The organism is Acinetobacter sp. OYA S30, from assembly GCF_033599315.1.
GTDB classification, from domain to species: Bacteria; Pseudomonadota; Gammaproteobacteria; order Pseudomonadales; family Moraxellaceae; genus Acinetobacter; species Acinetobacter baumannii.
The window spans coordinates 115,343-173,013 of the sequence record NZ_JAWVAV010000002.1 but is presented as its reverse complement, the minus strand read 5'-3'; the positions used below and the strand labels follow the sequence as shown (position 1 = coordinate 173,013).

Annotated in this window: 54 protein-coding genes and 1 other RNA gene (2 of these 55 running past the window's edge); 28 read left to right on the top strand and 27 right to left on the bottom strand. The window is 39.5% G+C overall.

All coding sequences use genetic code 11. From position 1 onward, the window contains the following. Positions 1–174 carry the 5' end (the start) of an acyltransferase gene (locus tag R5R67_RS02090; RefSeq protein ID WP_000100970.1) on the bottom strand. 753 nt of this gene lie to the left of the window's left edge, so the window shows 174 of its 927 coding nt (coding positions 1–174); its start codon is at positions 172–174; its stop codon lies beyond the left edge, outside the window. 244 nt (positions 175–418) lie between these two features. Between R5R67_RS02090 and R5R67_RS02085 the strand changes: the two genes are divergently transcribed. From R5R67_RS02085 to R5R67_RS02040, 10 genes are all read left to right on the top strand, one after another. Then, positions 419–1,072, top strand: a complete 654-nt coding sequence (locus tag R5R67_RS02085) for an OmpA family protein (protein WP_001202415.1) — start codon at positions 419–421, stop codon at positions 1,070–1,072. A 193-nt stretch (positions 1,073–1,265) separates the two neighbouring features. Then, positions 1,266–3,305, top strand: a complete 2,040-nt coding sequence (gene rep, locus R5R67_RS02080) for a DNA helicase Rep (protein WP_000093035.1) — start codon at positions 1,266–1,268, stop codon at positions 3,303–3,305. 23 nt (positions 3,306–3,328) lie between these two features. Beyond that, entirely contained in the window at positions 3,329–3,781 is a 453-nt protein-coding gene (dut, locus tag R5R67_RS02075) for a dUTP diphosphatase (protein WP_000868152.1), read from the top strand. Between the two features lie 198 nt (positions 3,782–3,979). Then, a complete protein-coding gene (locus R5R67_RS02070; RefSeq protein WP_001102838.1) occupies positions 3,980–5,398 on the top strand; it encodes a phosphomannomutase/phosphoglucomutase in 1,419 nt (472 codons plus the stop codon). 14 nt (positions 5,399–5,412) lie between these two features. After that, positions 5,413–6,321, top strand: coding sequence for an acetylglutamate kinase (gene argB / locus R5R67_RS02065; RefSeq protein WP_001135419.1), 909 nt, complete (start codon positions 5,413–5,415; stop codon positions 6,319–6,321). Between the two features lie 120 nt (positions 6,322–6,441). Then, complete coding sequence (locus R5R67_RS02060) at positions 6,442–7,224, top strand: GNAT family N-acetyltransferase (protein WP_000890283.1); 783 nt, start codon at positions 6,442–6,444, stop codon at positions 7,222–7,224. Between the two features lie 108 nt (positions 7,225–7,332). After that, the gene (locus R5R67_RS02055; RefSeq protein ID WP_000336551.1) at positions 7,333–8,181 is read left to right on the top strand and encodes a class II glutamine amidotransferase; all 849 of its coding nucleotides are present in this window, start codon (positions 7,333–7,335) and stop codon (positions 8,179–8,181) included. Between the two features lie 252 nt (positions 8,182–8,433). After that, positions 8,434–8,889 carry a bacteriohemerythrin gene (locus R5R67_RS02050; RefSeq protein WP_000782979.1) on the top strand — a complete coding sequence of 152 codons (456 nt, stop codon included), beginning with the start codon at positions 8,434–8,436 and terminating at the stop codon, positions 8,887–8,889. Between the two features lie 152 nt (positions 8,890–9,041). Next, positions 9,042–10,109, top strand: coding sequence for a membrane protein (locus R5R67_RS02045; protein WP_029749783.1), 1,068 nt, complete (start codon positions 9,042–9,044; stop codon positions 10,107–10,109). Continuing rightward, positions 10,109–10,432 (top strand): RnfH family protein, encoded by a 324-nt coding sequence (locus R5R67_RS02040; RefSeq protein WP_000442589.1) that lies wholly within the window; start codon positions 10,109–10,111, stop codon positions 10,430–10,432. Before R5R67_RS02045 ends, R5R67_RS02040 begins: the two co-directional genes overlap by 1 nt. Before the next feature lie 54 nt (positions 10,433–10,486). Here R5R67_RS02040 and R5R67_RS02035 read toward each other — a convergent pair whose 3' ends face one another. Continuing rightward, the gene (locus R5R67_RS02035; RefSeq protein ID WP_001170994.1) at positions 10,487–10,885 is read right to left on the bottom strand and encodes an outer membrane protein assembly factor BamE; all 399 of its coding nucleotides are present in this window, start codon (positions 10,883–10,885) and stop codon (positions 10,487–10,489) included. A gap of 111 nt (positions 10,886–10,996) precedes the next feature. On the opposite strand from R5R67_RS02035, the gene fur reads away from it, so the two are divergent. Then, positions 10,997–11,434: a ferric iron uptake transcriptional regulator gene (fur, locus tag R5R67_RS02030; RefSeq protein ID WP_001122847.1), complete on the top strand. Its 438-nt coding sequence runs from the start codon at positions 10,997–10,999 to the stop codon at positions 11,432–11,434. A gap of 69 nt (positions 11,435–11,503) precedes the next feature. On the opposite strand, the gene R5R67_RS02025 is transcribed toward fur, so the two are convergent. Together R5R67_RS02025 and R5R67_RS02020 are read right to left on the bottom strand one after the other, a co-directional pair. After that, the gene (locus R5R67_RS02025) at positions 11,504–12,622 is read right to left on the bottom strand and encodes a PilT/PilU family type 4a pilus ATPase (RefSeq protein WP_000347034.1); all 1,119 of its coding nucleotides are present in this window, start codon (positions 12,620–12,622) and stop codon (positions 11,504–11,506) included. Between the two features lie 27 nt (positions 12,623–12,649). Further along, a complete protein-coding gene (locus tag R5R67_RS02020) occupies positions 12,650–13,687 on the bottom strand; it encodes a type IV pilus twitching motility protein PilT (protein WP_000355489.1) in 1,038 nt (345 codons plus the stop codon). 126 nt (positions 13,688–13,813) lie between these two features. Between R5R67_RS02020 and R5R67_RS02015 the strand changes: the two genes are divergently transcribed. Next, complete coding sequence (locus R5R67_RS02015; RefSeq protein WP_001108503.1) at positions 13,814–14,506, top strand: YggS family pyridoxal phosphate-dependent enzyme; 693 nt, start codon at positions 13,814–13,816, stop codon at positions 14,504–14,506. Positions 14,507–14,707: 201 nt separating this feature from the next. On the opposite strand, the gene R5R67_RS02010 is transcribed toward R5R67_RS02015, so the two are convergent. Together R5R67_RS02010 and R5R67_RS02005 are read right to left on the bottom strand one after the other, a co-directional pair. Then, positions 14,708–18,304 carry an AAA family ATPase gene (locus R5R67_RS02010; RefSeq protein ID WP_000698802.1) on the bottom strand — a complete coding sequence of 1,199 codons (3,597 nt, stop codon included), beginning with the start codon at positions 18,302–18,304 and terminating at the stop codon, positions 14,708–14,710. A 9-nt stretch (positions 18,305–18,313) separates the two neighbouring features. Continuing rightward, positions 18,314–19,582, bottom strand: coding sequence for an exonuclease SbcCD subunit D (locus R5R67_RS02005; RefSeq protein WP_002040557.1), 1,269 nt, complete (start codon positions 19,580–19,582; stop codon positions 18,314–18,316). A 164-nt stretch (positions 19,583–19,746) separates the two neighbouring features. On the opposite strand from R5R67_RS02005, the gene R5R67_RS02000 reads away from it, so the two are divergent. Next, positions 19,747–20,220 carry an OsmC family protein gene (locus R5R67_RS02000; protein ID WP_000152330.1) on the top strand — a complete coding sequence of 158 codons (474 nt, stop codon included), beginning with the start codon at positions 19,747–19,749 and terminating at the stop codon, positions 20,218–20,220. Between the two features lie 73 nt (positions 20,221–20,293). Here the strand turns inward: R5R67_RS02000 and R5R67_RS01995 are convergent, their stop codons facing one another. Continuing rightward, on the bottom strand, positions 20,294–20,671 hold the full coding sequence (locus tag R5R67_RS01995; protein WP_001059437.1) for a VOC family protein: 378 nt from the start codon (positions 20,669–20,671) through the stop codon (positions 20,294–20,296). A gap of 380 nt (positions 20,672–21,051) precedes the next feature. Here R5R67_RS01995 and R5R67_RS01990 point away from each other — a divergent pair, with 380 nt between their 5' ends. Together R5R67_RS01990 and R5R67_RS01985 are read left to right on the top strand one after the other, a co-directional pair. Continuing rightward, positions 21,052–21,504 (top strand): ABZJ_00895 family protein, encoded by a 453-nt coding sequence (locus tag R5R67_RS01990; RefSeq protein ID WP_000164153.1) that lies wholly within the window; start codon positions 21,052–21,054, stop codon positions 21,502–21,504. Between the two features lie 87 nt (positions 21,505–21,591). After that, the gene (locus R5R67_RS01985; protein ID WP_001039374.1) at positions 21,592–22,497 is read left to right on the top strand and encodes a TIGR01777 family oxidoreductase; all 906 of its coding nucleotides are present in this window, start codon (positions 21,592–21,594) and stop codon (positions 22,495–22,497) included. Here the strand turns inward: R5R67_RS01985 and R5R67_RS01980 are convergent. Further along, entirely contained in the window at positions 22,489–23,604 is a 1,116-nt protein-coding gene (locus R5R67_RS01980) for an NAD(P)/FAD-dependent oxidoreductase (RefSeq protein WP_000546703.1), read from the bottom strand. The two genes, R5R67_RS01985 and R5R67_RS01980, sit on opposite strands and share 9 nt — an antisense overlap. A 25-nt stretch (positions 23,605–23,629) precedes the next feature. Then, positions 23,630–24,643: a porphobilinogen synthase gene (gene hemB / locus R5R67_RS01975; RefSeq protein WP_000222569.1), complete on the bottom strand. Its 1,014-nt coding sequence runs from the start codon at positions 24,641–24,643 to the stop codon at positions 23,630–23,632. 142 nt (positions 24,644–24,785) lie between these two features. Between hemB and R5R67_RS01970 the strand changes: the two genes are divergently transcribed. The 5 genes from R5R67_RS01970 (at position 24,786) to ssrA (ending at position 31,043) form a co-directional block, all read left to right on the top strand. After that, positions 24,786–25,283, top strand: a complete 498-nt coding sequence (locus R5R67_RS01970; protein ID WP_002156418.1) for a thioesterase family protein — start codon at positions 24,786–24,788, stop codon at positions 25,281–25,283. Between the two features lie 269 nt (positions 25,284–25,552). After that, positions 25,553–26,704 (top strand): EmrA/EmrK family multidrug efflux transporter periplasmic adaptor subunit, encoded by a 1,152-nt coding sequence (locus tag R5R67_RS01965; RefSeq protein WP_000128703.1) that lies wholly within the window; start codon positions 25,553–25,555, stop codon positions 26,702–26,704. Between the two features lie 6 nt (positions 26,705–26,710). Further along, on the top strand, positions 26,711–28,234 hold the full coding sequence (locus R5R67_RS01960) for a DHA2 family efflux MFS transporter permease subunit (protein WP_000857095.1): 1,524 nt from the start codon (positions 26,711–26,713) through the stop codon (positions 28,232–28,234). Positions 28,235–28,537: 303 nt separating this feature from the next. After that, complete coding sequence (gene ggt, locus R5R67_RS01955; protein ID WP_002061330.1) at positions 28,538–30,523, top strand: gamma-glutamyltransferase; 1,986 nt, start codon at positions 28,538–28,540, stop codon at positions 30,521–30,523. 160 nt (positions 30,524–30,683) lie between these two features. Then, positions 30,684–31,043, top strand: a transfer-messenger RNA (tmRNA) gene (gene ssrA, locus R5R67_RS01950). Positions 31,044–31,099: 56 nt separating this feature from the next. On the opposite strand, the gene R5R67_RS01945 is transcribed toward ssrA, so the two are convergent. Together R5R67_RS01945 and R5R67_RS01940 are read right to left on the bottom strand one after the other, a co-directional pair. Beyond that, a complete protein-coding gene (locus R5R67_RS01945; RefSeq protein ID WP_001217845.1) occupies positions 31,100–31,375 on the bottom strand; it encodes a hypothetical protein in 276 nt (91 codons plus the stop codon). Between the two features lie 454 nt (positions 31,376–31,829). Continuing rightward, positions 31,830–32,561, bottom strand: a complete 732-nt coding sequence (locus R5R67_RS01940; RefSeq protein ID WP_001105576.1) for a type II toxin-antitoxin system death-on-curing family toxin — start codon at positions 32,559–32,561, stop codon at positions 31,830–31,832. Positions 32,562–32,836: 275 nt separating this feature from the next. Between R5R67_RS01940 and R5R67_RS01935 the strand changes: the two genes are divergently transcribed. From R5R67_RS01935 to R5R67_RS01915, 5 genes are all read left to right on the top strand, one after another. Next, positions 32,837–33,577 (top strand): hypothetical protein, encoded by a 741-nt coding sequence (locus R5R67_RS01935; RefSeq protein ID WP_001284308.1) that lies wholly within the window; start codon positions 32,837–32,839, stop codon positions 33,575–33,577. 146 nt (positions 33,578–33,723) lie between these two features. Continuing rightward, positions 33,724–34,323 carry a hypothetical protein gene (locus R5R67_RS01930; RefSeq protein ID WP_002040567.1) on the top strand — a complete coding sequence of 200 codons (600 nt, stop codon included), beginning with the start codon at positions 33,724–33,726 and terminating at the stop codon, positions 34,321–34,323. A 122-nt stretch (positions 34,324–34,445) separates the two neighbouring features. Then, positions 34,446–35,285, top strand: a complete 840-nt coding sequence (locus tag R5R67_RS01925) for a hypothetical protein (RefSeq protein WP_000218843.1) — start codon at positions 34,446–34,448, stop codon at positions 35,283–35,285. Between the two features lie 38 nt (positions 35,286–35,323). Next, on the top strand, positions 35,324–36,181 hold the full coding sequence (locus R5R67_RS01920) for a DNA adenine methylase (RefSeq protein ID WP_001136664.1): 858 nt from the start codon (positions 35,324–35,326) through the stop codon (positions 36,179–36,181). 15 nt (positions 36,182–36,196) lie between these two features. Next, on the top strand, positions 36,197–36,823 hold the full coding sequence (locus tag R5R67_RS01915; RefSeq protein WP_000566723.1) for a hypothetical protein: 627 nt from the start codon (positions 36,197–36,199) through the stop codon (positions 36,821–36,823). A 68-nt stretch (positions 36,824–36,891) separates the two neighbouring features. Here R5R67_RS01915 and R5R67_RS01910 read toward each other — a convergent pair whose 3' ends face one another. From R5R67_RS01910 to R5R67_RS01870, 9 genes are all read right to left on the bottom strand, one after another. Then, positions 36,892–37,326, bottom strand: coding sequence for a hypothetical protein (locus R5R67_RS01910; protein ID WP_079265671.1), 435 nt, complete (start codon positions 37,324–37,326; stop codon positions 36,892–36,894). A gap of 174 nt (positions 37,327–37,500) precedes the next feature. Beyond that, positions 37,501–38,004 carry a hypothetical protein gene (locus R5R67_RS01905; protein WP_000824787.1) on the bottom strand — a complete coding sequence of 168 codons (504 nt, stop codon included), beginning with the start codon at positions 38,002–38,004 and terminating at the stop codon, positions 37,501–37,503. A gap of 126 nt (positions 38,005–38,130) precedes the next feature. Beyond that, positions 38,131–38,661 (bottom strand): hypothetical protein, encoded by a 531-nt coding sequence (locus R5R67_RS01900; protein ID WP_000837439.1) that lies wholly within the window; start codon positions 38,659–38,661, stop codon positions 38,131–38,133. 2 nt (positions 38,662–38,663) lie between these two features. Next, the gene (locus R5R67_RS01895; RefSeq protein ID WP_000919097.1) at positions 38,664–39,362 is read right to left on the bottom strand and encodes a hypothetical protein; all 699 of its coding nucleotides are present in this window, start codon (positions 39,360–39,362) and stop codon (positions 38,664–38,666) included. Positions 39,363–39,379: 17 nt separating this feature from the next. Further along, on the bottom strand, positions 39,380–39,934 hold the full coding sequence (locus tag R5R67_RS01890) for a PAAR domain-containing protein (RefSeq protein WP_025466906.1): 555 nt from the start codon (positions 39,932–39,934) through the stop codon (positions 39,380–39,382). 194 nt (positions 39,935–40,128) lie between these two features. Continuing rightward, entirely contained in the window at positions 40,129–40,413 is a 285-nt protein-coding gene (locus R5R67_RS01885) for a hypothetical protein (RefSeq protein ID WP_000675273.1), read from the bottom strand. A 643-nt stretch (positions 40,414–41,056) separates the two neighbouring features. After that, positions 41,057–42,403 carry an OprD family outer membrane porin gene (locus tag R5R67_RS01880; protein ID WP_001046230.1) on the bottom strand — a complete coding sequence of 449 codons (1,347 nt, stop codon included), beginning with the start codon at positions 42,401–42,403 and terminating at the stop codon, positions 41,057–41,059. A gap of 78 nt (positions 42,404–42,481) precedes the next feature. Then, positions 42,482–43,867 carry an MFS transporter gene (locus R5R67_RS01875; RefSeq protein ID WP_000182790.1) on the bottom strand — a complete coding sequence of 462 codons (1,386 nt, stop codon included), beginning with the start codon at positions 43,865–43,867 and terminating at the stop codon, positions 42,482–42,484. Between the two features lie 172 nt (positions 43,868–44,039). Beyond that, positions 44,040–44,984, bottom strand: coding sequence for a dihydrodipicolinate synthase family protein (locus tag R5R67_RS01870; protein ID WP_000050879.1), 945 nt, complete (start codon positions 44,982–44,984; stop codon positions 44,040–44,042). A 187-nt stretch (positions 44,985–45,171) separates the two neighbouring features. Between R5R67_RS01870 and R5R67_RS01865 the strand changes: the two genes are divergently transcribed. Continuing rightward, a complete protein-coding gene (locus tag R5R67_RS01865; protein ID WP_001105548.1) occupies positions 45,172–46,062 on the top strand; it encodes a LysR family transcriptional regulator in 891 nt (296 codons plus the stop codon). A 14-nt stretch (positions 46,063–46,076) separates the two neighbouring features. On the opposite strand, the gene R5R67_RS01860 is transcribed toward R5R67_RS01865, so the two are convergent. Further along, complete coding sequence (locus tag R5R67_RS01860) at positions 46,077–46,352, bottom strand: hypothetical protein (RefSeq protein ID WP_000061141.1); 276 nt, start codon at positions 46,350–46,352, stop codon at positions 46,077–46,079. Positions 46,353–46,672: 320 nt separating this feature from the next. Between R5R67_RS01860 and R5R67_RS01855 the strand changes: the two genes are divergently transcribed. Both R5R67_RS01855 and R5R67_RS01850 read left to right on the top strand, forming a co-directional pair. After that, positions 46,673–47,380: a YoaK family protein gene (locus R5R67_RS01855; protein WP_318754740.1), complete on the top strand. Its 708-nt coding sequence runs from the start codon at positions 46,673–46,675 to the stop codon at positions 47,378–47,380. A gap of 124 nt (positions 47,381–47,504) precedes the next feature. After that, entirely contained in the window at positions 47,505–49,418 is a 1,914-nt protein-coding gene (locus tag R5R67_RS01850; RefSeq protein ID WP_000167369.1) for a lipase family alpha/beta hydrolase, read from the top strand. A 54-nt stretch (positions 49,419–49,472) separates the two neighbouring features. Here the strand turns inward: R5R67_RS01850 and R5R67_RS01845 are convergent, their stop codons facing one another. The 6 genes from R5R67_RS01845 to betB all read right to left on the bottom strand — a co-directional run. After that, positions 49,473–50,807 carry a basic amino acid/polyamine antiporter gene (locus R5R67_RS01845; RefSeq protein WP_001271330.1) on the bottom strand — a complete coding sequence of 445 codons (1,335 nt, stop codon included), beginning with the start codon at positions 50,805–50,807 and terminating at the stop codon, positions 49,473–49,475. 5 nt (positions 50,808–50,812) lie between these two features. Then, entirely contained in the window at positions 50,813–51,691 is an 879-nt protein-coding gene (locus R5R67_RS01840) for a homocysteine S-methyltransferase family protein (protein WP_000696106.1), read from the bottom strand. Between the two features lie 216 nt (positions 51,692–51,907). Further along, positions 51,908–52,378, bottom strand: a complete 471-nt coding sequence (locus tag R5R67_RS01835) for a hypothetical protein (RefSeq protein ID WP_000188097.1) — start codon at positions 52,376–52,378, stop codon at positions 51,908–51,910. A gap of 91 nt (positions 52,379–52,469) precedes the next feature. Further along, positions 52,470–54,110, bottom strand: coding sequence for a malate dehydrogenase (quinone) (mqo, locus tag R5R67_RS01830; RefSeq protein WP_000714076.1), 1,641 nt, complete (start codon positions 54,108–54,110; stop codon positions 52,470–52,472). 511 nt (positions 54,111–54,621) lie between these two features. Beyond that, positions 54,622–56,280: a choline dehydrogenase gene (betA, locus tag R5R67_RS01825; protein WP_001021934.1), complete on the bottom strand. Its 1,659-nt coding sequence runs from the start codon at positions 56,278–56,280 to the stop codon at positions 54,622–54,624. Positions 56,281–56,375: 95 nt separating this feature from the next. Then, a protein-coding gene (gene betB, locus R5R67_RS01820) for a betaine-aldehyde dehydrogenase (protein ID WP_001286297.1) crosses the window boundary here: on the bottom strand, positions 56,376–57,671 show its 3' portion. Its footprint extends 177 nt past the window's final position; the window shows 1,296 of its 1,473 coding nt (coding positions 178–1,473); its start codon lies off the right edge, out of view; the stop codon is at positions 56,376–56,378.

The following is a 57,671-nucleotide window of genomic DNA, read 5'->3' as shown; positions in this document are numbered from 1 at the left end:
AGTAATTTGAATATTGGTTTCATCAATTTTTGAAGACTTTTTAAATAGCTTTGTTAAACCTAAAGCTAAGACAGGTGGTCCATGAAAAAAAGTGCTACCTGTGATGACTGTACCTACAGTGAGTCCACGTGTAATTTTTTTTAGCGCAGATTGCTTATTGGGTGCAGTTGACATATAAATGGCCCCGAATATCCAAAATCCATAGAAAGTTGTTCAACTATAACTATCGTGAAATGAAATACAACGGTATCTTAGACAACAATGAAGAAATTGTGATGAGTGCACACCTTAAAGTGCATCAAAATATTACAAAAAAATAACTAAACTGTTTATTATTAACAAAATATCAATGTTTTATACTTCCTTTTTGTTTCATTATTCATTCAACAACAAAACACTCAAAGTGAGGAGGCATGCAATGCGTGCATTAGTTATTTCAACAGTGGTAGGGGCAGCAGTAGTACTTTCTGGTTGTCAAACAACAGGTAATAACCTTGGTGGCGTTGAATACGATAAAGCCGCATTAGGTACTTTGATCGGCGCAGCAGCTGGCTACGGTATTTCTAAATCAAATGCAAACTCTAGCCGTCAAAACAACCGTGCTGCGGCAATTGGTGCAGTTCTTGGTGCAGCTGGCGGTTTATATCTTGACCAAAAAGAGAAAAAATTACGCGAACAAATGGCTGGTACTGGTGTAGAAGTAGGCCGTAACCCAGATGGTTCTGTTCAATTGATCATGCCTGGTAGCATTACTTTTGATACTAACAAATCAAACATCAAGCCAAACTTCTATGCAACTTTGGACAAAGTAGCTCAAACATTGGCTGAAGATAACAAGAGCGCGATTTTAGTTACTGGTTATACAGATAACACTGGTAATGACTCTATTAACATCCCATTATCTCAAGCGCGTGCTCAGTCAGTTAAAAACTATTTAGCTGGTAAAGGTGTCCCATCTAGCCGTATCGATGCACAAGGTTATGGTTCTTCTAACCCAATCGCAGACAACTCAACTGCTTCTGGTCGTGAACAAAACCGCCGTGTAGAAATCAGCATTTACGCTAAACAATAAGATCTAGTTTATTGTTTCAAAAACCACCTTCGGGTGGTTTTTTTATGGGTAAAGTATAAAAAATAATCACGACATTCTGCGGCGCATAAATTGCATTATTAGACATCATTTATACATATCCGTAGATTTACTATTGGGATTCTAAAAAAGAGATGACTATAATCATGCTCGAAAAATTAAGAGGTAATACACGATGTCATCTGCCAGTCAACTGAACAACAAGCAAGAAGAAGCCATGAAATATACTCAAGGCCCTTTATTGGTGCTTGCTGGCGCTGGTTCAGGTAAAACATCGGTAATTACGCGTAAAATTGCCTATTTGGTGCAACATTGCCGTATTCCTGCACATCGTATTACAGCGATGACCTTTACCAATAAAGCTGCACGCGAAATGAAAGAGCGTGTCACTAAGCTTTTATCACGTGAAGAAGCAAAAGGTTTGTCCGTTTCGACCTTCCATACTTTTGGTTTAAATCTTTTACGTTTAGAACTTAAAAATTTACCTTTAAAAGCTAATTTTTCGATTTTGGATGCAGATGACTGTAAACGTATTTTGATGGATTTGATGCATCGCGATAATTTATCGGGTGCAGAGAGTAAAGAGCTAATTGCCAAGGCAATGAAGAAAATTTCAGATTGGAAAAACGATCTGATTTTGCCTGAACAAGCACATTCGACGTGCGAAACTCCTGAAGATGTCCAGTTTGCCCATCTTTATCAACTTTATGAACGTAATTTACGTGCCTACAATGCAGTTGATTTTGATGACCTCATTGTTATGCCTACCCGCTTATTGCAAGAAAATGCAGAAGTGCGTGACAAGTGGCAAAACCGTGTTCGTTACTTGCTAGTGGATGAGTATCAAGATACCAACACCGCGCAATATATTTTGGTGAAATTACTAGTTGGCGTAATGGGGCAGTTTACAGCCGTAGGTGATGATGACCAGTCGATTTATGCATGGCGTGGGGCTAAGCCTGAAAACATGGCTTTGCTTAAACAGGATTTCCCAAATCTTCATATTATTAAGCTTGAACAAAATTACCGCTCGACCAGCCGTATTTTGAAAGCTGCGAACTGTGTGATTCAAAATAACCCGCATATTTTTGATAAAAAATTGTGGAGTGATAAAGGCCATGGTGAAGTCATCAGAATTATTACCTGTCGTAATGATGATGATGAAGCAGAACGTGTAGTCAAAGACTTACTGACTCACAAACTTATGAATGGTAAGAACTGGAAAGATTACGCTGTATTGTACCGTGGTAACTTCCAGGCACGTGTATTGGAAACACAACTTCGCCAAATGCAGATTCCGTACAAACTCTCTGGCGGTACATCGTTCTTCGCTCGTGCAGAAATTAAAGATGTAATGAGTTATTTACGTCTTATTATTAACCCAGAAGATGACAGTGCTTTCTTACGTATTATTAATACGCCTAAACGTGCGATTGGCCCAGTTACTCTTGAGAAGTTAGGCTTATTTGCACAAGAAAACAATTTGTCTTTACTTGGTGCTTCTTCTGACCAACGCTTAAGTATGGTGCTTCCTAAAAAGGCAGAAACTCAATTGCATGAGTTTGCTGATTTTATCTCGACGTTTACACGTGAGCTGTTGGAAGATGATGAGCCTGTGCCTAAAGTTCGTCAAATGATGAATGAAGCGGGTTATATCGACTATATTCGTGAGCAGTCCGCAACGCCTGCGCAAGAGAAAAGTAAACTCGATAATATCGAGAACTTGTTTAGTAGTATTCAAAACTTAATTAATCGTGCTGAAGATGTTGATGAAAAGAACATTGAAAGTGTGATTCGAAAACTAGTCTTGCTTGATATGTTAGAGCAACAGCAAGAGGAAGAAGACACTGATAAAGTGAACTTACTTACTCTACATGCCGCTAAAGGTTTGGAATTCCCATATGTCTATATTATGGGTCTTGAAGAAGAGCTGTTGCCGCATAAGAACTCAATTGCTGCTGAAACTATTGAAGAAGAACGCCGTCTTATGTACGTGGGAATTACCCGTGCACGTCAAGGCTTAACTTTGACTTTGGCAGAGCAGCGTAAAAATGGTGGTCAAATGAAACAGATGACTCCAAGCCGTTTCCTCGATGAGCTTCCGCAAGATGAGCTCGAATGGTTAGGGCGTAAAAAGAAAATTGCAGCAAATGTTGATCCTAAAGAACAGGCTCAACAATATTTGGCAAATTTAAAAGCTTTATTAAAGCGTTAATTTTTTAATTTTTAGGAAATCCCATGAAAGTTCAAGTTAAATTGCTCGATCCGCGTTTAGGTAAAGAGTGGCCTTTACCTTCATATGCAACAGCAGGGTCAGCAGGTTTAGATTTACGTGCCTGTTTAGATGAAGCAATTGAGATTGAACCAGGCCAAACTGTTTTGGTTAAAACAGGTATGGCAATTTATATTCATGATGTGAATTTTGCTGGTTTAATTTTACCGCGTTCAGGTTTAGGCCATAAACACGGTATCGTGCTTGGCAACTTAGTTGGTTTGATTGATTCAGACTATCAAGGTGAGTTGATGGTTTCAGTGTGGAACCGTGGTCAAACCACCTTCCGTTTAGAACCGGGTGAGCGTTTAGCACAGTATGTTTTAGTTCCAGTAGTTCAGGCTGAATTTGAGCAAGTAGAGGAATTTGAAGAAACTTTACGTGGCGCAGGCGGCTTTGGTCACACTGGTAAACAATAATTAATTTATAAAAAATAATGAAAAGAAACGCTTGTTTTACAAGTGTTTCTTTTTACACCTTGAATGTTACAATGAATTATATTACAAAACGCTTTACTCATATTCTTTTAACTTTTTTAGCAAATACCCATTTTTCAGTTTTTGAATACTCTATGTTTTTGCGATAGATCAAATTGATCTTTAAATAGAAGATACGCTATGAATGTAAGACACTCATTTCCAAAAAATATTTTCCGTGCTTACGATATTAGAGGCAAACTTTCTTATTTAACTACGGACGTCGTCCGTTCAATTGCCTATGGATTGGCACAACAATATAAACAAGCAGAACAAACTCAACTGATCATTGGTTATGATGCGCGCTTAACGAGTCCGGCTTATGCGCATTTAATCGAAGAGATATTAGTAGAGCAGGGTTTAAATGTTACAAATATTGGTTGTTGCTCAACCCCGATGATGTACTACATTGCACGGGAGTTTGGTGGTAATGGCATAATGGTAACAGCTAGCCATAACCCTAAATCAGATAATGGTATTAAATGGATTTTAAGAGGTGAACCTCCATCTCCTGAAATGATCCAGCAAGTAGGTGAATTTGCGCAAACATATGTACCTACTCATGCAATTTCATTATTAGAATTATCAACTCCTCAATTTAATTCAGAATTTTGTAAAAAATACCAACAAGCAATCTTTAACGATATTCAACTCAAGCGTCCTTTAAAAGTTGTATTAGATGGCCTGCATGGATCGGCAGGGCATTGCTCAAAACTCGTACTTGAAAAAATGGGTTGTGAAGTCATTGCTTTACGTACGACTCCAAATGGTGAGTTCCCTGATCACGCACCAGACCCTTCACATGCTGCGCATTTAAAAGAACTACGTAAAACGATTATTGAACAGGGGGCAGATATTGGTATTGCCCTTGATGGCGATGGCGACCGTGTCGTATTGCTTGATGAAAAAGCCAATATACTTACCGCTGACCGTTTATTGTCACTATTTGCACAAATGTGTCTGGAGCAGCAACCAGACAAAGAAATTGTATTTGATGTGAAATGCTCACTCATGGTTCAAAGAACTGTAGAACGACTTGGTGGTAAACCCAAAATGATTCGCACGGGAAGTAGCTTCCTCCGCGCGTATTTATCTCAATCAAATGGTAACGCTATTTTTGGGGGCGAATACGCGGGTCATTATGTATTTAATGATGGGCGTGGTTTTGGGTATGACGATGGTTTGTACGCTGCATTACGTGTAATGGAATATTTCACCGAGTCGAGTGCGACAACAATTTCTGATTTATTTTCTAATTATCCTGAAAGGTGCTGTACCGAAGATACTTATATTGGTACCCATCATTCCGACCCTAAACATGTACTACAAGATATTGAAATTTTAAGCCATCGTTTGGGTGCTCGAATTAGTAAAATTGATGGCGTACGTCTTGATTTTGATGATGGTTTTGGCATTATTCGAGCATCAAATACAGGTGAGTATTTTACCGTAAGATTTGACGCTGATAATCCTTTACGTTTAAAGGAAATCCAGCAAAAATTTATTGATATGTTGCAAGAGCGTTATCCGCAAATTGCACAAGAACTTTCTGAGGCCTAATAAGGAGAGGCGCAATGCCACAAGATCAGCATCTCGGCGTCGACAAAGCAAAAATCTTGATTGAAGCTTTGCCATATATTCAACGTTTTTCTGGTAAGACGCTGGTGGTGAAATACGGTGGTAATGCGATGACTGATCCTGAATTGGAAAGTTCATTTGCCCGCGATATCGTTTTACTTAAAACTGTGGGTTTAAACCCGATTGTTGTGCATGGCGGTGGCCCACAAGTTGACTCTTTCTTAAAGCAATTAGGACGTGAGTCTGACCGTATTGATGGTATGCGTGTGACCGATGAAGCTACGATGGAAGTGGTTGAAATGGTCCTAGGCGGTAGCGTAAACAAATCTATTGTTAATTTGATTAATAAACACGGCGGCCGTGCAATTGGTTTGACTGGTCAAGATGGTAACTTATTACGTGCCCGTAAGTTATTAATGGAAAAACAAGAAGAGGACGGTTCGATCAAACATATCGACTTAGGTATGGTTGGTGAGGTGACCGGGGTTAAAACTGATGTATTAGAGATGTTTACCCAAAGCGACTTTATTCCTGTTATTGCTCCATTAGGTGTTGATGAAAAAGGTAATACTTACAATATTAATGCTGACTTGGTGGCTGGGAAGGTCGCAGAAGCATTAGGCGCAGAAAAATTAATTCTGCTGACTAATATTAGTGGCGTATTAGATGAAAACAAAAACCTTTTAACCGGTTTAACGACACAAGAAGTTGACCGTTTAATCGAAACAGGCGTAATTTACGGTGGAATGATTCCTAAAGTAGGCTGTGCGCTTGACGCTGTAAAAGGTGGTGTTGTGAGCGCACATATTGTTGACGGTCGTGTACCGCACGCAACATTACTTGAAATCTTTACAGATCACGGGGTCGGTACGCTCATTTCTAACCGTACACAAACGACTCACTAATTCTTATTAATTTTTATTAAAAGATCACGCTAAGTGGTCTTTTTTTATGCCATTTAATTTTAGTCATTTTTTTGTCATGAGCTTTGACTAGTGTAGTGGGTGTCACTAGGAGCGTTCATTATGCTGGAAAAATTTAATCAATATCGCCAAACCTGGACTTTACCTTTAAATCGCCATAAGGCTAACAATCAAACACAATTCCGCTTTGAATGGGTTGATAATTTAAAAGAATTACAAGATGTACAACGGTTTCGTGCACAACAATTTAGTAAACAATTCGGCATTCAGTTTGAAGATAATTTAGATCAAGATATTTACGATTTTGGCTGTGAGCATGCTGTATTAAGAGAAAAATGGACAGGAGAAATTGTTGCTTATACACGACTTAAGCTCTTCCAAGGCCATGAAATAGGGCAAAGTTACAGTGCTAATGAGTTTGATATTGTCCCACACTTGTCACATTTGCCAAATGTATTAGAGATAGGGCGTACTTGTGTGCATCCACGTTTTCGTAATGGTAAGGCACTTTCAACATTATGGCTGAATCTTGCACCTAAAGTATTGTGGTCAATGCGCGCTAAATATTTGATGGGATGTGTCAGTATTCATCTGCAAGATAATTTGGCTAGAGCGTACTATACACACCGTCAAATTCAGCAATTACCGGACACTAAAACCATCGATATTCGTTCTAAAAAAATCTATGAACCTGAATATCCGGAGTTTAGTTTCCCTCAAGACGAGCGGATGCCGAAACTATTCCAAATGTATTTGAGTATGCAGTCTAAATTATCCAAAGATGCTTTCTTTGATGCTGAATTTAACTGTCTCGATTACTTTGTATTTTTAGAAGTGAATAAAATTGCCACTTCGTTTGTAATGAACAAAATGGCTCAGCGATAAAGTTATCTTATATTTTGTAATAGCGAGCGCATATTGGGATTTACAAGCCAATTTACTCTCATGCACAATAGTACGCATGGGGTAATGAAGTGAAAGTTTAAAAACAATATGTGCCAGCTATTAGGAATGAATTGTGCAACACCAACGGATATCACTTTTTCTTTCCGTGGTTTTTCACAACGCGCAGGAATTACCTCTGACCATAGTGATGGTTTTGGTATTGCCTTTTTTGAAGATAAGGCATGCCGTTTATTTGTAGATAACCAGTCTGCAGTTGAATCACCAATTGCTGATCTTATTCGTAATTATCCCATTAAATCACGTAATGTAATCGCACATATTCGTAAGGCGACTCAAGGCAAAATTACGCTTGAGAACTCACATCCTTTTATTCGGGAGTTATGGGGACGTCACTGGATTTTTGCCCATAATGGCGATTTACATGATTTTAATCCACCCTTGAGCGGACGTTTTACGCCGGTAGGGAATACCGATAGCGAAAGAGCATTTTGTTATTTATTAGATCAATTGGTCGAAGTATTTGGTTATGAAGAACCAACGCTTGAGCAGATATTTGAAGTATTAGAAAAGATTTCTCCTCAAATTGCAGAATATGGGACATTTAATTTCTGTTTATCGAATGGTAAAGCTTTATTTAGTTATGCGATTACTAAATTACATTGGTTAGTTCGAGAATATCCATTTAATAATGCACATTTAATTGATTTAGATGTTGAGGTTGATTTTAGTCAGGTGACGACTCCTGAAGATCGAGTTGCAGTAATTACCACTGAGCCTTTAACTCATAATGAAACATGGATTGCTTATCAACCTGGTGAAATGATTTTATTTCAACATGGTAAACCTATAAAAAAAGCGATTACTCAAGTTGAAAGATTAATACGTGAAGAGAAAAATCCTGAACTTAAGCGTATTACTCGTGCTGACCAATATTAATTTTTTATTGAATGAAATGTAATTTCTTAAGAAATATATATTTTTGTTTATTTAATAATAAAGTATTTTGTTTAAAAAATACTTTATCTTTTTAGTTGGTTAATATTAATTAATTTTTTAAAAATCAAAATCTTAACTATTTATTCATTTTTATTTATTTAAAGCCGACAAAATAGCTTTGTTTTTATTTATACCCTTTAAAGATAAGATGCGGTTTATGCAACAGTCATTGAACATCATTGGGGGTGATGTATGAAAATGAAATGGGCTTCAGAATATAATACTGGTATTGACGTTATTGATGAGCAACATAAACGAATACTGGATTATATTAACGAGATTGATGATGTAAAAGATGATGAGGATAGACGTCGTATTAAATACGTTTTAGACAATATTATTGATTATACGCAATCACATTTTACCTTTGAAGAAAGTTTACAAGAGGAAGCTGATTATAAATATAGAGTGCCTCATAAACGTGTACATGACTTATTTATTAAAAAAATAGAGTTATATCGTGAACGTTTTGAAATGGGCCATACGATTGAAGCAGAATTACAAGAGATCTTGGCTAAATGGTTAATTAACCATATTCAACATGATGATGCCGATTATGTGGGGGCAGTAAAAGAAAATATGATGGGGATTATTAGAGAAAAAGAAAAGAAGAAAGGAAAGAACTGGTTCGCCCGTTTTTTCTCATAACCTTAATTAAAAAAACTCTAATATACAGTTAGCGCGGCAAACTATCGTTTCGGTGGTTTGCTTTTTTTATTGTGCAAACTTTGATTTTCATGCATGAGACGGGCAAAATATCTATAGACTTTTTCAAGGAATGCATAATGCAGGACATACCTATGTCACGATGGTTATCGCCTCTTATGGCGTTTTGCTTATCTTTTGTCATCATGGCCACTTTGGCACCAACCATGGGAATCCAGATTGATCGTCAAATCGATTTCTGGTTATTGTGGTTTGGCACTATGTTGTTATTGGCATTACCAGTTTGTTATTTGGAAATTGCTTTAGCAAAACGATCAAAAACAACCGCTTTAAATGCGTTATCGAGTTTAACTCGTGAAGCTGATAGTTCCCCTAAATGGCGTGTGGTTGGCTGGCTTGCTGTTGTTTTTATTCCTTTCTTAGCGGGTAACGTTCTAAGTACTGCGAGCAATATATTAGTTGCACAGTTTGCCCCAAGCATTTCCGGTCAAATTATTTTTGCAGGCCTTGCAGTTGCTGCCTTGGTATTATCTTTTATTCCACGCCAAATACTCATTTTATTAATGACCTTAGGAGTAATCGCTTCTATTGTGTTGGCAAATACGATGGGCTCGACTTTACAACCTTGGCATTGGACCAGTGTTGAGTTTAAGGAGTGGGGTAATGCAACTGTACTTGCACTTGTCGCGAGCGGGTTAGGTTTAGGGCTTTACTGGCAAAATAGTGTAGGTGCTGTTCAGGTGCAAGAAGGCGCAACGAAAACTGTTCTTCCAATTTGGTTAGCTCAGCTCATTGCTGTGGTTGCTTTTGGCTTTTTCTCGCTTCAGGCTCAATTACCTGTTTTAACGTGGATATTTACTGGCGTAATGACATCCGCGTTATTTGTGCAGTTGGCTAGAGAACAACTTGCTCAGCGTCAGCTTATGCCTGTTTTACAATGGGTGATTATTGTTGTAGCAATTGCAGTTTGGGCTGTGCCGGAAGTTCATAATTTATTCACGCTCATTCTTATGCTGTGGGGCTTACTTATTTGCTTAATCTATGCAGTTTTTGCAGGTTGGATTATGAAAATTAGCCACTTACGTAAATCGATGAATTTTAGCAATGAGCTTTTTTATAACCTATGGCGTATTGCTGTACGTATCGTATTGCCACTTTCAATTATTGTGGCAATGATTGCTGTAATTGGACAAAGTATCTAATGGAACGTACACAACAAGTTTGGGTCGCTTTTGCGGTACCGGAACAACAGTTTTTAATTTCTGTTCCATTTGAAGAGGGAATGACTGCTGCACAGGCAGTTCAAGCAAGTGGTTTATCAAATCAAGTTGATTTGCCTGAACCACTTCAGCTCGGCATTTTTGGAGTAAAAGTAGAAACTAATGCGGTATTACACGCGGGTGATCGAGTTGAGGTTTATCGACCATTAACGATTAATCCAAAAGATATTCGCCGGAAACGTGCTGCGAAAAACCCTGTAGGCAGATACATTAAAGGCAATCGCTTTAAGCAATCAGCTCAATAAGCAAAACCCCTCAAGTATTTCACTAGAGGGGTTTCTTTTTATTAGAAAAAACGATTATAGTGGTGGGGCAGTTAAAATTGCTTCTTTGGAAGCAGGTAAACCTGGTTGCGATTCTGGAATAGTCTCTAAACCTTCAATTTTAGTTACGGTTCCAGTTCCATCAAAGTAAATTTTTAAATGCTGACCATGTGCTGCGGGGATTTTCGCTTTTTTAGCATATGTTCCCGGGATATAGTTGTAGATATAGTCCCAACGTTGTGGATTGAGGGGATCAGTCACTGTTGGGCTACCAAGCAAAAAGCGCACTTGCTGGAAATTCATGCCGACCTGTACTTGAGAGGCTTGAGCTTTAGTCAATGGAGTCCCTTGAGGAATATCAACCTTATATACACCAAAGATTGAACAACCAGCTAGGAGTGAAGTGACGAATAACGTCAGCACGAGTTTTTGCATTTTGCTACACTATCCCAATAAATTATGATGCATTTGATCAAAGGATAGATCATACTTCATCTAAATTCTATTGCCTATTCCAACTTGAGATTTGTTGAGAGACCTTTTTTCATGCCTATTTCCAATCAAGATTTGCGCAAAGCTGGACTTAAAGTTACCCTTCCACGAATTAAGATTTTGGAATTATTAGAAAATTCAAAACAACATCATCTTAGCGCCGAAGATATTTACAAGACTTTGTTAGAGCAAGGGGAAGATGTCGGACTTGCGACAGTTTACCGTGTGTTAACACAATTTGAAGCTGCGGGTATTATTCAACGTCATCATTTTGAAAATAACCATTCTGTTTTCGAAATCATGCAAGAAGATCATCACGATCACTTAGTATGCCAAAACTGTAACAAAGTCATTGAATTTACTAATGATGTTATCGAGAAAGAACAGCATTCTGTAGCAGAACAACATGGGTTTACCTTAACGGGTCACTCATTAAATCTCTATGGTTACTGTAATGAACCTGAATGTCAGGAAGCATTGCGCAAGAAATAATCGTTTTCACATAAAGAAAACAAATAAAAAAGGAAGGTTACGTTTAACCTTCCTTTTTTTATGAAGAAATTACTGGCGGTCAAAAGTTAAATGCTGTTTCCCGTCTGATAATTGATCAGGACCCTCATCAGCAAGTTTAATGGTTAAACGTAAATCGTTCGGTGAGTCAGCATGTTTAAGTGCATCTTTGTAGGTAATTTGACCAGCTTTATATAAATCAAATAAAGCTTGGTCAAAGGTCTGCATACCAAGTTCACGTGAGCGTTTCATCAAATCTTTAATTTCATGAATTTCACCTTTACGGATGTAGTCTGAAATTAATGGTGAGTTAATTAAAATCTCAATTGCTGCACGGCGTGAATTACCATCTGGTGTTGGAATGAGCTGCTGCGCAATCATAGCCTTTAAGTTAAGTGACAAGTCCATATAAAGCTGACTATGACGGTCACTTTCAAAAAAGTGAATAATACGGTCGAGCGCTTGGTTGGCGTTATTAGCGTGCATGGTAGCTAATACAAGATGGCCTGTTTCAGCAAAGCCAATCGCGTAGTCCATGACTTCACGAGAACGGATCTCACCAATTAAGATCACATCCGGCGCTTGTCTTAGTGTATTTTTCAAGGCAATTTCAAATGAGTCGGTATCGATCCCGACTTCACGCTGAGTAATGATGCAGCCTGCATGTTCGTGAATAAACTCAATCGGGTCTTCAATGGTAATGATATGGCCCTTAGAGTTATGGTTACGATGGCTGATCATTGAAGCCAATGAAGTGGATTTACCTGTACCTGTCGCACCTACGAAAATAATAATGCCGCGTTTGGTCATCGATAAATCTTTAAGTACAGGCGGTAACTGCAAGTCATCAATTGAAGGAATCTTGGTTTCAATACGACGTAGTACCATGCCTGGCATGTCGCGCTGCTGAAAAGCACTGACACGAAAACGCGCCGTTTTTTCACGGTTCATAATGGCAAAGTTACATTCACGAGTGTCTGCAAATTCTTTGCGTTGTTTTTCACTCATGATGGAATGTAACAGTTGACCAATCACTTCCCCAGAAAGACTGTTTTTTGAAATTGGAACAATTTGCCCGTTAATCTTCATAGAAGGCGCAACGCCATCTGTAATAAAGAGATCCGATGATTTTTTTTCAACCATCAGGTTGAGCAGGTCATTAAAATCCATAATTGTATTCTCGCTATTTTGTTATTTTTATAGGAATGATTCAGGCTGTTTTGCCGCAGTACGTGCGGTTTGTGGACTAATCACACCGCGAGCGACTAAGCCTTTTAAGCTTTGGTCTAGTGTGGTCATGCCATGATTGGCACCAGTTTGAATGGCTGAGTACATTTGCGCGACTTTGTTTTCACGAATTAAATTACGAATAGCCGGAATACCAATCATAATTTCATGGGCTGCGACACGGCCACCGCCATTCTTTTTAAGCAGGGTTTGTGAAATAACCGCTTGTAAAGATTCTGACAGCATGGCACGAACCATGTCTTTTTCTTCGGCAGGGAATACGTCAATCACACGGTCAATAGTTTTTGCAGCTGACGTGGTGTGGAGTGTACCAAACACCAAGTGACCTGTTTCGGCAGCGGTTAATGCCAAGCGAATAGTTTCAAGGTCACGCATCTCACCGACCAAAATAATATCAGGGTCTTCACGCAGTGCTGAGCGAAGTGCTTCATTAAAGCCGTGTGTGTCACGATGCACTTCACGCTGGTTAATGAGACATTTCTTAGACTGGTGTACAAATTCGATTGGGTCTTCCACCGTTAAAATATGGTCATAGCGGTTTTCGTTAATATAATCGAGCATCGCTGCAAGCGTAGTTGATTTACCCGAACCTGTTGGACCCGTCACCAGTACAATACCACGAGGATAGTCGCAAATATCTTTAAAGATTTGCCCTAGACCTAGATCTTCCATGGTGAGGACTTTAGATGGAATGGTACGAAAGACTGCACCAGCACCACGGTTTTGGTTAAATGCGTTAACACGGAAACGTGCAACATTAGGTACTTCAAAAGAAAAGTCAGTTTCGAGTTTTTCTTCATAGTCACGGCGCTGTTTATCATTCATGATGTCGTAGACCAAACGGTGGACATCTTTATGTTCTAGAGCTGGTAAGTTAATACGACGAACTTCACCGTCAACACGAATCATTGGTGGCATGCCAGCAGAAAGATGTAAATCGGACGCGCCATTTTTCACAGAGAAGGCGAGTAGCTCTGTAATATCCATAATTTCCCCAAGTAAATCAAAATATGTCATTATTTTGTAGAATAATATACGGCTTTCACCGAGGCTTACCAACACCTCGCTTTAGGTGAAAAGCAAAAAAGTTTTTTGAAAATGAGAACCTTGTCAATGAATTACCTGCAAGATGCGCGACAGCATGTATTACAGCAAATCAAAACAGCTTGTGAACTTGCTCAGCGTGCGCCTGAAACTGTGCAACTTTTAGCCGTATCGAAAACTCATCCGAGTGAAAGATTGCGTGAAATGTATGCAGCAGGACAAAGAGCATTCGGCGAAAACTATTTGCAAGAAGCTTTAGATAAAATTGATGCTTTACAGGATTTGGATATTGAATGGCATTTCATTGGTCATGTTCAGCGGAATAAAACTAAGCATTTGGCAGAGAAGTTTGATTGGGTTCATGGGGTAGATCGTTTAATTATTGCAGAACGCCTATCTAACCAACGTGGTGATGACCAAGCTGCGCTTAATATTTGTTTGCAAGTCAATATTGATGGGCAAGACAGTAAGGATGGTTGTGCACCGGAAGACGTTGCCGAGTTGGTTGCTCAAATGAGTCAACTACCGAAAATCAAGTTACGTGGTTTAATGGTGATTCCGGCTCCTGACAATACAGGTGCTTTTGCAGATGCCAAAAAATTATTTGATGCGGTAAAAGTCCAACATGCTCACCCAGAAGACTGGGATACATTGAGTATGGGAATGTCGAGTGATTTAGAAGCCGCAATTGCCGCTGGTTCAACCATGGTACGTGTAGGCACAGCTTTATTTGGGGCTAGAGACTATTCGCAAAAAGGCTGATGTAAGCGATTTCTTACAGAAATTGCGGCCTTTTGCGGCTATGGCAGACCATGCTTTTTTTGTACTATGAACTCATCAGGAAACAGGATGTTTCTAAGAATAACAATAAAAAGTCATGAATGGATGCAGACAGGTACGACAGGAGTCATACCAACGCAGAATCTAAAAAAGCCCCGACAGGATGTCGGGGCTTTTTAGTTTTTAACCCACTATTTCAATGGTACTTGCACCAGCGCCAAGTGGTTTCACTTGAATTTGTACAGGAATGCGTTCATGCATTTCTTGAATGTGTGAGATGAGAATGACCTGACGTCCCTGATTTTGCAGTTGGTCTAAAGCATTCATGACCATGTGCAAAGATGAGGCATCTAAAGTACCAAAACCTTCATCAATAAACAGTGATTCAATTTTCATTGAACCCGATGCCATATTGGCAATCGCTAAAGACAAGGCAAGGGCAGTTAAGAACGACTCACCGCCAGATAAAGAGGCAACTGAGCGGGTTTCTCCATCCATGTCGTGGTCAATAATGGCAAGACTTAAGGACTGATCAAGACGTTTTAGCGTATAACGCTGAGAAAGTATCGCCAGTTGTTGGTTGGCATGTTCAACTAAAATATCTAGGTGATATTGCTGAGCGTAGTCACGGAACTCTTTACCTTTAGCATCACCAATCAAGCCTGAAATTTTGCTCCAGCGATGTTCTTCTTGTTGAATGTTTTGAATTTGCTCAGCGTATTTTTGCTGTTTGGCAAGGTTTTGCTGATGTAATTCAAGCTTCAGCTTTAGCCCGTCACGCACTTCAAGCTGTGCTTTGAGCTTTGCAATATTGTCTTGAATGAGGGTAACGAGCTTTTCGTATTCAATATCTGGCTGAGTTTGTAAGTGCTCGCTTAATTGCTCTTGCATCGTTTTAAGGGCAGAAGAGGCTTCACTTAATAAACGCTCGGCATGATTAAGACGGTTGCGAATGTCTTGCTCTTGGGCTGAATTGATCTGCATGAGCGCCGTAAGATCATGTGGCTCAAAATCAGTATAGGCTTTTAACCAGTTTTGAATTTGCTCATCAATCTGCTGCTGATGTTGTGCAGTGTGTTGATGTTGATGCTTGAGCTGATCGAGCGCCTGTTTTTGCTGTTCAAAGTGCTGTCTGGTTTGTTCAAAACGTTGTTTAGCCTCGTGATACGCCGTCTGTTGTTGCTGACGTTTAGCGTCATGCTCAATTAGCCATTCGTGCGGTTTAATATCGGCACGGCCCGTCATTTGCTGAATGAGCGACACCGCTTTTTCATTATTTTGTTGGCCTTTGAGCGTAATCTCTTGGAGATTTTGTTCGATCTCATCAATTTGCTTGGTCATTTGCTCAAGGTTGGCAGCTAACATTTTAAGTTCTTGCTGCTGTTGTTCAAAACGCTGTGAAAGCTGTTCTTGTTGTTCAAGTTGCTTAGCACGTGCATCCAGAATAGCCCAAGTCTGCTTAGCTGTTTGGCTACTTGCTTGCTGCCATGCGTGCTGTTCGGTTTCCGATAAACACTCGACAATATGTTGAACTTGTTGTTGCCATTGCTGTGCTGTATTAAGCAAACTTTCATTACGCTGAATAGTTTGAATAAGCTGATTGTGTTGTTTAATCGCTTGGGTTAAACGCGCATTTTCTGAATCAAATAAACTTATGGCAGTTTGTGTCGCTTGTCTCAGCTCATTAAGTGTTTGTAAGATTTGTTCAGGAGCTTGATTAAGCTCAATGTGTAATTGATTGAGGTTAAACGCTTGCTCAAGTTCTTGCTGTAAGTGCGTCTGTTTTACTTGCAGTTGAGCTAGATATTTCTGAACTTGTTCAAGCTCGGCCCAGCACTGAGTAAGTGCATGTTGCTGGGTTTGCCATGCATTAAACTTAGTTTGCTCGAGTGCAATAGCTTGTTGCTCTTGCTGTTGCTGCAAATCGAATAAGGCCTTAGAAACTGCTCTGTCATCAATACGGTAGGGGTGATGTGTGCTTCCACACACTAAGCAAGCTTCGCCGTCTTTAAGATTGGCCCGTAACTGCTCAATATTTTCGGTGTGTAATAAACGTTGCTGTTGCAGGATGTGCTGTAAATTTTCACGTTCAATTTTTGCTGTTTGGTAGTCTTGTTCAGCTAACTGGCAAACGGTTTTAAGCTGCTCTTCTTGCGCGGAGGCTTGAGTATGTTTTTCGGTGAATTGCTGAAGTTCAGCATATAGCTCATGATAAATTTTTATTTTCTGTTGAATCAGATCTAACTGTGTGACTTGAGCAAGTTTCTGATCTTTATCTTTACGTTGCTGTTCAAGCTTTAACTCAACTTGTTCAACTGTGCCGAGTGAAGCTGTGAGTTGTTCGAGTTCACTTTTAGCTTCCGATAATTTTTGGCGGGCAAGGGTAGGATTGCCAAGCTGTTGTTCAATCGCTTGGTAATTTTGAATAAATTGCCCAAGTTGATGAAGATGCGCTGAAAGGCCCTTATCTAATACAGCATATTGCTGAGTCTGGATCAGCTGCTGTTGTAAATGAATTTTGTTCTGCTCAAGCTGTGCAATCTGCTGTTGTACAGCGTTCTGCTGCTGTTGCAGTGGGTTTAGTTTTTGCTCAAATAACTGTCTTTTTTCTTTGCACTTTTTATATTCATCGGCAATAAAGGCACGTTCTTGAATGGAATGTCGAACTTGATTTAAAGCTTGTTGATGCTGTTGTTCAAAATCGAGGGTCTGTTTGAGCTGTTGTTCTGCAAGTTGATATTTTTTTTGTCCCGTTTCAAAAATTTGTACCAACTCATTAAACTTGGTTTGAGCTTGCTGAATTTGCGGTTCAAGTTGTTGTAGGGTCTGTAAATTTTGAGCTTGCTGAAAAACTTGTGGGCGTATTTCAGAGAAAACTTCAAGACGTTTTAATTGCTCACGTTCACTAGCCAGTTGTTGATGGTGATTTTGCTGGGTTTGAAACTGTTGCTGTTTTGTTTGAACTTCTTGCTCAAGTTTTGCTTTGCGTTCAAACCATTGTTGCTGTTTGTCTAAGACATGTTTTTGCTGTTCTAACTGTTGATAGTTTTGTTCGGCTTGCTGGTATTGCTCGGTAAATGCAGCAATCTCTTCATCAGACAAAATTTCAATATGGCCTAAAAACTCTTCAAGCTGTTTACGCTGCTTTGCAATATCGGCTGTTTTACGAAAAGCCAGTTCACCGATTTTGGCGAAAATGCTGGAGTTGGTCAGGTACTCAAGTAATTCACCACGTTCGCTGTCTCGAGCTTTTAAAAAAGCAGTGACTTCTGACTGCGCAAGTAATACGGCACGAGTAAACTGCTCAAATGAAAGCTGGGTAATTTGTTTAACTTTTTCATCAACCGCTTTGGCTTTATCAGCAAGCACGACACCATCGGTTAAGCATTTTAAGTGGCGCTGTACGCTTTGTAATTTACCATTTGGGTTTTCACGTGCCCGCTTAATTTCCCAACGAGCCAAATAGCGTTTTTGATCTTGCGCAATAAAACAAAGCTCAGCAAAACCATGTCCTGTACCACGACGTAAGACAGTTAAAGGCGAATTGGTCAGTAACTCGGAACCATCAACATCTTTTAACTTACCATCGCTGTCTTTAAGGCGAGGAACCCGATTAAATAAGGCCAGACACATGGCATCTAAAATGGTCGATTTACCTGCGCCAGTTTTCCCCACAATCGCAATAAGACCTGCATGGGCCAGAGGTGCGCTTTCAAAATCAATAAAATGTTCATCAGCAAGCGATGCCAGATTTTTTATTCGAATGGATAAAATTTTCATGACATATCCTTAATGGCTTGCATCATTTTCAAGATGTTTTTGTGCTTCTTGTACCAGACTCAGAAAATCTTTTAAGACCGCATCATCGGCACTGTAACCTTGTTTTTCCCAGATATTTTGAAAGAGTTTTTCTGGTGTTGGTGGTTCAAGTGCGATTTGCTGAGTAGTATTTGAATCGGTGGTGTCTTTGTTCACATATTGACGTGAAATACGTACTAAACGATAGCGGTCAGGTGGTAGGGCTGCTTCAAACTGCTGACGTAAATTCGGCTGTGGCGGCGTTAAACTATAATATTCAATATCGACATATTCACGGTGGTCAATATTTTCAATCATGCCGTTTGGTAATGCTTTGAGTTGTTGCAGCACCTCGTTTAGCTCACCACGAATGCGGTGCAATTGTATGCAGCGCGGAATTTCCACAGCTTCAAATTGCAAACGGTTGTCCGTATCTTGAGAAGGGTCAATTTTGACCTCAACCACTTGGTGTTTATAGTTAATTTCACTAAAAGAAAGTGGAATGGGTGAGCCGCTATAACGAATGTGCGGCTGGCCTACTTTTTGTGGTTTATGTAAGTGCCCTAAAGCGACATAGTCGACAGCATCTTCAAACAATGTCGTCGAAAGTGCCTCTTCATTACCAATAATAATAGGGCGTTCAGAGTCGGATGTTTCCCCACCTTGCATATGGGCATGCGACATCAAGATAAGCGCTTGGTCTGGTGTCTTACGACGTTTGGCTTCGGCAATGAGTTGCTGGTGCAAATAGGCAATCGCGTTTTTGCTATTGGTGGTATGTTCGTTAAAGCCCGTAATTTCGGCCGAACGTAAAAAAGGCAGGGCAAGGCACCACGCCACAATATCTTGATTTTGGTTATAGATAGGTAAAAGCAGTCGATCGAGGTCTAGAGTTTTATCTTCATTCCAGCGAACCACACCCACGGTTTTTGCATTGTATTTTTCTAAAAGTGGCTCGACCTGTTCAATACGGTAGCCTGAGTCATGGTTACCCGCAATCATGAGTGTTTGCATGTGCGGTGCAATACGATGGGCATCTGCTAAAAATTGGTAGAGTTGTTTTTGTGCTTGAGAACCCGGGTTAATGACATCAAAAATATCGCCAGCAATAAGCAGGGCATGTGGCTGTTTTTCTTGGATTTGAGTGAGCAACCAGCTTAAAAATTGTTGGTGTTCGTAATGTCGTGAGTGATTATAAAAAAACTGCCCCAAATGCCAGTCAGAAGTATGTAGAAAATGTACGGACATAGAAACAGACATCAAGCCAAAATAAACACAGATACGTTAGCATAAATTGGCAGGAGATTTTATCAAGACATTTTAAAGTGCTCGTTATTTAAGCCCATAGTAAAACTTGAATTAAATTTTTCACTTTAAACGCTGCTTTGTTACTATCAGGTCAAACCATGAACTTTGAGAATAAAATGACTATTCATAAATACGAAGTAAAAATACAGTGGGAAGGCAATACGGGTACAGGCACTTCATCTTATCGTTCATATAAACGAGACTTTAGTATTCAGCATCCTCAAAAGACCACTATTCAAGGTTCATCAGACCCTGCCTATTTAGGCGATGTGACCAGATGGAACCCAGAAGATTTATTGGTCGCGTCAGCTTCTGCTTGTCATAAGCTTTGGTATTTACACCTTTGTGCAGTCAATCATATTCACGTTGTGAGTTATGTCGATCATGCACTTGGTTTTATGGAAGATACAGACCCGGTCAAACGTGGTCATTTTACCCAAATTATTTTAAGGCCTGAGGTTGTTTTAGAAAAAGGTGCTGACCAAGAGCTTGCAGCAAAACTACATGAAGAAGCACATCACGAATGTATGATTGCCAATTCGGTAAATTTTCCAATTACATGTGAAGCCAGCTTTAGCTTTGCTGAATAATTCATATGAAATAGCCACCGATAAGAGGCGGTGGCTATAAATTAAAAATAATTAAAGTCGTTAAATAAAATCTTTAAGCTGCATTTTCATCGACTTGAAAAATACCAAAAACGTTGTGGTCTAAATCGACAAAGTAACCATGCCAAGCGCGGCCCGGAATAGCGAATTTATCCATTGCCACAATGCCACCTTGCGCTAAAATTTTTGCAGCCACTTCATCGAAGTTTTCCACCTGAACCGAACAAGTAAATGCATTGGTGCCATATTCCATTGGCGGTGTTTGAGCAGGGCGTTTTAAGAGTCCTCCCATAATTGAAGGTGTCTCTATGCGGTAATATTCAATCGGTAAGCTTTCATCGAGTTTAAATTGCCAACCAAACACAGCTTGATAAAACTGCGCATCGCGGGCAGGGTTTGAAGACTGGATTTCAAAATAGGCAATATTGTTCATATTATTTAAATCATATTTTTATGGTGTAAAAAGTATACGCATAGCCTTTATAGCCACGAAAGCACTATTGTGTATGGTGAGCGTAAAATAAATGAAAGTGCTAGAAAATAAAAACCGACGATTCGAGTGATGAGAGAATCGTCGGTCAAAAACTTCATCAAGGGTTTCGGCTGCTAACAAAACCTAATCCGAAGGAAGAAAGAGTCGTAATGAAAGGTCACCGAAACAATTTTGCGGATGCCGTGCAAAGGAAGTATTCGGTTGCTGCGACCTTGTTACCCTATATAACGTCAAGAGATCAGGATTGGTTGACAGAAAAATGAAAAAAAATCGAAAAAAATTTATAATTATTTTTTTGAACTCATAAATTAGGCAAAAATATGACTAAATTACGTTCTTACTTTCTCTGGTTTTTTGCTTTATGCATCGTGCTAACCTTAATTGTCGGTGTGATTGCAGCACTATTACCAGCGAGTGTAGGCGGTATTTTAACAGCCGTTCCATATTTAGGCGCAATGATTTTTGTCTTATTTAGATTTTTAAAGAAAGAACGCCGTGCACCGACAGTACCAGAAAAAAAGAAATTTACTTTAGGTTTTACCCTCATATTTTGGGGCTATAACTTGTGTGGAGTTTTATTTGGTCTGTTTTTATTTTCAAGAAAAGACCCTGAGATTTTGCAAAACTTTATGCTTTATCTCAAACAGCCTCAGTTCTTAAGCATTATGGTGATTATGCTTTTAATGTTAGCTATTCCGCTTTATTTAATTACCTATTGGTTTTATGGCAAACAAGCCCAGCGCATGGCAAACAAAATGTTTAATGTGTCATAACTCACCACAAAACTGATACGATTAGTTCGTTATTAAATTTTATAACTATATAAATTAAAAACTGCTGTCCTCGGTTTTGGAGGAAATATGAATAAGAATGTATTAATTACAGGTGCAAGTGGTTTTATCGGAACGCATTTAATTAGGTTCCTATTACAAAAAAATTATAACGTGATTGCCGTGACACGGCAGGTTGGAAAGGAATCTGACCATCCTGCTTTACAGTGGGTGCAAAAATTTGAAGATATTGCGACACGTCAAATTAACTATGTGGTGAATTTAGCAGGCGCAAATATTGGAGAGAAACGTTGGACTGGGTCACGTAAAAAACAACTCATTGAAAGCCGTGTAAATACGACCCGAAAATTGTATGTATGGCTCAAGCAATCTCAAATTTTTCCTGAAGTGATTGTCTCTGGTTCTGCAATTGGTTATTACGGTATAGATAATCAAGAAAAGTGGACAGAGGTGTGCACTGAACAAAGCTCGCCACAGCCCATTTTCATGTCTCAGCTTTGCCAAGAGTGGGAACGCGCAGCGTTAGCAGACGCTCAGCAAAATACTAAAATTATTCGTTTAGGCGTTGTGTTTGGGCAGGGTGGCGGCATTTTGCCTAAAATGTTGCTTCCTATTCGACTCAATTTAGTCGGTCAAATTGGTCACGGACGTCAGCCTGTAGTATGGGTACATATTGAAGACGTATTAAACGCAATTGAGTTTATATTCAAGCATCCTCAATCTGCTCAAATTCACAATCTCGTGGCACCAGAAAATGTGACCCAAAAGGTATTTGTTGAACAAGCTGCCAAAGTTTTGAATAAGAAACCAATGTTGTCGGCGCCTAGTACAGTTTTTCGCTGTTTGTTAGGAGAGCAGTCGCAATTGATCTTAAATGGGCAATACGTCAAACCCGTAGCCTTACAAGCAGAAGGATTTGAGTTTGCTTATCCTCAATTAAAAATGGCTTTAGAGAATATACTCGCCTCAGGCTAAGATTTTATTTTGCAAACGCTCTGGGGAATATGCTTTGGCATCAACTAATGTTGGTTGTCCTAGCATAAGCTGACGGAGCAATTGCGCAGAACCTGCGCCCATACACAAACCATTTCTAAAGTGCCCAAAGTTTGCCCATAGGTTGTCCATTTCAGGCATTTTACCAATGTATGGAACACCGTTTGGTGAACTTGGTCTGAGACCTGCCCAACGATGTACAATCGGGAAATCGGCCAGTTCAGGCACCATTTCTAAACATGCTTCTAAAATATTGTGCTGTGTAGTTTCATCGGTAGAGGTGTCAAAACCACGATGTGCCATACTAGACCCGCACACGATATGACCGTCCATACGTGGAATCAAATACATGACTCGATTCATACACATGGTCGGTAGCCAGTGAGCAGGGGTTTTAAATAACAGCATCTGACCTTGCACAGGTTCGACTGGAATGTCGAGTTGTAATTGTGAGTTCCAGTAATGGCTCCAAGCGCCCGAAGTTATTACAAAATGGTCTGCTGTATGTTTGCGACCATCTTCGGTTTGGAGTGCTTGTATGGCATCACCTTGTTGAATCAGTTTTTTAACAGGAGTGTTTTCAAAAAACTCAACATTCGGATGTTGCTTTAAATAGCGAATCAGGGACTGTAATACGCGAGGATTACGAATATTAGACAGTTCAGGGAAATAAATCGCTTCTTGAAACTGATCGGAAATATGTGGATTTACTTGCTCTAAGGCATCTCTTTGTAAATATTCACAGCGCTGCATCGGTTCTTGATGCTGCTCGGCGTAGGACAAACCAACGTCAAAATCTTCTTCATCAAAAATCAGCATGCCTGTGTCATGAATTTCAAAATCAATCCCTGTAATAGGGTAGAGCTTTTGGTTCCATGCTTGATAAGAGGCTTTGCCAAATTGGGCAAGTTGGTTCACTACATGCACATAGCGCCACGGGTACATTGGAGAGAGAATACCTCCACCAGCCCAAGAGGCTGCTTGTCCCGCTTGTTGTTGATCAAAAATGCTGATGGTACAGCCTTGTTCAACCAACTCCAGCGCAGACATTAATCCACTTATGCCCGCGCCAATGATTGCAATATGCATGCAGTGTTATCCTTTCTCTGCGAACTTAGTTCATTTCCTTGAGTTTTTCAGCAGCAGTTTCTGCAAAGTAAGTCCAGATTCCGTCTGCACCAGCGCGGCGGCAGCACATGAGCGATTCTAAAATCACTGAGTCCGATAACCAGCCATTTTGAATTGCGCCAGCTAACATTGCGTATTCGCCACTCACTTGGTAAATGAATGTCGGAATACCAAAGGTATCTTTCACTTCACGTACCACATCCAGATATGGCATGCCCGGTTTTACAATCACCATGTCGGCGCCTTCTTGAATATCAAGCGCGATTTCATGTAATGCTTCGGCACGGTTGGCAAAGTCCATCTGGTAGTTATATTTATTACCACCTTTTAGGTTGGATGCAGAGCCAACAGCATCACGGAAAGGACCATAGAAGCTAGACGCATATTTCGCAGAGTAGGCCATGATGTTGGTGTAGATGTGACCATTGGCTTCTAAAGCCTGACGAATCGCGCCAATACGGCCATCCATCATGTCACTTGGTGCAATTACTTCGGCACCTGCTTCTGCGTGACTTAAGGCTTGTTTAATCAAGCATTCTACAGTCTCGTCATTGAGCACATAGCCAGTTTCATCAATAATGCCGTCTTGACCATGAGTCGTGTATGGGTCGAGTGCACCATCGGTGATTAACACCATTTCTGGTAATTCTTTTTTAAGCAAACGGCAGGTGGTTTGAACTAAACCATCTTCACGCCATGCAGCTTCTGCGGTAAGGCTTTTATCTTCTTGAGGTGTTACAGGGAAAAGAGCCAGTTTGGATACGCCTAATTCCAGAAGTCTTTCAGCTTTTTTCAGTAATAAATCTGCCGACAAACGCTGAATGTTTGGCATACTTGGAATATCTTGGGTTTGATTTTGTCCCGGTAATACAAATACTGGATAAATCAAGTGATTGGTAGTGAGCTGTGTTTCGCTGACCATCGCACGCAACTGGTCATTTTTACGGATACGGCGCATGCGAGTAGCTGGAAATGCAGGACGATTGAACGTATAAGTCATAACAATCTCGATGTTCGGTATTACACTAGGATAGGTTGGCGGATATTCCATTACTGTCAACCGACTGCTGTATTGTAGCCCCATAATGCTGGATTTGTACAAAATTATGGGTGTTTATCATGCTTTTAAATTTAGGCAACGTATGAGTGATGAAAAGAAAAATTGGACGGGGAACATACAATTAGGCGCCAAAACCGACCTAAATGTGGTTCTCAACCAATTGTGTAAGGCGTTTAATAGCTGTCCATTTTTTAAGCATAGTGGAATGATTATGCGTGTGGTAGATGGGCACATTGAAGGCTATGTTGAAATGCAACCTGACCTCATTGGTAATTTGGCTTTTCAGGTTTTGCATGGTGGTGTGGCTGCAACTTTGCTTGATAGCATTGGTGGAATTGTGGCAATGGAACATCTCTATCGCCGTTCAACCCCCGAAACGCTGCCTGAAACCATTAAACAGGTTACACGCTTGGCAACTGTCGATATGCGTGTAGATTATTTGGCACCGGGGCGCGGTAAATATTTTATTGCACGTGCCGAAGTCCTACGTTTAGGCCGCAAGGGCTGTACTATGCGTATGACTATGGTCAATGATGAAGATAAACAGATTGCTGCCGGCATTGCCTCATATGCCTATTAATCTAGGCATTTTAAGCATTTAAAAAGCGCTCAGGGCGCTTTTTTTCATATTAAAAAAGATAAAAATTTTACAAAAACTTTGAGATAAACATTAATTTAATTAGAACGAACGCATTAGTTATATTTTTTTATTCTCATATCATGAGGTTTTAGCGTTAAAATTGTCTCCTTTGACAATGCGGTATGTCTTGTTTATAGAAAAATAAAAACTCTATAACAAGGTGTAGTGCGAGATTGATGGCAAAGCCAACTCATCTTTAGGAACATACCATGACTGATGCACAAAGCAATGTACAAGAAACAGTGCCAACAACATCTGCCTCGGATGACAACATGCAAAACAAGCGCAAAAAATTTCTTGGTTTCTTTGCGCTGATTTTATTGATCGCCGCTATTTTATATGCAATCTGGGCATTATTTTTAAATCACTCGGTGAGTACGGATAATGCTTATGTCGGTGCAGAAACCGCGCAAATTACCTCAATGGTTAGCGGACAGGTCGCTCAGGTTTTGGTAAAAGATACTCAAACAGTACACCGCGGTGATGTGCTGGTTCGTATTGATGACCGTGATGCCAAAATCGCGTTGGCACAAGCCGAGGCAGAGCTTGCCAAAGCAAAACGCCAATATAAACAAACTGCGGCAAACAGTAGTTCTTTAAACTCTCAAGTGGTGGTTCGTGCTGACGAAATTAACAGTGCTAAAGCACAGGTTGCTCAAGCACAAGCCGACTATGACAAAGCTGCTTTAGAATTGAACCGCCGTGCACAGCTTGCGGCATCCGGCGCTGTGTCTAAAGAAGAACTCACCAAAGCACAAAGTGCGGTTGAAACTGCTAAAGCAGGGCTAGAGCTTGCTAAAGCCGGCCTTGCACAAGCGACTTCTAGTCGTAAGGCAGCCGAAAGCACTTTAGCTGCAAACGAAGCGCTAATTCAAGGTGTAAGCGAAACCTCGACTCCGGATGTACAAGTTGCACAAGCGCATGTAGAACAAGCTCAGCTTGACTTGGAACGTACCGTGATTCGTGCACCAGTTGATGGTGTGATTACACGCCGTAATATTCAAGTGGGTCAACGTGTTGCACCGGGTACAAGCATGATGATGATTGTGCCACTCAATGATTTATATGTAGATGCTAACTTCAAAGAAAGTCAGTTGAAAAAAGTCCGCCCAGGTCAGCCAGTCACATTAACGTCAGATTTATATGGTGATGATGTTGAATACCACGGCAAAGTGGTGGGCTTCTCTGGTGGTACAGGCTCTGCCTTTGCCTTAATTCCGGCTCAAAACGCAACAGGTAACTGGATTAAAGTGGTTCAACGCTTACCGGTTCGTATTGCACTTGACCCGAAAGAACTTGCTGAACACCCATTACGTGTTGGCTTGTCGATGGAAGCAAAAGTCGACTTATCTGCGAAGTAAACGCTTATGAAAACGCAAACACCTTTTGCCGAGTTAAGCGGTGGCCGTTTACTACTGGCAGCGTTTGTTATTGCCTTGTCGAACTTTATGGTCGTACTTGATACGACCATTGCCAACGTCTCTGTACCGCATATTACCGGTAACCTTGCTGTTTCAAGCACACAAGGAACATGGGTCGTTACTTCATATGCAGTTGCAGAAGCGATTTGTGTACCTTTAACGGGCTGGCTAGCTGGCCGCTTTGGAACGGTGCGGGTCTTTATCTTCGGTTTAATTGGCTTTACGGTCTTTTCTTTCCTATGCGGTTTGGCAACATCGTTAGAAATGTTGGTGTTTTTCCGTATTGGGCAGGGCCTTTGTGGTGGTCCACTTATGCCACTCAGCCAAACCTTGCTTATGCGTATTTTCCCTCAAGAAAAGCATGCGCAGGCAATGGGCCTATGGGCAATGACCACAGTCGTCGGGCCAATTTTAGGACCAATTTTGGGTGGTCTGATTAGTGATAACCTGTCTTGGCACTGGATTTTCTTTATTAACTTACCGGTTGGTATTGTCTGTGTATTAGCAGCAATGCGCTTGTTAAGAGTAGCCGAAACAGAAACCATTTCTTTAAGAATCGACACTGTTGGTTTAGGCCTGTTAATTCTGTGGATTGGTGCGCTACAGCTTATGCTCGACTTGGGGCATGAACGCGACTGGTTTAACAGCACGAGTATTGTGGTTTTAGCTTTAACTGCCGCCATTGGTTTTGTGGTGTTCCTGATATGGGAGCTGACCGACAAACACCCTGTGGTGGATGTCAAAGTCTTTAGGCATAGGGGCTTTGCCATTTCGGTACTGGCCTTGTCGCTCGGCTTTGGCGCATTCTTTGGCAGTATTGTACTGATTCCGCAGTGGCTGCAAATGAACCTTTCCTATACCGCGACGTGGGCCGGATATTTAACCGCAACCATGGGCTTTGGTAGTTTGACCATGTCACCAATTGTGGCAAAACTTTCGACCAAACATGACCCGCGTGCGCTGGCGAGCTTTGGTTTAATTTTGCTGGGTATTGTGACCTTAATGCGGGCATTCTGGACCACAGATGCCGACTTTATGGCACTGGCTTGGCCACAAATCCTGCAAGGTTTTGCAGTACCGTTCTTCTTTATCCCGCTGTCTAACATTGCACTTGGTTCGGTACTCCAGCAAGAAATTGCATCTGCTGCGGGCCTCATGAACTTCTTGAGAACCATGGCAGGGGCGATTGGCGCTTCAATTGCAGTGACCGTGTGGGACGACCACGCCAAAGTTGCCCGTAGTGAAATGGTGTCAAACCTACATACGACTGAAGTACAAAACACACTTTTGCAAAATGGTTTTACGGCTGACTCGACTTTAGGCATTATTTCAAATCTAGTCGATAAAGAAGCCATTACCATGTCGGCAAACCATGTGTTTTTATTGTTTGCGATCGTGTTTGTCTTTGCAGGGCTGGTCATTTGGCTGTGTCCAAAACCCAAACAGGTCAGCGGTATGCCTTCTCACTAAACATCAAAAAGCATCTCTTCGGAGATGCTTTTTTTAGACCTACTACAAAATGAGCGAGTTTATAAATAGCAGATTTTGCCTGTATTTAAAGAAATAAAGCATGCCAGAATTGGGCAAATCAGTTATAAAAGAGTGTGATAACAAACAAGGAGACATCACACAGAGCACAAAATAAACACCCTTAATCATTTAATATTATTAAAACTTTATTTTTATCAAAGATTAAAAAACTGAAGACCTGAAAACAAAGAAGCTTGCATGGCAATTGCATGGATAGGCAGGCGTATATATTGGAGTTATCACGTGAATAAAAGATATTCATTTTTGTTCAGTAGTTTATTAGCAGTCGGTTTATTACAAGGATGTGGAGATGACTCCTCGTCAGATCAGCCCAAGGATGATTCAAATACAACTCCGCCCAATTTAATTGTAGATAATGACCCGACCAGTTGTAGCAAACTGGCACAAGACGGTTCAAGCGTGGTGGTTGGTTCAAACCAAAATGGTGACCCCGCCGCGCCAGAGGGTGCTTCGGGTTATAGACTCGGTAACACGGTTAAATACGCAGATAAATATATGGTGGTGGCAAACACGCCACTTGCGGTAAAAGCAGGTTGTGATGTTTTAAAAGCAGGCGGTAGTGCAGTTGATGCAGCCGTAGCAGTACAAGCCGTGCTTGGTTTGGTCGAACCACAGTCGAGTACGATTGCCGGTAGTGGTTTTATGATGTATTACGATGCCAAAACCAAACAAGTCACGGCTTATGATGGCCGTGAAACCGCACCAGCGGCAGCCAACGAATATTATTTAATTCGCCAAAATATATATGACCCAAATTCACCTGCACCTGTACCAAGTGCCCGCCGTAGTGGTCGTTCGATTGGTGTGCCGGGTGTAATGCGTTTATTGGAACAAGCACAAAAAGAGCATGGCAAACTTAAGTGGAACCAACTTTTTGGTGAAGCGCTTGGTTTGGCTGATAACGGTTTCCGCATACCGGGGCGTTTGGCAGATGCCATTGCAAGTAATGCAAGCAATTTAGCACTCGATGCAAATGCAATGGCGACTTATTTCTACCCAGATGGATCACCACGTAAAGTCGGCGAGACCATGACCAATAAAGCCTATGCCAGAACACTTGAAGCACTCGCTTCACAAGGGGCAAACGCACTGCACACTGGTCCAATTGCGCAAGCCATTGTGGCAAAAGCAGGGCAAACCGTGGGTGATGACCCAGCAAAAACTCCAATTACCCCAAGTTTGATGACCTTGCAGGATTTATCGAACTATCAGGTGAAAAAACGCGACCCAATTTGTACGACGTACCGTGACCGTTACTATGTATGTACCATGCCACCTCCATCTTCGGGAGGGATTGCAGTTGCACAGACGTTGGGTATTTTAGAAAACTATGATATGTCGCTTTATCCACCTAAAAACCCTGAAAATGAAGGTGGTGTGCCCGATGTGATGGGCGTGCATTTAGTGTCTGAAGCAGAGCGTTTGGCCTATGCTGACCGTGACAAATATGTGGCAGATACCGACTTTGTTGCTTTACCAGCACAGGGTATTCCAAGTTTTATTGATAAAAATTACTTGAAGCAGCGTGCTGCACTGATTAACCCGAACCAGAGTATGGGCGTAGCACCAGCAGGTAATTTCAATACAGCGGCAGGTGTAGATACCACTGTTGAACATGGCACGACTCAGTTCACGATTGTAGATGCCTATGGCAATGTGGTTTCAATGACATCGACAGTTGAATCGAGCATGGGATCATTCCATATGGTGGATGGTTTCTTGCTGTCAAACCAGTTAACTGACTTTAGTGCGAACCCTTATGACAGCACTGGAGCACCTGTTGCCAACCGTGTAGAAGGCGGCAAACGCCCACGTAGTACTATGGCGCCAACCTTAGTGTTTAAGGGCACCACGCCAGATGAGTTTTATATGGCAACAGGTTCACCAGGTGGCGGTACCATCATTCAATATGTGGTTAAAACCTTGGTGGGTGCATTGGACTGGAACTTAAATGCACAGCAGGCCACTTCGCTTGTAAACTTTGGCGCAACCAATAGCAAAAACACCAATGTAGATAGCTCGAATGTACAGCTTTCCTTAGTTGACCTAATTGAAGGCTTAAAAGCAAAAGGGCATGGCATATCGAACACTGCGCAAACCAGTGGTATTTCAACGATTATGAAAGTAAATATAAATAATCAAAGTAAATACGCAGGTGGGGTAGACCCACGCCGTGAAGGGATCGTGTTAGGCAATGGTGCTTTATAGGCCAAACTTAAAAAAGCTGTCATTTTTGGCAGCTTTTTTTATGAGGGGCCTTGAAAAAAACAAAAGGCACTCAATTATGTAAGTATGTTCATCAGTGGCAGACTGTTGATAAAATGCACAGCATTTTATTTTAGTTATGCTATGATGTGCAGACATTCATGGGGATGTTATTGGCTTCGACGCCGGTGATGAAACTCATAGATGCATGCCGAGAGCGCATTTTCTCTCGTAAATAAAATTTGCATTTAAATAGTCGCAAACGACGAAACTTACGCTCTAGCTGCCTAAGGGCCGCTTGTCCGCTTCCTAGAATACTTGTGGTCTGGGAACCCGACTGAAGCGCACGCACACAAGTCCGTATAGAGTCAAGCCTCGGGGCTTTATACCAAACTTAGAGGATCGCACCTTGTACCCTGTTCGTCGGGTCACTTGGTGTTAAAACAATAGACGATATCTAAGCATGTAGTATTCTCGAGCGTAGTGCTGGCGGACGCGGGTTCAACTCCCGCCATCTCCACCAAGATTCTCTATATAAAAAAGCCACTTATCATAAGTGGCTTTTTTATATAGAGAATTTTATGGATGATGCAATCCAATTTCTTGAATAGTTTTTTCTAATTCGCTGTGACTAAAACGATTCTGATCATATACAAAATATAGATAACCATGATTTGGAATATTTACATGCATGCTGAGATGAGGATCAATTTTTTTATAAGGCTTTAAGCACTTTTTTATTCGACTAGCATATTTAACGGCAGGGATCTTGGTGCCTGAAATAACAGCAAATCCATGTTTGATAATAGCATCAACTGCATTGTAAACATTCTCTGTTGTGTCAAAAATTCTCATAATTCTTAACCTTAAATTTATCCAAAATATATTAATAACTTTTTGCTTATACTATTAAAGCAGAATGTATCTTCTTAAACTTATTGTTCGGACATTCCTACGATAAATGTATGATGCAGCTGAATTAACCACATCAGAATTAGACAATTCTTTTAACAGTGAAGTTTGAAGGTAAGCAATAGCTTGCCTTGCTTTTTATTACAATAAACTTATAATATAAGAGGAATTATAACTCTTATTTCTTTGCTTAGTGGTATTCAGTCAAATGAAAAAAACAATAAAAAATTAATGAGCTTATTGAGCAAGCTATTAAGTTAGCTTGTACGAATACAGTAAATAAGCGTGCTGTTTATAAAAGTTATATGCGTAATACATTACGATCATCTCGTCTTAGACAAGTTTCTTAATAAAAAACCCGCTTAGGCGGATTCTTTATTAACTTAAAGTCTTAATATTAAATTTTTGCAAGTTTACGCATAACTTCATGTCTAGAATGCATAAATTTATTCATACTAATTTCACTAAAACCACCATAAAAGCATTGGCTATCAATTCCATATTCTTCCGTTAGTTTTAGCTTTTTCCGAAGTTTTGAAATATATGCTACATCATAGTCTTCTTTACCATGTTTTCCTTTTTTTATTACATCCGTAATATAATCTCCATTTGAATTATAAATTTCAAATCTATTCTTATTATTTTCAATCATGGTAAATTCAAATTCTGAGAGAATTTGTCTTAATTGGTGTAATTTTAATCCATGATTATAAATAACACGGCGACGGCAGTTACTCCGAAACCATTTAGTAATATAATCTAATTCATCAACTCTATTGTTGCATAACTCATGTGCTGCGGCCTGTCGCGTAAACTCAAATAGTTCATCATCATTTGGGCGTGAAATCCACCAGCCATTTTCTGATAAAAAAACGATTGTAGTTAATAAAGCTGCTCTTTTATTTCCATTATGAAATGAATGATTATTAATTATAGAGTGAAATAAAGCCGCCGCTTTAGGAAAAATACCTTTATATGCATCTTGACCTCCTACAGACATAAATGGTCGTGCTACAGCTGATTTTAATGTTTCTTCATTTTTTATACCAGAAGGAGAGATAGGGTCATCTGAATTCTCGAAAAAACGTACTAAGTATTCATGTATAAATTTGACTTGTTCGTAGTTCATAAGACTATTTTGCTACATAGTTGAAAGTGAATAATTTAGGGTGATATAATTAATTTTCAAGTGATGATCTATAAAAAATTATTCATTTTTTGCTTGAGATTTTTGAGAGTTAAAGTTAAATTAAATCAATAGAATAGACTGTATTTTAATGAATCTATAGTTCATGCATATAATGCCCTTTTCTATTGATTTTTTTTCCAATATTTATATAAACTAATATTTTTTAAAATTTAGAAATGTTTTAATTTCTATTTATTAATTTTATTAGGGTAAAGATGGCAAATATTGTATTAGTGCAAATGTGGGGGCCTATCCGTAAACAATTTATCAGTTCTCATAGATTTTATGTAGAACAAGGTAAAAAAAAATTGCTTTCTCAGTTTGAAAATATGGAAGAGGAAGCTGATAATTTCGCTAATGAATGGTTAAATGAAAATAGTCAATACTTTGACCCCGATCTACATGATGATGCATATTTTTATGAGCGGGCAGAAGATGAAAGTAATGACTTTTATTTAAATCTATTAGATCTTAAAGATCAAACTCGCTTTGCATTAATTGCGGGGATGTATCATAAGTGGGATAAACAATTACGCGATTGGTTGATTCTAGAAACCAAATTTCTAAAATGTTATACCGTATTAAAATCTAAAATTTGGAATGTTAACTTAGGAAATATTATTGATTTCTTTGATGGGTTAGGTTGGAATATCAGAAAAGAAAAATTCTTTAGCAAAATTGATGCTTGTCGCTTAATTGTTAATGTATATAAACATGGGAATGGGAATTCTTTTGATGAATTATTACTTAAATATCCCGAATACGTGGTTAATCCCTTGCCTGGATTAGATACTGCTTACCTAGACTATGAGAATGTAGTTCTAACAGATCAACATTTACAGGAATTTTCTGATGCTATTATTGAATTTTGGGAAACTGTACCAGAAAATTTTTTTATTTCTAAATTTTCTGGCTATCCTCACTGGATAGAAAAGGAGTTAAAGAAAAATAAATAGAAATACTAGGTTCTTTGACCAATAAAGTTAAAATATTTATACTAGAAAAGTATAGAGAGATATTTAAAACTAATTACTATTTAATAATTTCTATAAAAATGATATATATTATTAATCTTATTTAACTGTTTTATTGGTTATTTTTTATGAATAAAAAAATTAAAGTACTAGATATCTATCTAGATAACCTTAATCCTCGTCATGACCCTATTAGTGATCAACAGGAAATTATTGATCATTTGTTGAAAAAAGAAAAAGTTAAAAATTTAGCTAAAGATATTGCTGAAAATGGAATTAGTCCTATTGAACTTTTAGCAGTAGTTAAAGATAAGAATAATAAATATATAGTTGTTGAAGGAAATCGCCGTATATGTGCTTTGACTTTATTAAATGACCCAGATAAGGCTCCTGACCAAAGTTTAAAAGATTATTTTAAAAAACTAAAAGAAAAATCAGTATATATTCCGGATTTTGTACAATGCGAGGTATTCCAAAAAAGAGAAGATGCAGACTTATGGATTGAACGCCGTCATGAAGGTGAGCAGTCCGGGACTGGTACTAGACAATGGAATGCTGAACAAAAGACTCGGCATAATGCCAGATTAAAGAAAAGTGATGCTAATGCTTTAGCGCAAGCTATTTTTGATTTTGCGCTTGAATATAATTTAATAGAGAATAAGGAAATTGGTAGAGTTTTAACGACTGCTTCAAGATATTTGGGTAATCCCTTTTCAGAAAAACTCTAGGTATCATAAGCTCTCGTACTAATCGTAATGTACAAATTACCGTAGTATTCTCAGAGTTTAAAAAAGTTATAAGTAAATTTTGCACAGATTTAATCAATAGTGCGGATCCTACTTATCTTGAAATGACTGTCTCTTCAAGATCTAATAGCAAAGATGTAGAACAGTATGCTAAACAGTTAATAAAAGATGGTTTTGCTCCAGTAACATATATCGAACCTTATTTTTTATCAGATGCTATATCTTCCATTTCAGGTAGTGAGAGTGTTAACTCTCCTGAAGATACTGGAACAAAGGAAGGGTATAATCAAGGAGCTGATGAAACAAGCCATCCCCAAGATGAAGGAGCAAGCGGAGTTAGTACATTGGGAGCTGATAGCGTTGTAGGTACTACTCTACAAGAGGATGACATACAGGAGACTCATACAACAGAAGATGAAGCTTCTGACACAGATGATACTCAAGATGAAGGTGACACTGGGCAACCAGGAACAACGAGAGATCCTAATACAAGAATGTATTTATTATCAGGCTTAAAGGGATGTATAAAAGATCCAATATTAAGAAGAGTCTATAGTGAGTTAAGAAATATTAGAATTTCAGAAAATCCTTTAGCAGTTATGTTAGTAGCAAGAGCTTTTTTAGAAGGAATTTATATAAGTTATTATGAATTAAAAACCAGAACAAAAGTTCCCCCTAGAACAAAAGTTCATTCTATTTTATTAGAAATTATCAAGGTAATAGAAAAAGATAAGGAGTCTCTGTCAAAAGAGCAAAAGAATGCCTTTGTTGCACTAACAAAATTACCTCATGATAAACATAAAATTTTTGCATTAGGAAATCTTGGTGTTTATGCACATGCTGCTGAATATCCAGATAATATTAAGCGGATTATAACTGAATGGGATAATATTTCGGCAATAGTTCAATATATGTTAGTTGAACTATATAATGCTCATAAATAAAAAGTTAAAATTTTAATAGGTTTTATAAGGATTACCTAATGCCGCAGACACCATCACCTTTAAGATACCCTGGGGGGAAAACTTCTATTTGGAAAATGGTGTCTACAATTATAAAAGATAATCATTTAGAAAGAGGGCATTATTGTGAACCCTATGCGGGGGGGGCGGGGTTGGCCTTATCACTACTTTTTAAAGGTTATGTTCATGAACTTCATCTAAATGATATTGATCGTTCTATTTGGGCTTTTTGGAATGCAGTTCTACACCAAACTGATAGTCTGATCGAAATGATTCAAGAGACAGATGTCACAATTGAAGAATGGTATAAACAGAGAGAGGTACAGTTAAATAAAAATAAAGTAAGTGACTTTGAGTTAGCTTTTTCTTCATTTTTTCTCAATAGAACCAATAGATCAGGTATTATATTAAAAGCAGGAATGATTGGAGGTTTTAAACAAGAAGGTAATTATAAAATTGACTGTCGTTATAATAAAAAAACTTTAATTGATAAAATTAAAAGAATTGAAAAATACAAACATAGAATACATTTGTATAATCTAGATGCCTTGGAGTTTTTTGAGGTTACTAAATCCTCTTTGCCAAAAAATAGTATGTATTGTATTGATCCACCTTATTTTGAAAAAGGGCAGACTTTATATACTAATGCTTATGAAAAGCAGGATCATGAAAAAATTGCAGAAACAATATTAAAGCTGAAAAGACCATGGATTTTAACTTATGATAATGCTGAAGAAATTAGGAAGCTTTATAGAAGTAGAAAGCAATATACATTTGATCTAAATTACAGTGCAGCTGAAAAGCGAGTAGGAACTGAATTATTAGTGGTTAGTAAGAACATTAAAATATCTGATGAACTAAAAGTTCAAAAATTATAAAAAACTATTAAAACTATGATTGATAATATTATTAAATGCTTACCTATTTTTTTAGCTATTGTTCCATTTTTTGTATGGATTGATAAAAGTAAACGTTTTTCTCATAGAAGAAAATTTTATCTGAATAGATTGGAAGCTATATCAGTTTATATAGAGAATTATTATAATAATAAAGATATCAGTAAAGTTGAAAAAGACTGTGCTGCACAAGCTTTAGCTTGTTCTGATAAGATAGGACACCTAGAAGTTGATTATGTAATTGAAACATGTCCTCATAAATTTTTCTTTATTATAAAGAAGTTAACCCGTATAAAATTTTTAATTGATACGGTTGTAAAAGAAGAAAAAATATTCCTTTCCACTAGGTCTTCAAAGAACAATTATAAAAAAAAGAGGATTATTTTATTTTTTAGCTATATTTCTTCAATATTTATAATTTCAATTAATCATATTTTTGTTTTTCTTATAGATTGGTTGGGAGTATTTAAACCTTTTTATGTGGAAAGTTGGGTATTAAATCTAGGGTTGCTAATATTAATTTTTATTGGAGGAAGTGTAGCTATTATTTCTGGAATTTTATTTTTTTCTATAGATATCCTTATTGAAATTTATGATGACTTGAAGTTGTCAAATTTATCTTAGTCTCTCAAGATAAATGATAAAAGTTTATATAAAAAGCCACTTACGATAAATGGCTTTTTTATGACTCATTATTTGCGGCAATCGTCAGGTCCTAATTCATCTTTAGTATAGGAAGAATTTATTTTTTTCACCCAAGCTTTTTCTTTGTTATTTAACCAAGCATAAATATCTTTATAGTGATCTTGTTCTTTGGGTGAGATTACATCTTTAGTTTCACGTACAAATTTCGCCATCCAGCAGATTTCATTCAACTTACGAGTATTCAAACTTTCTTCAATAACATAACCATTTCCAGCTTCTTCTTCAAAAGCCTTTAATATATTTGCATTTGTTAATGTTGCATAAACTAATGATTTTGTGACATCACTATTTTTTTCTTGAGGGGCATATCTGTACACTCGGTAATTTGTAATTATTACATTGACGGCGCCACGTCCTGCATTAACTAAAGCTTCTCTATCGCTATTTATCTGGGAATTTGCACAACCATTCATGAAAAGCATAAACAGAAGGACACAGATAAATTTAATATAAGTCCTGTTCGCCGACATTATTTGGATCTCTATTGTAATCTCTGTTTTTCATATCGAAAGGCCCTGAAAAATTTAGGGCCATTTTATGAAATAATTATTTAGAACGGTCATCTTCACCACCAGACTCATTTCATCAATATCAAATTACTTTAAATTGATACACTGTAATTGACTTAAATAGTCTTTGTCTGAGCTGAGTCTTTTAAGATAAATTGGCTGATAAGATAAGGCACGCTTTGTGTCTTCTTGCAGGCTAGGTGGAGCTTTTTTCATATCAACAAGTGACGAATATTTTTGAATAAACTTGTTCATAATACAAAGTCCATCTACTGCTTCTAACGTAATTTTTTTATTGGCTATAATATCATTTTCGAAACTATCTTTATCTGTTTCATAATTCCCTATTAATGAATCCACTTTACGAACTGTATAGATAAGAAGTTCATTACTCATCTCAGATTTAGTATTAATGGTATTATATGCTGTTATATATAATCGTCTCGATTGGGCTATATCATCTGCAACAGCAAGAGTTCTTGATGCAAGTGCATTGCTAATTTCAGCTTCTCGTTCTTTATGACTTGTATTATCTGCATGACTATAACTCATCAATGTAACACTAAATAATAATATAGCTAAACGTTTCATAAGTTTTACTGCTTTACTTTCTTTTATCAGGATGCTCGACTCATACAATCAATAAAAACGTAAATGTATCAATTTTGAGTTAAGGCATTTTTAAAAAAGCCCTGAACAATCAGGGCTTTCTCTAGCTTACTTTAATTTTTTACATTCAATATCATTTAACGGTGAATCGGTTTTCATTATGATTTTTTCAATTTTCGGTTGAAGGGCCAAAGCCTCTTTAGATAGTTCTTTAGCTTCAGCAGAAACTTTGCTCCCGTTTTTTTCTTTCAGTTTTATATATTTTTCGATGTATTTATTACTTACACATAATGAATCTAAAGCATCAATAGACATCTTACTTTTTTTGCCCGAAGCCATTAAATCTAGGTCATCATTAAGCTTTAAATTTAAAGAATTGTATGTTGTATTTACTGCATGCATTAAAAAAGTTGCATAACTCAGCAATTGATCATTAGTTTCAGTTACCTTGTTAGCTTCATTGTATGCTGCTTTATATAAGAACTTTGTGTAATAAAGCTGATTAAACTGAGCATAGAGAGATGCTTCGCTTGCTTGGGTTACATCAGCTTCAGTAATTACATCCTTCTTGGGCGTGTTTGCTTGGCTACACGCTACTGTCAAAAGAGACATTAAAATAATACAAAGTTTAGACTTCACAATTAATCACCCATTTTTCTCATTTCAGACAACGGTCGCACATAACCATATTCAGCAACAGCAAGATTATAAGCCTGCCTATTCCATTTTTTTCGATTACCGAAGACTACTTCATACATTACTTGATCTATGTAAAAAGGACCTCTATTGAGTTTGACTGCTTCAGCAAGTCCTACATATCTGGCTTTATCAAATAAGCCCATACCAGTAGGAGCAAGTTTTACAATTTCTGGTATATCTTTATAGTTAGCAGCAGCTCTGATTTCAAACACATCTTTAGCAAGTTCAAATAGGGCTTTACCTGCTCGACTTGTCGCGACATCTGTTATGTAAGATGCAAAGCGTAGGTACATCAGTGTATGAAAATATTCTGTATAAATTAAACCAGGCGTAGCTTTTTCAATTTCACGTAAATCGAACTGCAAACCAAAATGTAAAGCCATATCATATTCAAAGGGTTGCCTTTCTTTAACATGGTCCCAATGGGCTTGTTTCATTCCAAACGTGTAAGGAACTATTTTTTTAACAGGTACTAAATTTTGCCAACCTTCACAAGCTGTTAGATAACCTTCATCTTTTGAGACGCACATGTTGGTTGTACTTTTAAGATCAATTTCAACATTTGCAGGTTTAGTGTCGTAGTTTGAATGAAAAATTATTCGACCTAAATTTGTGTTTATTTCTCTTTGAGAGCCAGCCATAAAAACTTCCAATAATTCTAAATAGGTTCAATTGGCTTCGATAAGTCCACTAAAATTACTTCTACAGATTCGGCTGTATAGTTGCTTTCATAAAGCGCCGTTAATCCGCTTTTATCAGTGTAGCCTTGTACAAGTAGCTGTCCTTTATCTTTACTATAAATTTCATACATAAGTTCAGTGAGTGGCTTTTTAGTCTCATCATCAACAAGCTTAAATTGGATTTTATGAATATCTTTTGACTTGTCTTCTACAAAACTATCTTGAGTTTGAGCTTTACTCACTGGTGAACTTTGAGCAGAACCCCCACCATTGTCTTGAACTACTAAGTTCTGTTGTGGAAGTAACTTACAGCCACAGGAAAGAGAGTCATTAACACGGGCAGCAGCTTTACCAAAGATTTGCATATACGGGTCGCCAGACACAATGGTTGCAACAACTTTATGAGTTGGGCAGGTAGCTTTGTCGCCGACGCAAGCAACGGGAATCCCGTCAATTAGGAACATGCTGTTCCCAGAAATTACTTGACCGCCACCACTAGTAGGGCAGCCTATTGTTATATATGGTGTTGCCAAATTTATTCCTTCTTATCTTTATGAAGTGTCAAAATGATACCAAACAGGGGGTAGACAATACTGTATATTTTTATTGTTCAGTAGAGTTAACTTATTTCCTAAGGCCCCCGTGCCACAACAGAACTTTAATTTTTTGCGCTGATTTAAAGTCATCCACCATTGCGGCACAGAGATAAGGGAGCTAAGCCAAACGCTTAGCCCATGTCGTTTTTATCGCACCGCCGCATCACGCTAAAAAAAGTAGGGGCAAAGTCCTGTGGGAGAGCAGGACTTTGCAAACTGACATGTTCTAGGCGTTGCATGAGCTGAGGCGAATACACTTGTTCAAGCCGTTGGTATATACAGTCGCAACTGGCTTGGGTATGCCCACCAGACAGGCAAATTTTTTCAAACTCCTGCTGCGTGCGGAGGTCACAACCCGAAACGCTGTAATCGCCGACAACGAGGCCTAAAACCAAAATAGTTTTATAAAATTTCATATTATTCTCGTGATGATTTGGGGATATCTCAATGAGAAAAAATAAACCGCTATATTTTAAGTTTTAAAATCATTTTTTAGGCAATAGTTAACCCGCCTATAAAAGCAATAAAATAAAATGACTTAAATTTTAAAATAAAAATAATTTATAGATTTAAAACTTTAGATAATAGAAAACCTAAATTTTAAATAAATAAAAAGTTTATAAGGGAGAGGGGGTTAATCTATAAAAGGTCATGGTTAACTCCTAGAATTTATGGAGCTCTACCACCAAAAATCACCGTCAATTGATTTGGGTGGTAGAACGAGAAGGGGTTGACAGACTGGGTATACACCAGCACGCGCAAGCGCGTCCCCCTCCCGTCCTACCGCAACGGTAAGGGGGAGGTGCAGGTTGCGCACAAGTCTGATACTCAGGAAGTATAAACCTGATACGCTGTATACTCGGTCTGTCAAAACCGACTGGCAATGTAGGCCAGCGGGACCATAATAATCATAAGTTTTTAACAGGTCAATTCAATTTAAATAAAATATTATAAAAATTTTAAATATAAATTTATATTTTAATTAAACTCAAAAGTTAATCGGTTTAAATCGTTAAATTAATAAAAATAATAAAGCTAAACTAAACGTTTAGCTTGCTCTTAAAATGTATAACGATAATTAATAAATACACGGTGCTGGCCCCAATCTTTCCGAGACATGCCATTTATTTTTTCACCTAGGTTTGCATTTTCAAACTTTGACTCATAATGCAAAAATGAATAACGCACCTCTAAGTTTTTCACCCACGGCAAGGCATAACTCACTGTAAAGTCAAAGTAACGCTCTTTACCTTCAATATCACTGCTGATGTTACTTTGGTGCGCACCAAAGCCATAAATATACTTCGCCTCGGTTTTTAAACCTTTCACGTAGTCTTTCCAGTTATATTTCAGGCGAAGGGCAACGGCGGTTTCATCGTTATTGGTAAAGTCAGGACCAATGGTTGCAGAGGTCGGAAACGGGTTGGTGCCGTGGTCTTGCGTTAAAACCGAATTGCGGGCGGAGTGCACAGCAAAGTTATCTTCAATCCAAAAACCATCAAACTTTGAAACGGCAATACCACCTTCGAGATTATTCTTGGCCACATTTACATCGACAAAATAACCATTGCCCCGGTTGTTAATGTCTTGGCCTTTGACACAGTCCAGCTCGGTTTCGGCACCGCATTTAAACAGCTTGCCATCATCACGTGAGAAAAAAGCACCTGTGTTGAATGTCCACACCAAGCCATGCAAAGGCAATTTATATTGAGCAATCGCCCCATACTTTTTTAAATAATCTTTGCTATTTAAATATTCGGCATTCATGCTCCAGTTTTTGTATTGATACTTGGCACCCAGTAAACCCACATAATCAATGCGCTCGTCATTTTCAGTCACCAGTTTTTCAAAAGAGTCCATGCTGCGCGGTTTCCAGCGGTCATAGTAGGCTATGTAAGTCTGTAGCTGATCATTTAGTTGAAACTGACCACTTGCACCCGAAAAGGTGTCGGGCACTGCGCGGTTATTGGTGCTTTTAAGTAACAGCGAATCGTGCAACTGACGGCCTAATTTAATTTCGCCTTTATCACCGAGTTTCGCTTTGATATAGAGCTGACCTAAAGTCGCAAAGTTTTGATCGAGCTTGCCGTTATTTTCGACCTCTAAAAGCTGAGCACTGGGCTTGCCAGAGTCAAATAACTTGGTGACTGCATAGAGTGAACCATCTACTCCAAGCCAGTCCCACAAGTAAGGTGACTGATAATTTAACTCAAGCCCTAAGGCACTTTGTTCATATTCACTCGACGAAGGCGAAGGGTTGGCAAGCGTAGGGTGAGCAGTGCCTTCATCGTTCCAGTAACGGGTGTTGAGTTTTAATTCTAACTTGCCAAATTGTTGAGGAAGCTCTGCATACGCGTTGCTCACACTGCTTAAACTAATACAGCCCCATAGCAAATATTTATTCATTTTAAATTCCTTTTTTAAGCATGAATAAGCCCTTTGCCTAACGCTTAGGTTAGGCAAACTTTTTATGAAATGGATGAATTAAGGAGAGAGTTTTTCGAGCACTTGGCCTTTGGTTTCAATGGCAAACAAGAAGGTCACAAGCCCACCAATGAGCGCCACAACGGCAAGTACACTAAACACGTATTGAATGCCATAGCCACCAACCACGAGGCCGACCATAACCGGTCCAATTGCAGAGCCGGCACGTAACCACGCGGTACTAAACCCGATGCCCATCGCACGTAGGCGAGTAGGGTAAAGTTCAGCAGCGTAAAGGTATAAAGAGAATGAAATGGTTTGCAAAATGGCATAGCTCAGTGTTGCTAAAATTACAACTTGCATCGCCGATTTTGCGCCTAAAACCGAGAGGCTCATGAGTGGAATAATCGCTAAGAAAAACGCTGCACTGTACCAAGGGCGGCGGCCGACTTTATCAATCATTAATGCACAGATAATAGAAGCAATCACACCCACGCCCGAAGTAATCCAGCCATAACCTAAACTGGTTTGCAGCGACAGACCAAAGTGTTGTTTGTAGAGAGATGGCAGCCAAGTCACCATGGCATTGTTCACCATATACACGCAAAACCACATGCCCCACAGGGTAAAAGTACGTTTACGGTAAATACCACGGAACAGCTCGCGCCAGTCGGTTTTTGCCATGCCTTGCGGGTTAATTTCTTTAACCACAGGTTCAGGCAAAGTTTTACCGCTTTTGATGGCACCATCTTCAAAGCTTTTGACGACTTGATCGGCTTCTTTAAAACGACCTTTTGAAGCAAGCCAACGTGGTGACTCAGGCAAGAAAAACCGTAAAGGAATCACCAGTAAAGAGGGAATTAAGCCTACAATAAACATGACTTTCCAGCCGTAAATTGGCATCAGAAAAAACGCTGCCATGCCTGCAAACATAAGACCAAGTGGGAATAAAACTTCATAGAGCAAGAAAAACTTACCGCGCTTTTCTGCACCAATAAACTCATTAATATAGGCACTTGCAACAGGGACTTCGCCACCTGTGCCAACACCTTGTAAGAAACGGAAAATTAACAGTGACATTCCGCTCCAAGCAAACAGACAAGAAATGTCCATTGCCACAAACAGTAAAATGGTAAAAGACAGCACTTTTAAACGACCAACTTTTTCGGCAAGTGAACCAAAAAAGATCGCACCGACCAGTTGCCCAACATAGCCCGCGGCAATGATCGCGCCGACATAGGCAGGCGTCAGGTGCCATTCGGTAATGAGTTGGGGTAAAGCAAAGGCAATCGCAAGAACAGTATAAGCGTCAAAAAAAGTCGCGATACCGATGGTAATTCGCATAAATTGCAATCGTCCGGTGACGGGTAGCCGTTCGAGCCTTGCAATAATTTCTGCATTTTTTTGATGATGACTAATTTGTTCTACATCCGCTAGATTTGTCATCTTATATCTCCTTATCACTACATTCCTCGTAGTTTTGTTGTTCTATTTCGCACTACCTGTTCACCACAGTTTGCATGCTTTTTATTATTGTTTTTAAGAGACATGCCCGATGTTTGGCCTCAGGCAGCGTACAGGAAAAAAAGGCTAGCGTATATGCTAGCCCGAATGGAATTTAAGCAACGGCTTGGGTTAAATCGACCTTGCCAATTCCGGCTTGACGCATTGCATCATGAATTTCTTGCTCAGCACCATCTGCCAGTGGAAGCAGAGGTGAACGCACAGTGGCATGGTCCAAAATTCCGCGAGCAACCAGTGCATGTTTCAGCGCGACCGTACCTTCCATGTGTGAACCACGGTGATAGACATTGCGAGTTACTGGTAATAATTGGTCGTGAATCGCACGAGCTTTGGCGTAATCTTTGGCTTTGCCTGCTTTAATCATTTCAATTAACAATTCAGGGGCAATGTTGCCATAGCCAACCAAAGCGCCGTCTACATCAAACATGGTGTGAAGCAAATATTCATCGTGGCAGGTCAATACCTGTAAGTCTGGGCGTTCACGGCGAATAATTGGAATTTCGACATCCCAGCGGCGCATGTTACGCACACCATTTTTCATGGCAAATACACCTGGCTGTGCAGAAATATCGAGTAGGGTTTCTAGGTCGTAAGTGGCCTTCGTTGCATCTGGATATTGGAATAAAATAGATGGCAAACCACTTTCTTCATAAATCGCTTTATAGCGGTCTTGTGGTGCGCCTTTTTGATAGCCAAAACGCAACCAGCCATGTGAAGGGTAAATCAAACCTGCCGAAGCACCTGCGCTGACTGCACGTTTTGCTTCTTCTGCTGCAACCGAAGTACCTTCGAGTGTAATCCCTGCGATTACCGGAATTTTGTCATCTACCGATTTAACAAAGCTTTCGATGACCTGCATTTGTTCTTTTTGCGACAAGAATGTTCCTTCACCTGCATGCCCAAGAACAACCAAGCCTTTCACACCATCAATACTGCCTAACCATGAACCTAAACGTTGAATTGCATTATGGTCTACTTGTCCGTCACGGGTAAAAGGAGTCACAGGTGCTGGGGTTAATCCACGTAAATCTAAACTCATAATCGTACTTCCTATACAGTGTAATTAAATATTCTCTGGTTCTTAATCTGACTTAAATCGTGTTGTAGAGAACATGATTGGAGTATAGAAATAGGTGAGCTATGTAGGAATTACCAATTCTTGAATTTCAGTTATACTGAAAATGTATGGCTCAAAATGCTGCCTATTTACGATTTAGGAAGAATCGATGAATTATGAATTATGGAAAATATTTTTAGACGCGGTGGAACTCGGTAGCTTAAGCAAAGTCGCCATGCTGCATAACACCAATCAACCGCAAATCAGTCGGCAAATGAACGAGCTTGAAGCCCAATGTGGCGGACGTTTGTTTAACCGAACTGGCCGCGGCGTAGAACTCACCGATTTAGGCCAGCATTTACTTCCTAAAATTCGTTCATGGCTGAACGTAACCGACCAACTTAATAATGAAATTTTGCACTCGACCGATACCCCAATTGGTACGGTTCGTATTGCCAGTTTGCCCTCTACTGCACATCCATTGTTATCGACTTTGTATAAAGTGCTTCAAGAGAAATATCCCCTAATTAAACTGTCGGTGCGTGAAGGGCAAGGGGTGCATTTAGAAAAATGGCTAGAAGATGGCAGTGTCGATTTAGCCATACTCTATCGCTTTAACCCGACACCTAAACAAGGAGATGTTTACCTTACCGAAGCCGATACCTATTTGGTCGGCTGTGAAGGAGACGCGCTCACTCAGGCAAATGAGGTCGAATTTAAAGAGGTAAGTCAGTTACCACTGGTCACGTTTTGCAGGCCAAGTAACTGGCGTAATTTTTTAGACCACCTAGCTTATGAAAATGGGGTAGAGCTGAATATTGTGTTTGAAGCCGATTCGATTAGTTTACAAACCCATTTAGTTTCCGAGTCTCGCATGTATACCATGCTGGGGCCGCAAGCTTTAAAAAAAGCCAGCCAATACACTTCAATTCAAGCCGCAAAAATTATTAACCCCGCGCTAAAGCGCTATATTTCTTTATCTATTTCTAAGCACGGCTATTTAACGCCTGCGTGTAAGGCGGTGATGGAAGAAATTAGAAATCTTGCTGATTTGCTTTAAAAAAACTTGTAACTTTATGACTGGCACTGTTGCATCGTTCGAAGCATGGTTTTTACAAAATCACGCGGCACTTCTGGGCTTTGTAGACTTAACTTACCAAGCTTATGCATGAGTTTTGGGGAATATTGGCGCTCTAAACGGTGATAAATACACAGACAGGTCGCGCGACTATGTCCAGCAGCTACGCATTTTGAGTAAAAGTCACGGTGTGCATTACTTTTATAGCCGGCAGAGGCAATCGATACAAATAACAATCCACCCAAAAAAACTGAAAAATTATAAAGAGACATATTCCTTCTCGTCGTTGTTGTTTTCTTTATCAATCACTCAGCACAACAGCCGTTTGTGCAAAATATTGGCGAAACTTGCGGCTTCATCATAGTTAGAACGGTTTTAGAGGTCAAATTGATTTGCGGATGAGAAGCGTTTAATGTTCTAAAAATAAACAAATTTTATTGTTGCTGTTTTGAAGACAGTGTTGCGACATTAAACACTCTATGTTTTTACATACTTTTTTGTTTTGATAAATGCTTTAGCTTTGATTTGTTTTTAAATACTTAAAACATCTTCGTACTGAACTTAATGACTTTAAAAGAACAGGATGCTGCTTATGCCAGAGACTTCAATTCAACAAGAAATACAAAGTACATGGACAATATGTCGAGATCCTGTTTTATTGACCATGGTGGGCGGGGCAATTGATACCATTGGCTTTATCGCGTTATTTGGTTTTTTTACTGCTCATGTGACGGGCAACTTGGTATTGGCCGGGGCTGCGTTGGTGAAGGGGGGTGCAGGTTTATGGATTAAACTTGCGGCTATTCCATTGTTTATTGTGACGGTAGTTATTACCAAACTTTTAATTGACCGTAGTCAGACCAAACACAAAACGCTGTCTTATTTATTTTTATTTGAAGCTATTTTTCTCTTTGCTTTTATGGCTGCTGGGCTTTACTTTGAGCCATTTAAAAATGCCGATTCGATTACGGTTGCAATCACTGGTGGCCTCGGTTTAATTGCTTTGGCGATTCGTAATACATCAAGCAAAACCCTTATTAAAAATATTAGCCCCAGTACCATGATGACAGGCAACACTACCCAGTTTGGGATTGATATTGCTAACTTGCTTAAAAATAATAATGCCGCCAATCGGGCAAGTTTGCTTAAAAGTGCCAGTATTGTCATTGGCTTTGTCATTGGTGCTTTGATGGGGGCGGTACTTTATGTCTATTTTGACTTTTGGAGCGTAGCGCCGTTTATTTTACCCATACTCTATTTTTCTTATTTGGCTTCCCGGCAGAAGTTTAAACAAGCTTAATAAAATAGACGTTCAAATTTTATTTTCTAAATAAAGTCCAATCCAAGCTGAGCCGAAATTGTTCAGGCACAGCTTTACAGGCATAATGATGAGTGGGGAAATACATTCGATAAAGGAATGCACAATGACAAAATCCGGCCATTATTTAGTGCTTACAATAATGGGACTGCTGAGCGGTTGTCAGGTCATTCATTTAAAAGAAAGTAACTTAAGCAGTGCTTTAAAAAGTAAAAATGAAAGCATTTTGACTGACAATACTCTAAGTCATCAAACCCAAAACTTGCTGTATTTGGTCAAAGAAAGTGAAACGTCTTGTCTGCAAAACTTCAATGTTTGTTTAAATAAAATTCAGGGGTTGTCTGAAAATAGCAGTCGAGAAGAACGCTATGCTGCGCTAAGTGAAATTTATTTGGCAAAAGCTTTAGATGTTGGGCGTAGTAGCCAGTGTAATGTCACTCTTAAAAGTAACAGTTGTGTTGAGCAAGAGCTTGCGTTGTTTGATAAAAGCTTGCGCTATAGCTATGTCTATTTGTTTGACTCTGAAGAGTCACCTTTTGATCGGGTATTTGACCATCGACAAAATCAGGTACGTATTTTTTATAACGTCGCCTTGTCGAAGCTCATGACCACGTATTTTAATCATTTAAATACGCTTCATTTCCCACCTTTACTGAAAGCAGATGGGCATGAGTACCACGTTAACTTTGATCATGCGTTAGATGTACAACATATTGAGGTCGATACCTTTCGCTCTAGCTATAACATGAACTTTTCAGGGTTTAATACCGTCAACCGTAAGGATGGTTTAGGTGCGGAGTTTATTGTGGGACGTAAGGAGCATGATGTAAATCATGGTTTTATTTTAGATCCCGATGCTTTTTATGCTCACCAGAGTAATCCCAATATTCATTTACCACGCTTCTTTCCAGTGACGGCTATTGCCTACCCAAAACAAAAGGCCACAGCCGATCAGGTCATTGATGGGGCAGAGTTAGAAATTGCCATGTTTGACCCATACCGACAGGACCGCGTAAAAATTGAAGGTGTGGACTATCCACTGACTGCAAACTATTCGGCTCCTTATGGGCTTTGGTTGTCAAAATATAATTTAGGTGCGGCAGGTTATTGGTCTTTAATTAATAAAGAAGCCAATTTAATCATGCCGCATTTATATATGCTGGAACCCTTTAACCCCAATAAGAAAATTATTGTGTTTATTCATGGCTTGGCAAGCAGCCCAGAGGCATGGGTGAGCCTAACCAATGACATTATGGGTGATGCCGAATTAAGACAAAACTACCAAGTTTGGCAAGTGTTTTATTCAACCAATATGCCGATTTTCGAAAGTCGTTTTCAGATTTATTCTTTGCTGAATCAGGCTTTTCAAAACATTGCTAAAGACAGTTATGCCGCACACGATGCCGTATTGGTTGGGCATAGTATGGGCGGAGTGATTAGCCGCTTGCTAGTAAGCGATGCAGATGTTTCAGAGCAAGCCATGCAAAAAATGAATGAAGCACAGTTAAAGCGTTTAAAAGAAAATCCGGTTATTCGAGAGCGTTTTCAGTTCAAAGATTTGCCCTATTTTAAGCGGGTTGTTTTTGTTTCGGCGCCGCATCATGGTACTGACTATGCTGACCGATGGTTTACCCAAATTGCTCGCCGTATTATTCGCTTACCTGCCGACTTTTTTATTGCCGTTGAAATGAGAGATGAGAAAAATACCAAACTCAGAAAAGGCTTAATTGAAAATGGAGCAAGTAATTTAAGTCGTTCTTCCAACTTTATGAAGCTCACCCAAGCCATTCAACCCTCGTCCAACGTGGTCTATCACTCAATTATGGGCAACATAAATGGTACGACAGATAAGTCAAAAATGAGCGATGGGATTGTGCCGTATCAAAGTTCACATTTGGGTGGGGAGCAGTCGGAGCTGATTATTAAAGGTGGGCATTCGATTCAAACTAGCCCTGAGGCAATTTTAGAATTACGCCGTATTTTACGATTGCATTTAAAGCAGTCGCCGCCTTCAAAATAGTTTTTTTGTTTTTAGAAAACCACTGCTGAAATAGCTCAACAGTGGTTGAAATGATTAATTAAGCTGATTTTGTTTGAGCGATTTTTTATGCTCAAAGTAGCTGATTGAAAAAATAACCAAGCCAACCAAATACAACACGCCAGACAACAGCAGTAAGTCTAAGCCTGCTGCATATAGCAACCAAAGTGCATAGATTGAAGCGACACTTGCAATGGCAATATGCGGCGTGCGTTTGTGGCGAATAGATTCTTTAAGATAAAACGCCGATACCAGAAAATAAGGCAGCAAAATCATCACCGATGAAATCAATAAAAGCTGGGTGTAATTTTTGTTGAAAAAATACACGGCAATCAGAGAACCTTGCACCACAATAGTGGTCAGCCATAGTGATGAAATTGGCACATTATTTTGGTTATTCTTTAAAAATAGTTTCGGGAAAGCACCATTTTTTGCAGCTAAATATGGAATTTCGGTCGCAAATAACGTCCAGCTTAAATAAGACGATGAAACTGAAATAATCAAGCCGATAGTAATAATGATGGTACCCGGTAGACCGATGAGTTGCTGCAAAATGGTCGCCATAGATGGGTTATGCATGCCTGCAAGCACTTCACGGCTCACTACACCATAAGCCAATACTGTGACCATCACGTAAAAACTTAATGCCAGCAACACACCTAAAATGGTCGCTTTGCCAATGTCATGACGGTTTTTTGCACGTGATGATAAAACCACCGCACCTTCAATACCGGTAAATACCCAAAGGGTAATGAGCATTAGGTCTTTTACTTGCTGCCAAAGGGGAACTTTTAAAGAAAAATCATTTAAGTTGAGTTTGAATAGATCAAACTTAAAGGCAATGAAGGTAAAGAAGATGAAAACCACCATTGGAATAATTTTGGCAATGGTTGCCAGTAAATTCACAATCGCAGCTTCCTTAATACCTCGGCTTACTAACCAGTGCACCAGCCATACAAAAATGCTTGATCCAATCAGTGAGTAGAGCGTATTACCTTCACCAAAAATAATATGGTCTTTGCTGTCGGTAAACATGCCGACGCCTGAAAAGGCAATCACTACATAACCGACAATACCAATGGTAGTACACAACCAATAGCCCCACGCCGAGCAAAACCCGATGAGGTCTCCAAAGCCTTCGCGTGCATAGTTATAAATACCGCCATCTAGATCTGGTCGTTGACGGGTTAAATGCAACAATGAGAGAGCCAAGAAAATAATGCCGACTCCGGTAATGAGCCATGCAACAAGAAGGGCAGAGCCGTTGGCGACTTGAGCCATATTTTGGGGGAGGCTAAATACGCCTGACCCCACCATAGAACTAAATACCAGCGCTGTAAGAGACAGTAATCCGATTTTGGCAGCAGACATGGTATTTATTCTTTAAAAAATTGAGAAAGTTCAGCAATGTGTTCTGGTCCAATACCACAGCAACCGCCCACTAAACTTGCACCTGCTTGCTGCCATTGTTTGGCAAAAGCAAGATAAGCTGGAGCATCTAAGTCTTTACGAATTTCATCAAGGCCATCGTTAGCAGTAGCGCTTTCATCTTGCGGTGGGAAAGCGTTGGCATAAGCACCAATTTGTACAGACTCAGGAATAAGCTCTTTAATTTCATTAATCGCTTGCAAGATCACTTCAGGTTGGCAGCAGTTAAACAATACTGCTTTGGCATTGGATTGTTTGATGAAATCAGCCACTTGCTGCATGTTTTCGCCAGAACGAAGTAAAGCTTGTTCTTGTTTGATTTCGTCTTGTAGCGTAAATGACACCCAATAGTCTTTACCATCTTGTGGCAATAACGCATGAACTGTTTCAACTTCTTTTAAGCATGATTGAGTTTCAGCGAGCCAAAAATCAACCTCTGGTGCCAATGTGTTAATAATTGGCTCAGCAAGGTTTTTAGCCTGTTCTGGCTGGAACAAGTCGGCACGGTAAGAACCAAATAAAGGCGGTAAGCAGCCTGCGATTTTGACATTTTTGCCGCTTTCTTTAACTGCATTTTTTGCTTGTTCAATCGCAACTTTAATTAAACGCACGCCGTCAGTTTCAAAACGTTCTTGACCAATATGAAATGGCACAACCGCATAGTTATTGGTTGTAATGACTTCTGCACCAGCGTTGATAAAGTCGAGGTGGACTTCTTTTACTGTTTCAGGTGCTTCAATGAGTGCAAGAGCAGACCACTCTGGTTGACGAAACGGAGCGCCACGGCGAGCCAATTCACGGCCTAAACCGCCATCTAAAATTTTCATAAATTACAACGTAAAGGGAGAAAAATAATTCAGCTAATCTAGCGTGTAGATGAATGCTATTCAATCGCTAATATGCTCGATATATTTCTAAATAAATTAGATTGTTATGAATATTTTTTCTTAAAAGGAATTCTGTAAATGCTGTTCAGTTTTACTGATGAACTTCATGTGAAAAAGAAAATACATTTTCATGAAGTATACAGACTAAAAATACTCTTATAGCGCGCCGTATTGCTGCCAGCTTTCACCAGTATGCTGTGTTTGATAATACGCTTTGAGTTGTTCAAGCTGCGTAAAATGTACGCCTGACCAAATCAATAAACTAATTAATATGAGTACTTTAGATAAACTACGAACTTTACTTACTTGAGTAAAAGCCAACACAACAAAAAATAGCGCAGGTAAAAATATAAAGAACTGGATAGGGGAGAAAAATAGATGAGCCGTGCTGAAATATAACGCGAGTGCACTCATGAGCACATTTAAAACAGAACACAGTTTTTGATATTTACCGAGCTTAAAAGAATAGGCAGTAATGACAAATAACACGGCTGAGCTGACGTAAATGGCTGTACCGCCAATCATCCACATATAAAACCCACTTAACAAAAGATAAGCCAGTAGCAAAACAAGTACGAGCTTAAAACAAAATGACAAGAGGCGAGGTGATGATTTTAAAGGCGTCATGGCAAGTCTAAATATCTCAACAGAAGTCTTAAAAAACAAAAGGACGAATCGAAATTCATCCTTTTGATATTTTACTTATACATCATCAAACTTAGTTTGCTTTTGCAACAGGGGCAGCAGCAGTTTCATCGTTTGCAGCTTTGAACGGAGATGTATAGTTCAAGCCAAGTGTAGAGCTTGTGTACTGACGAACTTTGTCGAGTAACACAGGGTCTTTGCTTAAGTCTTGTTTATAAGAAACCACAATTTCATGAAGCTTCTGGTTCCACTTACCTTCAGTTTGCTGAGGGAAAGCTTTTTCAAGCAAGTTAAGCATGATGTATGGAGAAGTCGAAGCACCCGGAGACGCACCTAACAATGCAGTTACAGCACCATCTTTAGACGCAAAGATTTCTGTACCGAATTGAAGTGTTGCAGGTTTACCCGGTTCTTTTTTGATGATCTGAACACGTTGACCACCTTGGCTTAAACGCCAGTCTTCAGCTTTCGCATCTGGGTAGTATTTACGAAGTTCATTGAGACGGTCTTCATCTGACATCATCACTTGGCTCACCAAGTATTTAACAAGATCAAGGTTTTCCAAGCCAACAGTGGTCATTGGTAAAACATTGCTTTTGTTGGTAGATGCAAGCAAGTCAAGCTGAGAACCATTTTTTAGGAACTTGTTTGAATACGTTGCAAATGGTCCAAACAATACATATTTTTTACCGTCGATATAACGTGTATCAATATGTGGTACAGACATTGGAGGGGCACCAAGTTCCGCACGACCATATACTTTCGCTGTGTGCTGAGCAGTAATTGCCGGGTTGTCAGTAATTAAGAACTCACCACCTACAGGGAAGCCAGCATATTGTTTCGCTTCTGGTAAACCAGTAAGTTGCAATAATTTAACCGCGGCACCACCTGCACCGATAAATACAAAACGCGTTTTAACGTGGTCTGTTTTACCAGTTTTCAAATTTTTGAAAGACACCGTCCAAGTTTTGTCATCATTTTGGCTGATGCCAGTCACTTCAGTTGAAGTCTGTAATTTGAAGTTAGGGTTTTGGTTTAAGTGATTCACTAATTGTTTAGTGATTGAACCATAGTTCACGTCAGAACCAACTTCCATACGAGTCGCTGCAACTTTTTGAGTTGGATCACGATCGGTCATGACTAAAGGCGCCCATTGTTTAATCACAGCTGGGTCTTCAGTAAATTTCATGCCTTTGAAAAGCGGGCTTTGAATCATGGCAGCATAACGTTTTTCTAAGAATTTAACGTTATCGCCCCAAACGAAAGCAATGTGTGGAACTGGGTTAATGAATGTTTTTGGTTCAGCTAAAACGCCTTGTTTTACCTGATATGACCAGAACTGTTTAGCAACTTCGAACTGAGAAGCAACTTTTTCAGCTTTGGCAATTTCCATCTTACCGTTTTTCTCTTCGGTATAGTTCATTTCCATAAAGCCAGAGTGGCCTGTTCCGGCATTGTTAAAGCCGTTTGAACTTTCTTGAGCAACTTGGTCAAGACGTTCGTACATACGAATTTGCCAATTCGGTTCAAGCTCAGTGAAATAAGTACCGAGAGTGGCACTCATGATACCGCCGCCAACAAGAACAGCATCAACAACTGGCTCATCTTTTGCAGTTTGTACTTGTTTTGACGCAATCGGTCTAAACAAGAAAACAATACCTGCAATTAAAATAAGAATGATTAATACCAGAAGGTATTTCAAAAACTTTTTCATGTAAGGGGGACCTTAAAATAAGTTATTTGAGTCACTTAAGGTGTGAGGAAACCTAGACAGCGTATCCAGACAAAACGGATATAAATGCGAAAGTAAAATTCTCCAAAACAGAGAACTTTGAAAAAAGAAAAATTACTTGGGATTATCGCAAACACTCTATATTTTAGACTAATTTTGCATTGACAATACAATTTTTATAATAAATGGGTTCTATTAAAATCATAAATATGATTTATATTTAATCAAATTAAACTTTTATAAGATTATTTTTAGTTTTAATTTTATTGTAAGTTATTGAAAATAAATTAATAAAATAAAATTGGTTAAACTTAAGCCATTTGAAGGATATGCTTCGATAAAAATAGGTGAATTTTTAATTTATGACCTATTGATGTAATTAATAACCTTGCATGACCTTATTTTTCTGTCATACATAGTTCTTATTAATATGAGTGCTATAAATAATAAATTAAGGGCATATTCCTGCATAAGAAATATGCCCTTTAAGATATTATGATGCTACATAGAATGGTGCAGTCGAACGTGGTAACGCTTCGCGTCCACGAATTTGATCTGCAATTTTCTCGGCAATCATAATGGTGGTTGCATTTAAGTTACCGGTAATAATCAGCGGCATAATTGAGGCATCAACTACACGCAAACCATTCATACCGTGTACACGGCCTTGACCATCTACAACAGCCATTTCGTCTTCGCCCATCTTACAGCTACAAGACGGGTGGTAAGCTGTTTCTGCATGGTTACGAACAAAGTCATCAAGCTCTGCATCTGTCTGCAAATGTTTGCCCGGACTAATTTCATCACCACGATATGGGTCAAGCGCAGGTTGATGCATGATTTCACGCGTAATACGGATTGCATCACGGAACTCACGCCAGTCTTGTTCAGTCGACATGTAGTTAAACAAGATACTTGGATGCGCAAACGGGTCTTTCGATTTAAGTTTGATACGACCGCGTGAAGGCGAACGCATTGAACCCACGTGTGCTTGGAAGCCATGTTCTTTTACTGCATTACTACCGTTGTAGTTAATAGCTACTGGCAAGAAGTGGTATTGAATGTTTGGCCACTTAAACTCATCCGAGCTACGGATAAATCCGCCTGCTTCAAACTGGTTACTTGCACCAATACCTGTACCATTGAATAACCATTCGGCACCAATGGCAGGTTGGTTATACCATTTTAAAGCAGGGTATAAAGAAACGGGTTGCTTACATTTATACTGTAAGTACATTTCCAAGTGATCTTGCAAGTTTTCACCCACGCCCGGCAAATCATGAACCACATCAATGTCCATTGATTTTAAGAAGGTACTTTGACCTACACCTGAACGCTGTAAAATTTGCGGTGACGCAATTGCGCCTGCACAAAGTAATACTTCACGTTTAACCAAGGCACGTTGCAAGTTGTTTTGATCAGCACCAATAATATATTCAACACCAATTGCTTGCTTTTGATTAAACAAGATTTTATTGGTCGTCGCATGAGTTAAAATAGTCAGGTTTGGACGACCTTTTGCCATATCCAAATAACCACGTGCGGTACTTGAACGACGGCCTTTAGGCGTAACGGTACGGTCCATTGGACCAAAACCTTCTTGTTGATAACCATTTAAGTCGTCAGTACGTGGGTAACCTGCCTGTACACCTGCTTCAACCATGGCATGGAATAGCACGTTGTTGCCATTTTTTGGTGTAGCCACTGATACAGGGCCGCTATCACCATGGTAGTCGTTGCCACCAATGTCACGAGTCTCGGCTTTTTTGTAGTAAGGCAAACAATCGGCATAAGTCCAGTTTTCAAGGCCTTTATGGGTTGCCCATTGTTCTAAATCCATTGCGTTACCGCGGATATAGCACATACCATTAATTAAAGATGAGCCACCTAAGCCTTTACCACGACCACACTCCATACGACGGTTGTTCATGTGTGGCTCTGGGTCAGTTAAATAAGCCCAGTTATAGCGACGACCTTGAAGAGGGTAGGCCAAAGCTGCCGGCATTTGTGTACGGAAATCCAAGCGATAATCTGGTCCACCTGCTTCTAGCAGTAAAACGGTGGTATCTTTGTCTTCAGTAAGACGCGCAGCGAGTACATTTCCGGCAGATCCTGCGCCAATAATAATGTAATCATATTCTTTAATATTCATAACTATCCTTTTTTTACTAACAGTTTGCCTGAGCAATCTATAAAGACTGCTCGGCATATGTGATTTAGGTTGAAGGTTTTACAGCGATTGAGGCATTAAAAAATGCTTTGATAATCGCCAAGTTCAACTTGAATAGATTTGATACGGGTATAGTGCCCAAGCGTGGTTAAGCCATTTTCGCGGCCCACACCAGATTGCTTGTAGCCACCAACTGGCATTTCGGCAGGTGATTCACCCCAAGTGTTAATCCAGCAAATACCAGCTTCAATTTGGTGAATAATGCGATGAGCGCGGCTAATATCTTGAGTGACCACACCGGCAGCTAAACCAAAGGTCGTGTCGTTCGCACGTTGAATCACTTCTTCTTCGGTTTCATAGCTTAAGATGCTCATGACAGGTCCAAAAATTTCTTCTTGAACAATCGCCATCTGGTCAGTGCAGTCGCTAAATACAGTCGGTAGCACATAAGCGCCTTTGGCAAGCTCGCCTTCTGTCGCACGACCGCCACCGATTAATACTTTAGCGCCTTGTTGTTTGCCTGACTCAATGAAAGACAACACTTTTTCCATATGCGGGAAGCTAGTGAGTGGCCCGAAGTTTGTGTCTTCAGCCATTGGGTCACCAATGCGAATGCGTTTTACACGTTCTACAACCGCTTTTTCAAAGTCGGCTAAACGTGATTTTGGAACAAAGACACGCGTACCGTTGGTACATACTTGACCTGAACTAAAGAAGTTCGCCATGACAGCAATGTCTGCGGCACGGTTAAGGTCAGCATCTTCACAAATAATGAGTGGTGACTTCCCACCAAGCTCCATAGTCACTTCTTTTAGTGTAGAGCCAGCAGCGCTTGCCATCACTTTTTTGCCAGTTTCTACGCCACCCGTGAATGAGATTTTTTCAATCACAGGATGTTCTGTGAGCCATTGACCGATTTCACGACCAGCACCTTGTACTACGTTAAATACGCCGTCTGGTAAGCCAGCTTCTGTATAGATTTCCGCAAGTTTTAATGCAGTAATTGGCGTTGTTTCGCTTGGCTTGAAAATCATGGCATTGCCGGCAGCAAGGGCAGGGGCAGATTTCCATAAAGCGATTTGGATTGGATAGTTCCAGGCACCAATACCTGCAACTACGCCTAAAGGTTCACGGCGTGTATAAAAGAAACTTGATTCGCGAAGTGGAACTTGTTCGCCCTGAATAGCTGTCGCAAGTCCTGCGTAGTATTCGAGTACATCTGCACCAGTCACAATATCGACGGTAGATGTTTCGCTGTAGGCTTTACCGGTGTCGAGTGTTTCAAGACGGGCAAGCTCATCATTACGTTCACGGAGAATATCGACAGCACGGCGTAAAATACGTGAGCGCTCCATAGCGGTCATGGCTGCCCA

Coding starts and splice junctions, on each gene's coding strand:
- R5R67_RS02085 (WP_001202415.1), top strand. CDS start 419: ATGCGTGCATTAGTTATTTCAACAGTGGTAGGGGCAGCAGTAGTACTT.
- rep (WP_000093035.1), top strand. CDS start 1,266: ATGTCATCTGCCAGTCAACTGAACAACAAGCAAGAAGAAGCCATGAAA.
- dut (WP_000868152.1), top strand. CDS start 3,329: ATGAAAGTTCAAGTTAAATTGCTCGATCCGCGTTTAGGTAAAGAGTGG.
- R5R67_RS02070 (WP_001102838.1), top strand. CDS start 3,980: ATGAATGTAAGACACTCATTTCCAAAAAATATTTTCCGTGCTTACGAT.
- argB (WP_001135419.1), top strand. CDS start 5,413: ATGCCACAAGATCAGCATCTCGGCGTCGACAAAGCAAAAATCTTGATT.
- R5R67_RS02060 (WP_000890283.1), top strand. CDS start 6,442: ATGCTGGAAAAATTTAATCAATATCGCCAAACCTGGACTTTACCTTTA.
- R5R67_RS02055 (WP_000336551.1), top strand. CDS start 7,333: ATGTGCCAGCTATTAGGAATGAATTGTGCAACACCAACGGATATCACT.
- R5R67_RS02050 (WP_000782979.1), top strand. CDS start 8,434: ATGAAAATGAAATGGGCTTCAGAATATAATACTGGTATTGACGTTATT.
- R5R67_RS02045 (WP_029749783.1), top strand. CDS start 9,042: ATGTCACGATGGTTATCGCCTCTTATGGCGTTTTGCTTATCTTTTGTC.
- R5R67_RS02040 (WP_000442589.1), top strand. CDS start 10,109: ATGGAACGTACACAACAAGTTTGGGTCGCTTTTGCGGTACCGGAACAA.
- R5R67_RS02035 (WP_001170994.1), bottom strand. CDS start 10,885: ATGCAAAAACTCGTGCTGACGTTATTCGTCACTTCACTCCTAGCTGGT.
- fur (WP_001122847.1), top strand. CDS start 10,997: ATGCCTATTTCCAATCAAGATTTGCGCAAAGCTGGACTTAAAGTTACC.
- R5R67_RS02025 (WP_000347034.1), bottom strand. CDS start 12,622: ATGGATTTTAATGACCTGCTCAACCTGATGGTTGAAAAAAAATCATCG.
- R5R67_RS02020 (WP_000355489.1), bottom strand. CDS start 13,687: ATGGATATTACAGAGCTACTCGCCTTCTCTGTGAAAAATGGCGCGTCC.
- R5R67_RS02015 (WP_001108503.1), top strand. CDS start 13,814: ATGAATTACCTGCAAGATGCGCGACAGCATGTATTACAGCAAATCAAA.
- R5R67_RS02010 (WP_000698802.1), bottom strand. CDS start 18,304: ATGAAAATTTTATCCATTCGAATAAAAAATCTGGCATCGCTTGCTGAT.
- R5R67_RS02005 (WP_002040557.1), bottom strand. CDS start 19,582: ATGTCTGTTTCTATGTCCGTACATTTTCTACATACTTCTGACTGGCAT.
- R5R67_RS02000 (WP_000152330.1), top strand. CDS start 19,747: ATGACTATTCATAAATACGAAGTAAAAATACAGTGGGAAGGCAATACG.
- R5R67_RS01995 (WP_001059437.1), bottom strand. CDS start 20,671: ATGAACAATATTGCCTATTTTGAAATCCAGTCTTCAAACCCTGCCCGC.
- R5R67_RS01990 (WP_000164153.1), top strand. CDS start 21,052: ATGACTAAATTACGTTCTTACTTTCTCTGGTTTTTTGCTTTATGCATC.
- R5R67_RS01985 (WP_001039374.1), top strand. CDS start 21,592: ATGAATAAGAATGTATTAATTACAGGTGCAAGTGGTTTTATCGGAACG.
- R5R67_RS01980 (WP_000546703.1), bottom strand. CDS start 23,604: ATGCATATTGCAATCATTGGCGCGGGCATAAGTGGATTAATGTCTGCG.
- hemB (WP_000222569.1), bottom strand. CDS start 24,643: ATGACTTATACGTTCAATCGTCCTGCATTTCCAGCTACTCGCATGCGC.
- R5R67_RS01970 (WP_002156418.1), top strand. CDS start 24,786: ATGAGTGATGAAAAGAAAAATTGGACGGGGAACATACAATTAGGCGCC.
- R5R67_RS01965 (WP_000128703.1), top strand. CDS start 25,553: ATGACTGATGCACAAAGCAATGTACAAGAAACAGTGCCAACAACATCT.
- R5R67_RS01960 (WP_000857095.1), top strand. CDS start 26,711: ATGAAAACGCAAACACCTTTTGCCGAGTTAAGCGGTGGCCGTTTACTA.
- R5R67_RS01945 (WP_001217845.1), bottom strand. CDS start 31,375: ATGAGAATTTTTGACACAACAGAGAATGTTTACAATGCAGTTGATGCT.
- R5R67_RS01940 (WP_001105576.1), bottom strand. CDS start 32,561: ATGAACTACGAACAAGTCAAATTTATACATGAATACTTAGTACGTTTT.
- R5R67_RS01935 (WP_001284308.1), top strand. CDS start 32,837: ATGGCAAATATTGTATTAGTGCAAATGTGGGGGCCTATCCGTAAACAA.
- R5R67_RS01930 (WP_002040567.1), top strand. CDS start 33,724: ATGAATAAAAAAATTAAAGTACTAGATATCTATCTAGATAACCTTAAT.
- R5R67_RS01925 (WP_000218843.1), top strand. CDS start 34,446: ATGACTGTCTCTTCAAGATCTAATAGCAAAGATGTAGAACAGTATGCT.
- R5R67_RS01920 (WP_001136664.1), top strand. CDS start 35,324: ATGCCGCAGACACCATCACCTTTAAGATACCCTGGGGGGAAAACTTCT.
- R5R67_RS01915 (WP_000566723.1), top strand. CDS start 36,197: ATGATTGATAATATTATTAAATGCTTACCTATTTTTTTAGCTATTGTT.
- R5R67_RS01910 (WP_079265671.1), bottom strand. CDS start 37,326: ATGCTTTTCATGAATGGTTGTGCAAATTCCCAGATAAATAGCGATAGA.
- R5R67_RS01905 (WP_000824787.1), bottom strand. CDS start 38,004: ATGAAACGTTTAGCTATATTATTATTTAGTGTTACATTGATGAGTTAT.
- R5R67_RS01895 (WP_000919097.1), bottom strand. CDS start 39,362: ATGGCTGGCTCTCAAAGAGAAATAAACACAAATTTAGGTCGAATAATT.
- R5R67_RS01885 (WP_000675273.1), bottom strand. CDS start 40,413: ATGAAATTTTATAAAACTATTTTGGTTTTAGGCCTCGTTGTCGGCGAT.
- R5R67_RS01880 (WP_001046230.1), bottom strand. CDS start 42,403: ATGAATAAATATTTGCTATGGGGCTGTATTAGTTTAAGCAGTGTGAGC.
- R5R67_RS01875 (WP_000182790.1), bottom strand. CDS start 43,867: ATGACAAATCTAGCGGATGTAGAACAAATTAGTCATCATCAAAAAAAT.
- R5R67_RS01870 (WP_000050879.1), bottom strand. CDS start 44,984: ATGAGTTTAGATTTACGTGGATTAACCCCAGCACCTGTGACTCCTTTT.
- R5R67_RS01865 (WP_001105548.1), top strand. CDS start 45,172: ATGAATTATGAATTATGGAAAATATTTTTAGACGCGGTGGAACTCGGT.
- R5R67_RS01860 (WP_000061141.1), bottom strand. CDS start 46,352: ATGTCTCTTTATAATTTTTCAGTTTTTTTGGGTGGATTGTTATTTGTA.
- R5R67_RS01855 (WP_318754740.1), top strand. CDS start 46,673: ATGCCAGAGACTTCAATTCAACAAGAAATACAAAGTACATGGACAATA.
- R5R67_RS01850 (WP_000167369.1), top strand. CDS start 47,505: ATGACAAAATCCGGCCATTATTTAGTGCTTACAATAATGGGACTGCTG.
- R5R67_RS01845 (WP_001271330.1), bottom strand. CDS start 50,807: ATGTCTGCTGCCAAAATCGGATTACTGTCTCTTACAGCGCTGGTATTT.
- R5R67_RS01840 (WP_000696106.1), bottom strand. CDS start 51,691: ATGAAAATTTTAGATGGCGGTTTAGGCCGTGAATTGGCTCGCCGTGGC.
- R5R67_RS01835 (WP_000188097.1), bottom strand. CDS start 52,378: ATGACGCCTTTAAAATCATCACCTCGCCTCTTGTCATTTTGTTTTAAG.
- mqo (WP_000714076.1), bottom strand. CDS start 54,110: ATGAAAAAGTTTTTGAAATACCTTCTGGTATTAATCATTCTTATTTTA.
- betA (WP_001021934.1), bottom strand. CDS start 56,280: ATGAATATTAAAGAATATGATTACATTATTATTGGCGCAGGATCTGCC.